Source organism: Streptomyces sp. NPDC037126 (assembly GCF_055605965.1).
Map to the genome: position 1 here is coordinate 1 of NZ_JBVJTD010000033.1, position 54,964 is coordinate 54,964.

General features: G+C 69.0%; 53 protein-coding genes and 5 pseudogenes (1 of these 58 cut by a window edge). 37 read left to right on the forward strand and 21 right to left on the reverse strand.

The window, feature by feature from the left end:
• Positions 1 to 335: 335 nt before the first annotated feature.
• The gene (locus tag ACZ7FF_RS39855; RefSeq protein ID WP_470818981.1) at positions 336 to 1,181 is read right to left on the reverse strand and encodes a polysaccharide deacetylase family protein; all 846 of its coding nucleotides are present in this window, start codon (positions 1,179 to 1,181) and stop codon (positions 336 to 338) included.
• Positions 1,182 to 1,988: 807 nt separating this feature from the next.
• Between ACZ7FF_RS39855 and rodA the strand changes: the two genes are divergently transcribed.
• A complete protein-coding gene (gene rodA / locus ACZ7FF_RS39860; protein WP_470818982.1) occupies positions 1,989 to 3,194 on the forward strand; it encodes a rod shape-determining protein RodA in 1,206 nt (401 codons plus the stop codon).
• A gap of 320 nt (positions 3,195 to 3,514) precedes the next feature.
• On the opposite strand, the gene ACZ7FF_RS39865 is transcribed toward rodA, so the two are convergent.
• The gene (locus tag ACZ7FF_RS39865; protein WP_470818983.1) at positions 3,515 to 5,434 is read right to left on the reverse strand and encodes a hypothetical protein; all 1,920 of its coding nucleotides are present in this window, start codon (positions 5,432 to 5,434) and stop codon (positions 3,515 to 3,517) included.
• A gap of 234 nt (positions 5,435 to 5,668) precedes the next feature.
• Positions 5,669 to 6,082, reverse strand: a complete 414-nt coding sequence (locus ACZ7FF_RS39870; protein WP_470818984.1) for a TraR/DksA family transcriptional regulator — start codon at positions 6,080 to 6,082, stop codon at positions 5,669 to 5,671.
• Between the two features lie 210 nt (positions 6,083 to 6,292).
• Between ACZ7FF_RS39870 and ACZ7FF_RS39875 the strand changes: the two genes are divergently transcribed.
• Positions 6,293 to 6,481, forward strand: a complete 189-nt coding sequence (locus tag ACZ7FF_RS39875; RefSeq protein WP_470818985.1) for a hypothetical protein — start codon at positions 6,293 to 6,295, stop codon at positions 6,479 to 6,481.
• Positions 6,482 to 6,808: 327 nt separating this feature from the next.
• Positions 6,809 to 6,982, forward strand: a complete 174-nt coding sequence (locus ACZ7FF_RS39880; RefSeq protein ID WP_470818987.1) for a hypothetical protein — start codon at positions 6,809 to 6,811, stop codon at positions 6,980 to 6,982.
• A 345-nt stretch (positions 6,983 to 7,327) separates the two neighbouring features.
• Here ACZ7FF_RS39880 and ACZ7FF_RS39885 read toward each other — a convergent pair whose 3' ends face one another.
• Positions 7,328 to 7,690 (reverse strand): STAS domain-containing protein, encoded by a 363-nt coding sequence (locus ACZ7FF_RS39885; RefSeq protein WP_470818989.1) that lies wholly within the window; start codon positions 7,688 to 7,690, stop codon positions 7,328 to 7,330.
• A gap of 214 nt (positions 7,691 to 7,904) precedes the next feature.
• Here ACZ7FF_RS39885 and ACZ7FF_RS39890 point away from each other — a divergent pair, with 214 nt between their 5' ends.
• The 4 genes from ACZ7FF_RS39890 (at position 7,905) to ACZ7FF_RS39905 (ending at position 11,963) form a co-directional block, all read left to right on the forward strand.
• Entirely contained in the window at positions 7,905 to 8,357 is a 453-nt protein-coding gene (locus tag ACZ7FF_RS39890; RefSeq protein ID WP_470819067.1) for an ATP-binding protein, read from the forward strand.
• Between the two features lie 537 nt (positions 8,358 to 8,894).
• The gene (locus ACZ7FF_RS39895) at positions 8,895 to 9,839 is read left to right on the forward strand and encodes a potassium channel family protein (protein WP_470818991.1); all 945 of its coding nucleotides are present in this window, start codon (positions 8,895 to 8,897) and stop codon (positions 9,837 to 9,839) included.
• Positions 9,840 to 10,382: 543 nt separating this feature from the next.
• The gene (locus ACZ7FF_RS39900) at positions 10,383 to 11,126 is read left to right on the forward strand and encodes a DUF6585 family protein (RefSeq protein WP_470818992.1); all 744 of its coding nucleotides are present in this window, start codon (positions 10,383 to 10,385) and stop codon (positions 11,124 to 11,126) included.
• Between the two features lie 306 nt (positions 11,127 to 11,432).
• Positions 11,433 to 11,963 carry an SMI1/KNR4 family protein gene (locus tag ACZ7FF_RS39905; RefSeq protein WP_470818994.1) on the forward strand — a complete coding sequence of 177 codons (531 nt, stop codon included), beginning with the start codon at positions 11,433 to 11,435 and terminating at the stop codon, positions 11,961 to 11,963.
• Here ACZ7FF_RS39905 and ACZ7FF_RS39910 read toward each other — a convergent pair.
• A pseudogene (locus tag ACZ7FF_RS39910) lies at positions 11,917 to 12,339 on the reverse strand (LysR substrate-binding domain-containing protein); the annotation flags it as partial. The gene ACZ7FF_RS39905 and the pseudogene ACZ7FF_RS39910 sit on opposite strands and share 47 nt — an antisense overlap.
• Between ACZ7FF_RS39910 and ACZ7FF_RS39915 the strand changes: the two are divergent.
• Positions 12,339 to 12,683: pseudogene (locus ACZ7FF_RS39915) on the forward strand (GNAT family N-acetyltransferase); the annotation flags it as partial. The pseudogenes ACZ7FF_RS39910 and ACZ7FF_RS39915 overlap by 1 nt on opposite strands.
• A gap of 126 nt (positions 12,684 to 12,809) precedes the next feature.
• Here ACZ7FF_RS39915 and ACZ7FF_RS39920 read toward each other — a convergent pair.
• Positions 12,810 to 13,310, reverse strand: a complete 501-nt coding sequence (locus tag ACZ7FF_RS39920; RefSeq protein WP_470818996.1) for a maleylpyruvate isomerase family mycothiol-dependent enzyme — start codon at positions 13,308 to 13,310, stop codon at positions 12,810 to 12,812.
• Here ACZ7FF_RS39920 and ACZ7FF_RS39925 point away from each other — a divergent pair.
• Together ACZ7FF_RS39925 and ACZ7FF_RS39930 are read left to right on the forward strand one after the other, a co-directional pair.
• Positions 13,309 to 13,557: pseudogene (locus ACZ7FF_RS39925) on the forward strand (carbohydrate kinase family protein); the annotation flags it as partial. The gene ACZ7FF_RS39920 and the pseudogene ACZ7FF_RS39925 sit on opposite strands and share 2 nt — an antisense overlap.
• 386 nt (positions 13,558 to 13,943) lie before the next feature.
• Positions 13,944 to 14,270, forward strand: coding sequence for a hypothetical protein (locus ACZ7FF_RS39930; protein WP_470818998.1), 327 nt, complete (start codon positions 13,944 to 13,946; stop codon positions 14,268 to 14,270).
• Positions 14,271 to 14,405: 135 nt separating this feature from the next.
• On the opposite strand, the gene ACZ7FF_RS39935 is transcribed toward ACZ7FF_RS39930, so the two are convergent.
• Positions 14,406 to 15,419 carry an Lrp/AsnC family transcriptional regulator gene (locus tag ACZ7FF_RS39935; RefSeq protein ID WP_470819000.1) on the reverse strand — a complete coding sequence of 338 codons (1,014 nt, stop codon included), beginning with the start codon at positions 15,417 to 15,419 and terminating at the stop codon, positions 14,406 to 14,408.
• Positions 15,420 to 15,753: 334 nt separating this feature from the next.
• Between ACZ7FF_RS39935 and ACZ7FF_RS39940 the strand changes: the two genes are divergently transcribed.
• Both ACZ7FF_RS39940 and ACZ7FF_RS39945 read left to right on the forward strand, forming a co-directional pair.
• Positions 15,754 to 16,551, forward strand: coding sequence for an alpha/beta hydrolase (locus ACZ7FF_RS39940; RefSeq protein WP_470819002.1), 798 nt, complete (start codon positions 15,754 to 15,756; stop codon positions 16,549 to 16,551).
• A 236-nt stretch (positions 16,552 to 16,787) separates the two neighbouring features.
• Positions 16,788 to 17,225 (forward strand): hypothetical protein, encoded by a 438-nt coding sequence (locus tag ACZ7FF_RS39945; RefSeq protein WP_470819004.1) that lies wholly within the window; start codon positions 16,788 to 16,790, stop codon positions 17,223 to 17,225.
• 179 nt (positions 17,226 to 17,404) lie between these two features.
• Here the strand turns inward: ACZ7FF_RS39945 and ACZ7FF_RS39950 are convergent, their stop codons facing one another.
• Positions 17,405 to 17,707, reverse strand: a complete 303-nt coding sequence (locus ACZ7FF_RS39950) for a hypothetical protein (RefSeq protein ID WP_470819006.1) — start codon at positions 17,705 to 17,707, stop codon at positions 17,405 to 17,407.
• Between the two features lie 238 nt (positions 17,708 to 17,945).
• On the opposite strand from ACZ7FF_RS39950, the gene gvpJ reads away from it, so the two are divergent.
• The 4 genes from gvpJ to ACZ7FF_RS39970 all read left to right on the forward strand — a co-directional run bounded on the left by gvpJ (position 17,946) and on the right by ACZ7FF_RS39970 (position 21,622).
• Positions 17,946 to 18,344 (forward strand): gas vesicle protein GvpJ, encoded by a 399-nt coding sequence (gene gvpJ / locus ACZ7FF_RS39955; RefSeq protein ID WP_470819068.1) that lies wholly within the window; start codon positions 17,946 to 17,948, stop codon positions 18,342 to 18,344.
• A gap of 455 nt (positions 18,345 to 18,799) precedes the next feature.
• Entirely contained in the window at positions 18,800 to 19,444 is a 645-nt protein-coding gene (locus ACZ7FF_RS39960; RefSeq protein WP_470819007.1) for a class I SAM-dependent DNA methyltransferase, read from the forward strand.
• A 1,029-nt stretch (positions 19,445 to 20,473) separates the two neighbouring features.
• Positions 20,474 to 20,719 carry a Smr/MutS family protein gene (locus ACZ7FF_RS39965; protein ID WP_470819009.1) on the forward strand — a complete coding sequence of 82 codons (246 nt, stop codon included), beginning with the start codon at positions 20,474 to 20,476 and terminating at the stop codon, positions 20,717 to 20,719.
• Between the two features lie 327 nt (positions 20,720 to 21,046).
• Positions 21,047 to 21,622, forward strand: coding sequence for a hypothetical protein (locus ACZ7FF_RS39970; RefSeq protein WP_470819011.1), 576 nt, complete (start codon positions 21,047 to 21,049; stop codon positions 21,620 to 21,622).
• A gap of 281 nt (positions 21,623 to 21,903) precedes the next feature.
• Here the strand turns inward: ACZ7FF_RS39970 and ACZ7FF_RS39975 are convergent, their stop codons facing one another.
• The 3 genes from ACZ7FF_RS39975 to ACZ7FF_RS39985 are packed head-to-tail and all read right to left on the reverse strand — an operon-like array spanning position 21,904 to position 23,416.
• A complete protein-coding gene (locus tag ACZ7FF_RS39975) occupies positions 21,904 to 22,548 on the reverse strand; it encodes a BBE domain-containing protein (RefSeq protein ID WP_470819012.1) in 645 nt (214 codons plus the stop codon).
• A gap of 55 nt (positions 22,549 to 22,603) precedes the next feature.
• Positions 22,604 to 23,266 carry an FAD-binding oxidoreductase gene (locus tag ACZ7FF_RS39980; RefSeq protein ID WP_470819014.1) on the reverse strand — a complete coding sequence of 221 codons (663 nt, stop codon included), beginning with the start codon at positions 23,264 to 23,266 and terminating at the stop codon, positions 22,604 to 22,606.
• Positions 23,267 to 23,275: 9 nt separating this feature from the next.
• Entirely contained in the window at positions 23,276 to 23,416 is a 141-nt protein-coding gene (locus ACZ7FF_RS39985; protein ID WP_470819016.1) for a hypothetical protein, read from the reverse strand.
• A gap of 305 nt (positions 23,417 to 23,721) precedes the next feature.
• Between ACZ7FF_RS39985 and ACZ7FF_RS39990 the strand changes: the two genes are divergently transcribed.
• Positions 23,722 to 24,078, forward strand: a complete 357-nt coding sequence (locus tag ACZ7FF_RS39990) for a nucleoside deaminase (RefSeq protein WP_470819018.1) — start codon at positions 23,722 to 23,724, stop codon at positions 24,076 to 24,078.
• 463 nt (positions 24,079 to 24,541) lie between these two features.
• Here ACZ7FF_RS39990 and ACZ7FF_RS39995 read toward each other — a convergent pair whose 3' ends face one another.
• Together ACZ7FF_RS39995 and ACZ7FF_RS40000 are read right to left on the reverse strand one after the other, a co-directional pair.
• Positions 24,542 to 24,748 carry a hypothetical protein gene (locus ACZ7FF_RS39995; RefSeq protein WP_470819019.1) on the reverse strand — a complete coding sequence of 69 codons (207 nt, stop codon included), beginning with the start codon at positions 24,746 to 24,748 and terminating at the stop codon, positions 24,542 to 24,544.
• 202 nt (positions 24,749 to 24,950) lie between these two features.
• Positions 24,951 to 25,964 (reverse strand): hypothetical protein, encoded by a 1,014-nt coding sequence (locus ACZ7FF_RS40000; RefSeq protein WP_470819021.1) that lies wholly within the window; start codon positions 25,962 to 25,964, stop codon positions 24,951 to 24,953.
• Between the two features lie 463 nt (positions 25,965 to 26,427).
• On the opposite strand from ACZ7FF_RS40000, the gene ACZ7FF_RS40005 reads away from it, so the two are divergent.
• Positions 26,428 to 26,769: a hypothetical protein gene (locus ACZ7FF_RS40005; RefSeq protein ID WP_470819073.1), complete on the forward strand. Its 342-nt coding sequence runs from the start codon at positions 26,428 to 26,430 to the stop codon at positions 26,767 to 26,769.
• Here ACZ7FF_RS40005 and ACZ7FF_RS40010 read toward each other — a convergent pair.
• Positions 26,731 to 26,946, reverse strand: a pseudogene (locus ACZ7FF_RS40010) (hypothetical protein); the annotation flags it as partial. The gene ACZ7FF_RS40005 and the pseudogene ACZ7FF_RS40010 overlap by 39 nt on opposite strands.
• An 861-nt stretch (positions 26,947 to 27,807) precedes the next feature.
• Between ACZ7FF_RS40010 and ACZ7FF_RS40015 the strand changes: the two are divergent.
• Complete coding sequence (locus ACZ7FF_RS40015; RefSeq protein ID WP_470819022.1) at positions 27,808 to 28,470, forward strand: peptidylprolyl isomerase; 663 nt, start codon at positions 27,808 to 27,810, stop codon at positions 28,468 to 28,470.
• 513 nt (positions 28,471 to 28,983) lie between these two features.
• On the opposite strand, the gene ACZ7FF_RS40020 is transcribed toward ACZ7FF_RS40015, so the two are convergent.
• The 3 genes from ACZ7FF_RS40020 to ACZ7FF_RS40030 all read right to left on the reverse strand — a co-directional run bounded on the left by ACZ7FF_RS40020 (position 28,984) and on the right by ACZ7FF_RS40030 (position 31,910).
• Positions 28,984 to 30,189 (reverse strand): acyl-CoA dehydrogenase family protein, encoded by a 1,206-nt coding sequence (locus ACZ7FF_RS40020; RefSeq protein ID WP_470819024.1) that lies wholly within the window; start codon positions 30,187 to 30,189, stop codon positions 28,984 to 28,986.
• A 607-nt stretch (positions 30,190 to 30,796) separates the two neighbouring features.
• Positions 30,797 to 31,054 (reverse strand): AraC family transcriptional regulator, encoded by a 258-nt coding sequence (locus ACZ7FF_RS40025; protein ID WP_470819025.1) that lies wholly within the window; start codon positions 31,052 to 31,054, stop codon positions 30,797 to 30,799.
• 13 nt (positions 31,055 to 31,067) lie between these two features.
• Positions 31,068 to 31,910: an NmrA/HSCARG family protein gene (locus ACZ7FF_RS40030; protein WP_470819026.1), complete on the reverse strand. Its 843-nt coding sequence runs from the start codon at positions 31,908 to 31,910 to the stop codon at positions 31,068 to 31,070.
• Positions 31,911 to 32,751: 841 nt separating this feature from the next.
• Here ACZ7FF_RS40030 and ACZ7FF_RS40035 point away from each other — a divergent pair.
• From ACZ7FF_RS40035 to ACZ7FF_RS40050, 4 genes are read left to right on the forward strand one after another with little or no spacing between them, the layout of a single operon-like run.
• On the forward strand, positions 32,752 to 33,306 hold the full coding sequence (locus ACZ7FF_RS40035) for an SseB family protein (protein WP_470819028.1): 555 nt from the start codon (positions 32,752 to 32,754) through the stop codon (positions 33,304 to 33,306).
• Positions 33,306 to 33,956 carry a hypothetical protein gene (locus ACZ7FF_RS40040; protein ID WP_470819029.1) on the forward strand — a complete coding sequence of 217 codons (651 nt, stop codon included), beginning with the start codon at positions 33,306 to 33,308 and terminating at the stop codon, positions 33,954 to 33,956. Before ACZ7FF_RS40035 ends, ACZ7FF_RS40040 begins: the two co-directional genes overlap by 1 nt.
• Positions 33,956 to 38,659, forward strand: a complete 4,704-nt coding sequence (locus ACZ7FF_RS40045) for a putative T7SS-secreted protein (protein WP_470819031.1) — start codon at positions 33,956 to 33,958, stop codon at positions 38,657 to 38,659. Before ACZ7FF_RS40040 ends, ACZ7FF_RS40045 begins: the two co-directional genes overlap by 1 nt.
• Entirely contained in the window at positions 38,659 to 38,943 is a 285-nt protein-coding gene (locus ACZ7FF_RS40050; protein WP_470819032.1) for a hypothetical protein, read from the forward strand. The genes ACZ7FF_RS40045 and ACZ7FF_RS40050 overlap by 1 nt, the downstream gene beginning before the upstream one ends.
• A 278-nt stretch (positions 38,944 to 39,221) precedes the next feature.
• Here ACZ7FF_RS40050 and ACZ7FF_RS40055 read toward each other — a convergent pair whose 3' ends face one another.
• The gene (locus ACZ7FF_RS40055; protein WP_470819034.1) at positions 39,222 to 39,851 is read right to left on the reverse strand and encodes a TetR/AcrR family transcriptional regulator; all 630 of its coding nucleotides are present in this window, start codon (positions 39,849 to 39,851) and stop codon (positions 39,222 to 39,224) included.
• Between the two features lie 90 nt (positions 39,852 to 39,941).
• Here ACZ7FF_RS40055 and ACZ7FF_RS40060 point away from each other — a divergent pair, with 90 nt between their 5' ends.
• Complete coding sequence (locus ACZ7FF_RS40060) at positions 39,942 to 40,355, forward strand: DUF4345 domain-containing protein (protein WP_470819036.1); 414 nt, start codon at positions 39,942 to 39,944, stop codon at positions 40,353 to 40,355.
• Between the two features lie 340 nt (positions 40,356 to 40,695).
• On the opposite strand, the gene ACZ7FF_RS40065 is transcribed toward ACZ7FF_RS40060, so the two are convergent.
• Complete coding sequence (locus ACZ7FF_RS40065) at positions 40,696 to 40,947, reverse strand: hypothetical protein (protein WP_470819038.1); 252 nt, start codon at positions 40,945 to 40,947, stop codon at positions 40,696 to 40,698.
• A 134-nt stretch (positions 40,948 to 41,081) separates the two neighbouring features.
• On the opposite strand from ACZ7FF_RS40065, the gene ACZ7FF_RS40070 reads away from it, so the two are divergent.
• The 5 genes from ACZ7FF_RS40070 to ACZ7FF_RS40090 all read left to right on the forward strand — a co-directional run bounded on the left by ACZ7FF_RS40070 (position 41,082) and on the right by ACZ7FF_RS40090 (position 44,443).
• Complete coding sequence (locus tag ACZ7FF_RS40070; protein ID WP_470819039.1) at positions 41,082 to 41,303, forward strand: carotenoid oxygenase family protein; 222 nt, start codon at positions 41,082 to 41,084, stop codon at positions 41,301 to 41,303.
• A 366-nt stretch (positions 41,304 to 41,669) separates the two neighbouring features.
• Positions 41,670 to 41,960 carry a hypothetical protein gene (locus ACZ7FF_RS40075; RefSeq protein ID WP_470819041.1) on the forward strand — a complete coding sequence of 97 codons (291 nt, stop codon included), beginning with the start codon at positions 41,670 to 41,672 and terminating at the stop codon, positions 41,958 to 41,960.
• A 257-nt stretch (positions 41,961 to 42,217) separates the two neighbouring features.
• On the forward strand, positions 42,218 to 43,018 hold the full coding sequence (locus tag ACZ7FF_RS40080) for an FAD-dependent oxidoreductase (protein WP_470819043.1): 801 nt from the start codon (positions 42,218 to 42,220) through the stop codon (positions 43,016 to 43,018).
• Complete coding sequence (locus ACZ7FF_RS40085; protein ID WP_470819069.1) at positions 43,015 to 43,389, forward strand: FAD-dependent oxidoreductase; 375 nt, start codon at positions 43,015 to 43,017, stop codon at positions 43,387 to 43,389. The genes ACZ7FF_RS40080 and ACZ7FF_RS40085 overlap by 4 nt, the downstream gene beginning before the upstream one ends.
• A gap of 343 nt (positions 43,390 to 43,732) precedes the next feature.
• A complete protein-coding gene (locus tag ACZ7FF_RS40090; RefSeq protein ID WP_470819045.1) occupies positions 43,733 to 44,443 on the forward strand; it encodes a DUF4232 domain-containing protein in 711 nt (236 codons plus the stop codon).
• A 203-nt stretch (positions 44,444 to 44,646) separates the two neighbouring features.
• Here the strand turns inward: ACZ7FF_RS40090 and ACZ7FF_RS40095 are convergent, their stop codons facing one another.
• Positions 44,647 to 47,580 carry an AfsR/SARP family transcriptional regulator gene (locus ACZ7FF_RS40095; RefSeq protein ID WP_470819046.1) on the reverse strand — a complete coding sequence of 978 codons (2,934 nt, stop codon included), beginning with the start codon at positions 47,578 to 47,580 and terminating at the stop codon, positions 44,647 to 44,649.
• 408 nt (positions 47,581 to 47,988) lie between these two features.
• Between ACZ7FF_RS40095 and ACZ7FF_RS40100 the strand changes: the two genes are divergently transcribed.
• The 3 genes and pseudogenes from ACZ7FF_RS40100 to ACZ7FF_RS40110 form a co-directional block, all read left to right on the forward strand.
• Complete coding sequence (locus tag ACZ7FF_RS40100) at positions 47,989 to 48,504, forward strand: hypothetical protein (protein WP_470819048.1); 516 nt, start codon at positions 47,989 to 47,991, stop codon at positions 48,502 to 48,504.
• 65 nt (positions 48,505 to 48,569) lie between these two features.
• Positions 48,570 to 48,785: a cold-shock protein gene (locus ACZ7FF_RS40105; RefSeq protein ID WP_470819049.1), complete on the forward strand. Its 216-nt coding sequence runs from the start codon at positions 48,570 to 48,572 to the stop codon at positions 48,783 to 48,785.
• Between the two features lie 287 nt (positions 48,786 to 49,072).
• Positions 49,073 to 49,306 (forward strand): annotated as a pseudogene (locus ACZ7FF_RS40110) (ATP-binding protein); the annotation flags it as partial.
• 27 nt (positions 49,307 to 49,333) lie between these two features.
• On the opposite strand, the gene ACZ7FF_RS40115 reads toward ACZ7FF_RS40110, so the two are convergent.
• A complete protein-coding gene (locus ACZ7FF_RS40115) occupies positions 49,334 to 49,822 on the reverse strand; it encodes an NUDIX domain-containing protein (protein ID WP_470819071.1) in 489 nt (162 codons plus the stop codon).
• Positions 49,823 to 51,181: 1,359 nt separating this feature from the next.
• On the opposite strand from ACZ7FF_RS40115, the gene ACZ7FF_RS40120 reads away from it, so the two are divergent.
• The 5 genes from ACZ7FF_RS40120 to ACZ7FF_RS40140 form a co-directional block, all read left to right on the forward strand.
• Positions 51,182 to 52,015, forward strand: coding sequence for a helix-turn-helix domain-containing protein (locus tag ACZ7FF_RS40120; RefSeq protein ID WP_470819050.1), 834 nt, complete (start codon positions 51,182 to 51,184; stop codon positions 52,013 to 52,015).
• Positions 52,016 to 52,291: 276 nt separating this feature from the next.
• Positions 52,292 to 52,891, forward strand: a complete 600-nt coding sequence (locus tag ACZ7FF_RS40125; RefSeq protein ID WP_470819051.1) for an isochorismatase family protein — start codon at positions 52,292 to 52,294, stop codon at positions 52,889 to 52,891.
• A gap of 10 nt (positions 52,892 to 52,901) precedes the next feature.
• Complete coding sequence (locus tag ACZ7FF_RS40130) at positions 52,902 to 53,813, forward strand: GlxA family transcriptional regulator (RefSeq protein ID WP_470819052.1); 912 nt, start codon at positions 52,902 to 52,904, stop codon at positions 53,811 to 53,813.
• Positions 53,814 to 54,271: 458 nt separating this feature from the next.
• A complete protein-coding gene (locus ACZ7FF_RS40135; protein WP_470819053.1) occupies positions 54,272 to 54,487 on the forward strand; it encodes a hypothetical protein in 216 nt (71 codons plus the stop codon).
• Between the two features lie 128 nt (positions 54,488 to 54,615).
• On the forward strand, positions 54,616 to 54,964 hold the 5' portion of the coding sequence (locus ACZ7FF_RS40140) for a DedA family protein (protein ID WP_470819055.1). The gene runs 278 nt beyond the window's last position; 349 of the gene's 627 nt are visible here — the first part of the coding sequence; it begins with the start codon at positions 54,616 to 54,618; its stop codon lies off the right edge, out of view.

Here is a 54,964-nt window from a genome sequence, read left to right on the forward strand (position 1 = left end):
CTTCCTGCCTGCGTTCTCCGCCCGTGCCGGACGCTCGCTCTGTTGCGAGGTCTTGCCCGGGGCTTTCCTTGGCCTTTGACCCGACTTTCCGGTGGAGAGTGAACCTCTCTCCTCAAGACACCGTCCTAGAGGGCGCAATGTCGCCGGATGCCCGATCGGGCCCGGGTTCAAGGTCTCTCGCAGAACTACGGGATCCGTCTTCCGTCAGATCAGATGGGCAAATGCCGGGCGAGGTTCCGGCCCGATGAAGCCGTCCGCGGCGCGTACCGCGCGAACTCGTGTACCGGAGGTCGAAAGAGGGCCACGGCGGCGAAACCCACTGATCTTTGGTCGGTTCAGTGTCCGGTCGGCGGCTGTATGTAGTCCTCCAAGCGGGCCACCGCGAAGCCCTGTTCCTGGATGTGCTTGAGCAGATTCGCGAACATCTCTGTCATGGTGGCCCCCTTGAGCTCCGCGGGGCCGCGGAAATGGGCGAGGATGATGTCGCCGGGACGCAACTTCTTGCCTGGCTCTTGGTACTGGATATTGCGTATCTGCATGGACTCGCGCCACCAGACGATCGCTCGCGGCCCGCACGCTGCCACAGCGATCTTGGTGTCGTTGTTGTACGCCCCGTAGGGCGGCCTGAAGAGGAACGGGGCAGTGCCGTACTGCTGGGTGAGGATCTTCTGGTCCCCACACACCTCTTGCTTCTGGCGGACCAGTGGGATGGTGTTCATCGCGGGATGGTGCAGGGTGTGGTTCTGGATGTGGTTGCCTATCGCCTGCAGTGGTTTGAAGTACCCGTAGTCCGACTTGATGGCGTCGTTCATCAGGAACATCGTGATCGGGACCTTCAGGTCCCGCATCATCTCGATGAACTTGGGGTCCTTCTCCAGTCCGTCGTCCACGGTGATGAAGACGACCCTCTGGGATGTCGGTACGTGTGTGAAGACCGGAACGGGGCCGGTCGCGGACAGCTTGATGGGTTTGTCCGCCGGGGGCTCGGGAGTCGCGGGCAGCGGTGTGAGGCCCCACTTCCGCCAGGCGGCAGGCCTAGTCGCGACGTGCGACGCCGTCCCGGGCCTGCCGCCGGCGGTGGCGGACGCCTGGCCAGTTGGGTGCCCACCGCTCGTGCCACAGCCGCCTACGGACAGGGCCAGGAGCCCGCCGGCCAGCGGGGCGTAGAACCTGCGCCCCATGTTGCCTCGCCTCACCGCACCGGTCTCCTGACTGCAAAGCTGATCCTGACTCTGCTGGGAAGGTAACCGGGGCATGAAAGGCGAAGTTCAGCGGAGGGTGAGAATATGGCGAAGACCGAGACCATCCCGGCATCTGCGGGTCATCACGGCCAACGCCCGGCAGGAGGCGGCCGGTGCGGCGGGCGAAGGAATCACGCGCAGCCTCTTGGCGCCCGAGGTGCTCTGCAGCGCTCGCTGTAGGAGCGGTAGGTGCCTCGCCAGGTTCCGGAGCGTGTACACGCCGACCTTGGTTGACGGGCACTCACGGCGACAAGTCCCACGGCGACAGCAGGAGTCAGTACACCTCCACGCTGCGCTGAGCCTGGACGAACCGGCTGAAGGACACCTTGCCGGATACGACGCGGGCGCGGGCGGCGGGTCGACGACAGCAGTGGCGCGGTGCGTGCCGCGCTATTCGCGCCGGGTACGCCATCCGGGGGAGCGGATCGCCTCCGGGCTGGCTGGCCGTTCCGCCCCGACCACCCGTCCGCGCTCTCGAACGAGGCCGGCGCCCGGCCGACGCGTGGTGGGCCGTAGGAACGAGACACCCGTCGAAGTTGCGTGGGGCCCCTCGGTCTGTTGTTGCTCTATTGCGCAATCATGCAGCTATGATCGCGCACAGCGTGCTTCCCTTTCCGGATCCGGACGGCGTCTTCCAGCTGCATCTGGCTGGCCGCCTCCAAGAGAAGGTGAGGAAGCTCGGCGATCAGAGCCGACCGTACGACCCGCAGGCATCCGCGAAGGCGCGGGAAGCCGGAGGACGCGCACATGACTCGTACGACTCGTACGAACAGCTTCACCGTCTCGGGCTACGGCCCCGAGCGCCCCGCCTGGATGCGGTTCCTCGCGCGCGACTCCGTGATCCGCCGACTCGACTGGCCGATACTGCTGGCCGCCCTTGCCCTGTCGTTCATCGGCTCGCTCCTGGTGTACTCCGCCACCCGGAACCGCACCGCGATCAATCAGGGCGACCCCTACTACTTCTTCGTGCGGCACCTGATGAACCTCGGCATCGGGCTCGTCCTGATGATCGGTACGGTCTGGCTGGGCCACTGCGCCCTGCGCAACGCGGTGCCGGTTCTCTACGGCCTCTCGGTCCTCGGGGTGCTGCTGGTCCTCACCCCGCTCGGTGCCACCATCAACGGCAACCGCAACTGGATCGTCCTGGGTGGCGGATTCTCGCTGCAGCCCTCGGAGTTCGTGAAGGTCACCATCATCCTGGGCATGGCCCTCGTCCTCGCGGCCCAAGTCGACGCGGCTGACAAGAAGTACCCGGACGGCCGCAGTGTGATCCAGGCCCTGGGTCTGGCCGCCGTGCCGATGATGGTCGTCATGATGATGCCTGACCTCGGCTCGACGATGGTCATGACGGTCACGATCCTGGGTGTGCTGCTGGCCTCCGGCGCCTCCAACCGTTGGATCTTCGGTCTGCTCGGCGTCGGTGTCCTGGGAGCCGTGGCGGTATGGCAGCTGCATCTGCTTGACCAGTATCAGATCAACCGCTTCGCCGCCTTCGCCGACCCGAGCCTGGACCCTTCCGGCGTCGGCTACAACACCAACCAGGCCCGCATCGCGATCGGTTCCGGCGGTCTCACGGGCGAGGGCTTGTTCCACGGCGCCCAGACCACCGGTCAGTTCGTCCCGGAGCAGCAGACCGACTTCGTATACACGGTCGCCGGCGAGGAACTGGGCTTCGTGGGCGGGATCCTGATCATCGCCCTGATGGGGGTGATCCTGTGGCGCGCCTGCCGGATCGCTCGCGAGACGACCGAGCTGTACGGCACGATCATCGCCTCCGGCATCGTCGCCTGGTTCTCGTTCCAGTCCTTCGAGAACATCGGCATGTCGCTCGGCATCATGCCGGTGGCGGGCATTCCGCTGCCGTTCGTCTCCTACGGCGGTTCCTCGATGTTCGCGGTGTGGGTGGCGATCGGCCTGTTGCAGTCCGTCCGGGTGCAGCAGACGAGGCCGTGACCGGACGCCCTGCAGCCGTCCGGCTTCGGCTCAGCTGCGCGGCTCGGCGGGAGCCCGAGCTGCTGTGGTGAGCATCGGCTCGGACAATGGCCGCATTCCGACCACCGGTTACGTACGACATGGCTCGTGCGGCGGCTGAACCGAGTGGGCCGCCCGGACAGGATGGGGGCGGGCCTCGCTGGACCATGTCCCCTGCAGGGGGCGTTGGCGCGACTGCGGTACGCCGTGATCCGGTGGCCGCCCCGGGAGTGGGCCAGCAGCCTGGCCCACTTTTGCTCAGTGGCCCGGTGATTCTCAGCCTCGGCGCTGGGTGTCGGTGTTCATCGTCGGGCGGCCACCGCTGCCGCTGCCGCGGCCAGGATGCGGTGCAGGACGGGGACCGGGATCGCTGGATTGGTGACCGCCGCACCTGCCGTGTCGCGGTCGTGCAGCAGCCCGGGCAGGACGCGGGCCGGCAGCCCCGGATGGCGCATCGCGGTCTCGCGGACTTGGGCCGACGGGTCGTTCAGCAACCGCACCGCGTCGGCAGGCGACAGGCGGGGGTCCTCGGCCGCGCGGTGGCGCACCTCGGTTTCGGGGTCCCGGGCGAGGCGCGCGACGTCGGCCGGGGTGGACTCCGGATCGTCCAGGGCCAGACGGCGCATCCGTCCGCTGGGGTCGTCGGCGTAGCGCAACAAGCCCGCACGGGGGAAGTTGGGGTGGCTGCGCGGACGGCCGGGGTGACTGAAGCTGCCGTCCCACCAACGCCAGACCTTCAGCAGCATGTCGGCCGGAGCGTCGTGGCACGACTCGGCAAGGAACAAGCAGACCACCCGGTCCTCGTCCTGCGCCAGACGCTCCACGACGTCCGGTGGGAGATGCCGGGCACGGGCCACGCTGCGGCGGATGAGTGGGTGGGACGACGCGGAGAGGCGGCGCATCGCGTCGGTGTCGCTGTGCAGGTCCTCGACCCAGGACAGTGTGTGCGACATCGAAGTCGGGTCGAAGTCGTAGCGCACCGTGGCGCGTTGTTCCTCGGTGAGGTCGGGGCGCAGCGCTATCGCAGAGCGGACGTCGTTGTGCGGATCCTCCGCCAGGAGGGCGATGCCGTGCGTGCCGAGGCCTGGGTTGCCGGCCAGCGCCCGGCGTACCTCCGTGTTCCCGTCGCGGATCAGCTCGGCCTCCAACTCGGGTGCGAGACAGCACTGTTCGAGGGCTCGGGTACGGGCGGGCAGCGCGGCGAAGACTTCGCGGGGCATGGGGATGCCGGTGTGGTGGGCGAGCAGTGCCGCCGTTCGTACGGCGTCGTCGGTGTCGGCGAGCAGTCGCTCCCGCAGTGGCACGGCAAGGTCCTCCCACCGGTCGCATGCAGCCGCCCGCACTCGGGGATCGGTGTCGGCCGCGAGGCTGGGGAGGTGGTGTGCGGGGAGCCCAGGGAGTTCGGCGGCCAGGGCACGGGATGGTCCGGCGAGCAGGTCGTCGTACAGGTCCGAAGGGAGTTGGACGCCCCTGGCGCAGGCATGCTCCGCCCAGAGCACGCGCCGTCGCGGGGAGGGTTCGGCGCGGATCAGGCGTATCCATTGATCGGACGTGAGCTTGGGCCGAAAGGTGTCGGCGGGCCTCGACCGCACACGCGGATCGGGGTGCGCCACGGCGGCGTCGAGGACGGCGGGCCGGTCACATCCGTGGAGGAAGCCCTCCGCCACATCCAGCAGCCGGATCAGCAGCTCGTCCGTCGCGGCCGGATTGGACCCGATCGCCTCCGCCCAGTGCAGAGGCCACGCCGACCGGCCAGGTACCGAGGCCCATACTTCGGCGCGTTCGACCCCCGTCTCGCGCCCGGCGGCCGCGGCGGTCTCCTCGAGCCGCTCCGGAAGCCGGTCGAGGGCCGTCACCCGTGGCCCGTCCGCGCCGGGCACCTCCGCCAGCAACACCTGCCCGTTGAGCGAGAGCGCCACGAACCCGGGGTCTCCGTTCAGCCCCGGCACACCGTCGCCGACGTACCTGACCCGGGTCCACCAGGCATCGTTGCCGCCGATCCGATGTCCGATGACGGCCACCAGGAACTCCCCACCGCCGTCCGTAAGGCGGCGCCACCACGCGGCGTCCAGCACGTCCCGGGCCGCGCCATCGGGCGCCGCGATCCCCCGCGCGATTCGCCAGCCGGCCTCCGCCGGGAACAGGCTGCCCGGGCGCACGTCATCGAGGACCGTGAGCCCGGCGCGTGCGAGTAGTTCGTGGAGTTCCTCTTGGCGCTGCACGCGATCATGATCTCCGCCGGCCGGCGGTGGGGACAAGGCCAGGCCCCTCCGCTCAGGCGGAACCGGGTTGGTGAGTTGCGCATGACAGCCCGAACCCGGTCTGCGCTGTCCGACCGTGGGGCGAATGTCGGCTGGTGCGGCGCTGGGCGCAGAGCCGGCGCTGGGCGCGTTCATCGACGGGTTGCGCGGTGGACGCTGTACCGGTTCGACCGATGCCCCGGCTACGGGCCGACGTCAGGCGGTGTGCGGCGGCTGGCGCGGGTTGGACTGCGCGCAGCGGACACAGGTGGTCGCCGCCGGACGGATCTCCAGGCGTTCGGGTGGAATCGGCCCTCCGCAGGCTTCGCACTGGCCGTACTGTCCTCGTTCGAGCCGTTCCAGCGCCCGATCTATCTCTTCCAGATGCTCGCGCGCTCGCGTCATCTGGGAGGCCACGTGAGCCCGCTCGAAGGCGGTGGTGCCTCCCTCGGGGTCGTGCTCGTCGTCGACCGAGATCAGGGCGTTCGCAGCGACGATCCCATCGAAGTCGCGGTTCAGCGCAGCCGCCTGGGCGAGGGTGTCGGCGCGGTCCGCCGCGAGGCGCGCGCGGGCGGTCGAGAAGGCGGACGCGGCGGGCTCGTCATGGCCGTCGGGAGGTGCATCGCGCATGCCTCGACAACGTCGCCAAGCAGTTCAGGATTCCCCCCGCCCCTGGGGCGTCGTGCGGCTGGGCCTTGGGGCGTTCGCCCCTACTGGACCGGCTCGGATCAGCACCGTGAGCCATGGGCCCGTTACGCGGGGATCCGATTGACGTCCGCTAGCTGCCGAACGGAAACTGCTGGTACAAGGCTTAGTGGTCGAGGTGGCGAGGTGACACGGATGCGCAATTCGCCTGACAAGGAGCCTGAGGCCGACGACAGCACGAAGAGCGGCAAGGTGCGAAAGGATCTGCCATTCGACCCTGACGATCTGGTACCGGCGTCAGGCGGAGAGATCTCCCCCGAGACCGTCGAACGGATGAGACACCGCTTGGAAGAGAAGCGGGAGGAAGAAGGCGACCAGCCATAGTCCTGCCGGCCATGCCCAACCGCAACTCTCGACGTCCTGCGAGGCTGGTCCAGGTTTGACGGCGACGACGGACGTCGGTCGCCTACCCACAGCCGATGGCGCGACCGCATCAAGGACTCGCGTCGAGGGCGGTTGTCGGCGGCTGCAGCAGGGATTCGGTACTCGCTGCCGCACAGGACTCGACGGTTCCAAGGTGGCCATCGGTCATGGACGACGACGAACCTGAAACGCCGAGGCGGCCGATGCCGCAGCCCGTGACGCCTTCGGGCAAGTTTTACCCCGTGATGCAGGGGCAGACGGCCACTGAGAATGCGTGGAGGTACTGAGATGAGTACCGCAGAACGGGCCAAGGCTATGGCCGAGCAGGTCGTCGGAAAGACCGTGCGGAAGGCGGCCCACGCGATGCACAAGGAAACCCTCGCAGCAAAGGGCGCCGCTCTCGAAACGCGGGGCAAGATGCGCGGCGCGAAAGAGCAGACCAGGGATTCCTTCAAGCACTGACAGATTTTGATATCGGTGCACATAAACCAGCGTCCCCCCTCCTCATCTGGGAGGGGGAGCGCTGTGTCGCGCACACCCCGATTGATTCAAGGCGCCGCGGTGCGAGATGGGGGGCAGGGGCACGGATCCGTCGAGGACCGGGCCAGGGGACTGCACTGAGGATGCGGCCAACCAGCGATGGCATGGGCCACGGAGGCCACCATCAGGCATGGGTGTACTGGCCGACCCGGGGTACACGGTGCACTGGTGGGATGGGTGCTGCGGGGGGTGGGGGTCCCCGCTGCCCTGGGTGCGCCGTCGGGCGCCGATTGGCTGTTGAAGCGGCAGTTGCGGGAGTGCCTGCCGTCAGGCGGCGAGGGCGTCGCGGAGGCTGGGATAGCAGGGGATGACCTCGTCGACGCCAACGAGTTCGAGAGTGCGCGCCACGGAGTCCTGCGCGCCGGCCAGGCGCAGCCATCCGCCTGCCGGGGTGAGGTCCCGGTGGGCGGTGAGCAGGACGTTGATACCGCTTGAGTCCATGAATGTCACGTGCCGCATGTCTACGACGACCCGGGGCCGCTCGCCCAGCCCGTCAAGGTCCAGGGCCTGGATGAGGGGGGCGGCGCTGGAGTGGTCGATCTCGCCGGTCACGGTCACCACGGTGACGCCGTCCGTGGAGGTGGTCACGACCTTCAGTGGTTCGGGCCGGCGCGCGTTCTCGGACTCCACCACGTCTTCCTCAGCCTTCTCGACAACACGTACGACCTGGCGTTTCGCCCGGAACGATGCCCGGCATCCTATGGGGCTACGCCGATGGATGGCATAGCCAACAGTCCATTTCACTTCTACGTGGGTTGCACGGGCCGATCGCGGGCAGTCGCGTGGGAAGCATGAGGCGGTAGGGGTGGCACGGATGGAACGGGTTTATTCGGTCGGGGACAGCATGACGTCCCCCTGTGACGACGCTCCCTTGGGCGCCGCGGTGGCTCTGGACGGGCAGGGACCCTGCATCGCCGAGGCCCGTCACCTGGCCGCCGGGTTCCTGACGCGGGTGCGCGCCGAGCACGGCGTCGCGGTCTCGCAGCAGGCGGTGGAGGTGACGCAGTTGGTGGTGAGCGAGCTGGTCACCAACGCGCAGAAGTACGCCGTCGGGCCGATTCTGCTGGATCTGCGGATCGCCGGTGATCAGGTGGAGGTCCAGGTGTGGGATTCCGACCCGGTGCTGCCGGTGGCCCGGGCCGCTGATGCGGGCCGGGTGGGGCAGCACGGACTGGAGATCGTGATGGCTGTCTGTGAAGGGTTCGCGGCGATGCGGGAGCCGGTCGGCAAACGCATCACCGCCCGGTTGGCCCTGGCAGATGAGCCGCTCGGCGACGACAGCTCAGGCACCCGGTAGTCGACCCTCCCGCCCGGTCGCCTCGGGAGGGGTCGGGACGCCTAGTCGCGGAACACGTCGAACACGTCGGACGGCTCCATCGGCCCAGTGCCGTCGGCTGTTCGTCCGGCGGAGTAGGGCTGCACCACGATCACCTGTCGGGAGCGCGGGGGAGCGCGTTGCTGAGCGCCGGCCTTCGGCCCCGGCCCGGGGCCGTCCAGCATCGAGGGGCGAGGTCGGCCGTGAGCCAGGCAGGGCCCCAAGGGGCAGGCGGCCCGGAGCTGAGGAGTGAGCACCGAGCACGCCTTCCCATGCGAGCGTTTCCATTGTGTGGCTGGGTGCGAGGTCCTGCCTGCTGACCTGCTGCGACACCCGCAGACCCGATCGTCGGTGAGGACGGTGTGGACGGCGATGACGCCGGCTTCCTCGGTCATCGTCCCGCCAGGGCCTCACGCGCCGTGTTGCTCCGAGATGCCCGGTAAGGACACTGAGAGAGACAGGCAAGGGGCAGGAGATGTTGTGTGGCCGCCACGCGGTATAGGGCGGCGGGTGCTCCTGGTGGCGTTCGCGCTTCTGGCGCTGCTCGCATGCGGCGTCGGCGGCTATGCGCTGTTCGGGTTCTCGCTGCCGGACGCCGTCTACATGACGGTGATGACGCTGACCACGGAGGGGTTCTCCGGCGCCGACCGGCTCACCGAGGGCGGCAAGCTCTTCACCGCCGCGCTGGCGGTGGTGGGTGTCGCGGTCTTCGTCGCTGCGCTGGGGCTGATCGGCACGGCACTGGTGGAGGGACGATTCGGGCCTGCGGGAAGGAAGCGGCGCATGCAGCATCGCATCGACGCGTTGCGCAACCATTTCATCGTCTGCGCCTATGGCCGGGTCGGCCAGGCAGTGGCCCGCGAATTCGAGGCCGAGAGCATCCCATTCGTGGTGATCGAGAACAAGTCCGCGCTGGAAGAGACGCTGCAGCGTGATCATGTGCCCTACGTGATCGGCAACGCCGCCGCTGAACAGGTACTGCGCCGCGCGGGCATCGATCACGCCCGCGGGCTGGTCTGCGCCGTCGACTCCGACGCCGAAAACGTATACATCACCTTGATCGCCCACTCCCTCAATCCGTCTCTCGCCATCGTCTCCCGCGCCTCGGAGGCGGCGTCGGCCGTACGACTCACCCACGCCGGAGCGAGCAGCGTGGTTTCTCCCTACATCACCAGCGGCCGACGTATGGCCCTGCTGGCGGTCCGCCCACACGTGGTGGACTTTCTCGAGTTCACCCGGCCCGGAACCTCCGACTTCCGGATCGAGGAGATCCGCATCGACGCAGGCTCCCGACTCCTGGGGCGGCCTCTGCGACAGGCCTGTGGCGGAGCGCTCCCGCTGCTGATCCGCCGCGCCGACGGCGCCCTGGAGCCCAACCCCGATCCCGATACCGCCGTGCGGGCCGGTGACACCATGATCGTCTTTGGTGACCCCGGCGCTCTGCGCCCCATCGAAGACGAATAGGCGAAGTCGGCGGACGGGAGGAGGTGCGCATCGATGCGCATCCGCCGTCGACATCGGATGGCCAGAGCGCGTGAGCACGGAGTCGTTTCCCACCGGGCGGATCTGCACCGAGCGGATACGAGGCGGATGCGATTTCCGTAAATCGTGCATGGGACGCGGGCAGCGTGGGAACACCCGCGGACAGGCGGGGTTCCGGCGTTCCTCAGAGGCGCCGACCCGGCTTAGGTTCCCCCTGGTCGGGAAGTCTGCCCGGGGGAGCCGACTCCAGGGACTGGGCGAGCCCTGGCGCAACCGAGCGGCACGGCCTCATCACAGGCTGACGTTCCTTGCGGCCTGCGCGACCGATTAGCCGCTTCCTGCACAGCGCGGCCGAGGGCCTTGGGCAGAGGCGCTCGCGCAGAAACAACACCCGCGCACACGGTCTGGCCATGGGGTCGACCGGCGCGGCCACGAGGCCGGTCGGCGGCCGGCGTGGAAGATACGTAATCGATCTACGTAGATCCACGGTTGTCACGTAGGGGAGCGGCCCAGAGGCTCGTCCTCATGACTCCACCCACCCCCACGTCGCCCGCGGTCGTCGACCTGGCCGCCAGCCATCGCCTGGGAGCACTCCAGAGCGTGTTCCCGCCGAAGCGCCTGCGTCGTGCGGTGTACGCGGCCCATGTTTTCAACTGCCTCATGCTCATGCCGTTCTTCCTGGTCCCCGGGCTGCTGTACTACTGGTTCTGGATGCGTCGCTTCCCCGACTTCAGCCGGAAGCGAGCTGCCCAGCGGCTGCATCTTTTCGAGGAGGGGCTGGTCGCGCACCCGCCGGCCGGTGGCGACCCGGTCGCCCTGCGCTGGGACTCCCTGCGCCTCCAGCAGGAAATCATCCAGCTGATCATCAACGGCCGCCCCGCGCCGACCAAGTACGTCTACTCGGCAAGTGCCCCCGGTCAGGGGGCGGTGCGGATCACGGAGTTCTACGAGGATCCCGAAGTCTGGGGTCCCCGGATGCAAGAGGCAGTGGCGCGGGCGCAGAGACCGGCCGTGCTCGAGACGCTGCGCGAGGGCGGCACGGTGACGTTCGGAGCGCTCTCGCTCTCCCGCACCGCCGTGCACGCCCGCGGCCAGGGCAGCCTGCCCTGGCCGAAGGTTCGGGAGATCCGTGTCGAGGGCGGACTGGTCCGCGTCATGACCCTCGACTCCGCGGGTGCCCCCGTCCGTTGGTCCAACCACCTGGCCAAAGACATCACGAACCTGCACCTGTTCCGTACGGTCGCCCAGAGCCTGCACGGGCAGTCCTGAGATCCGGCGGCATGACGAGCCGCCTGCGCCGTTCGCCTTCCTTCGCCCGTGGACCAGGGGGTTACGACCGGAACACCGCCTGCGCTGATCGAACTGCTGACCGGGCAATTGGGCTGTGAATGTCCAGGCCGAAGTGCTGTCCCGTACTGGTTCGGCGCAGCGTCAGGGTGGCACCGGCGGGGCCGTATCCTCCGCTCCGTGATCCGGCGCGCGCCGTTAGGGCGGTCGCCCTCGGCTCACGCCGATGCCTGCTGACTCGATCACCGGTGCGTCTTGTGGAGGCCAAGGCAACTGTGTGGATCGAGCTTGTCAGGAGCCTTCCTGGCCCACGGTCTCCCGGCCCCAGCTTCGGAGTCGGCGCTGCTCCGCTGCGCCTCGTCGCTCGGGCATCCGCTGACCGCTGACCCGGTCGCGCTGCTCCGCGAAAGCGACAGCATCGAGGGCGAGTACGGGGCCGGGCTGATCTGGTCGGCCGAGCGGATCGCCTCCGAGAACCGGACCCTTCGCGAGGGCAGCAGCGAACTCGCCACGCTCGACATGCCGTTCGACCCGCTGCTCTTCTTCGCGGACGCGGGCAACGGTGATCTGTTCGCGCTCGTGCCCGGTCTGCGGCGCTGGAACGTCCTGCGCGACTGCTGGCTCTGGGGTGTCGGCGTTCACCGCGCGATCCTCGGCGTCGCCGCCTCCACATCAGGTTCCAAGTCTCCTAGCCAGACCGCCGATTGGCCGGTCCGGCAGAGCCGGTGCGCCGCAAGATCTATTGCCGGACAGTCCTTGGAGGGCGGGTGGTTCAACGGGGCGGTGTGTAGTCGCGGGTGCGGACGAGGTCGTGGGTGAGCCGGGTGAAGGCGCGGGTGGCGGCGCTGCGATAGGCGCCCTCACGGTGCAGGAGGGTGACGGTGCGGGTAGGCAGCGGCGGGTCGAGGGGGATGGGGGTGAGGTGGGGATGGTCGTGGGTGATGGCATCGGGCAGGACGGTGGCCAGGCCGGTACGTCGGACGATTTCGGTGAGGGCCTGGATGGAGTTGGCCTCGACCGCGATGCGGGGGGTGGCCCGGTGGCGGGTGAAGTAGGAGTCGATGTGGCTTCGGGTGGCGAAGTCGTCACTGAGCAGGGCGAGTTGCTCGACCCTGAGGGCCCGAACCGGTAGGGGTTCGGACGTCGCTCGGGCGCGCGGAGTTCCGGTGACGAGGCTGAGGGACTCGGTGAACAGCGGGGGATCGTGTCTCCGACGGGGCGTTCCTCGGCTGGTGCAGCCTGAGCAGGTGGAATCGGGACTACCGCAGCGCGGCGCTCGGCTACTGCTTCGACGATGCGGCGTGGGGCCACGGCTACGCGACGGAGGCCGCGCGCTCTCTGCTGCGGTGGGCGTTCGACACGCTGGACCTCAATCGCGTCCAGGCTGAGACCGATACGCGCAACGTGGCTTCCGCCCCCGTGCTGGTGAAGCTCGGCTTCGTGCGTGAAGGGACGTTGCGGGAGGACTGCGTCGTCAACGGCGAGGTCTCCGACTCGTGGGTCTCCGGGCTGATCAGGCGGGAGTGGCAACCATCGTCCGAGAGCGGTTCCCGCCCCCTGGGTTCCGTCGCCCGGCACCCCCGTATCGGATCGCCCCGAGCAACTGATCACTGCGCCTCAACCACACACAACGGCGAACCGAACCCAGGAACACGTACCGCTCTCTCAGAGGAAGACGCGCGCCACCTCCAGCCACTTCTGGGCGTCCTCGCCGGTCGCCGTCATGTTGGTCTCGGACCAGGGGCGACGGCGGGTGACACACAGGCAGAAGTCGATGGCATCGCCCTGTACCCGTTGCGCGGCAGCCTCGGGGCCCCACACCCAGGTCCCTCCGCCAGGTGCTGTCAGCTCGACGCGGAAGGGGTCCGCCGGCTCAGCCAGTCCGACGGCGGCGAAGGACAGTGCCCGTCCCAACACCCCCAGCGACGCCACATGCTGCAGTCGATCCGTCGGGCGGTGCGCCACGCCCACAGCATCGAAGATGTCCTGCTCGTGTGCCCAGGTTTCCATCAGACGAAGGGGCCCCATCAGGGCCGGGGTCGTCGAAGAAGCACTGCGCGCCGGCCCGCCCGCCCACGCCCACACCGGATCCATCGCCAGTGCCCTGAGCCCGGGAGCCGACCAGATCCTGCGCGCCCTGCACGCCCTGCGCACCTCGGCCACCATTTCCTACGACCCGAACCTGAGGCCCGCACTGCTCCGCTCCGCGCAGCAGGAGCGTGCACACGTGGAACAACTCGTCGCCCTCAGCGACGTGGTGAAGGCAAGCGAAGAGGACCTGGCCTGGCTCCACCCGGACGAGCGCCCCGACCGTACGGCAGCCCGCTGGGCCCGCACCGGCCCGTCGCTGGTCGTTCTCACGCGGGGAACGCACGGCGCCCAGGCCTGGTGGCGCCACGGCCACCAAGACATCGCACCGGTCCCGGTCCCCGTCAGGGACACCGTGGGGGCGGGCGACGCATTCATGGCCGCTGCCGGTCGACGGATTCGACAGGTCTACCGCTGCGCGCCCACGCCCGAGCACCCGATGGGCTTCTTCGAGTACTCGTGCTACGTGAGCAGGGACGCGGCGCGGTCCGCTTCGCAGTGCGAGCCAGCAGCCACCAGGACGGGGTGGTCGCCGGGTTCCTGGAGTTCCTGCTCCAGGCGTGGCCGTGCCTTCGACGGCCTGTCCCACCACAAGGGGCCGTTGCCGAGCCCGGTCGGGACCTTCGATCACGCGCTGTTCTGCTCGCCGGCCCTGGGTTGGGCCTGCGCTGCATACCGGGGAGCGGCGGCGCGGGTGGCGACAGACTCCCAGTGTCCAACTGCGAGATCGGGGATGAAGACCGCGAGGTGCCGGTCGACGCCCGCATCCACGGACACGACGCGCTCCCCTGCAGCGACTGGGGACGATCGCCGTATCCCGTCGTCGACATGCGCTTCGACGTCCAGCCGTCGCACTACCGACCATCACCGAAGTTCAAGGTCCAGCGATCGGCCGACCTCCAGAAGCTCATGGACGTCCTGCCGACGGCATCGCCGCAGAGCTGGCTGGAGGTGCGGTCCTTCCGAGGCGAAACCACGCGCTTCGAACGCGACACGGCCATGTCCTTCGCTGACGTGTTGTCCATTCTGGTCAACTGAGGAAACAGCCCGGGTGCCGTCTGCCCCAGCCCCCGGAGTACCAAAGCCCAGCCGGTGAACCATCTCGGTCAGGACAGTGCTATCGACTGTGGGTGTCAGTTGCGGCTCTTCGACGTGGCGTTCACCCGGCCCTGGTCACCTGGCACCGGCTGGACCGGCGCGGGAGTGCGTTTGGCGGCGCGGCTGACGATGGCCGTCTCGACATGGGTGATGCCCAAGGCCGACCAGGTCGCGGGAGAGGAAGCCGTAGAGGGCCGTCAGGTCCGGGAAGTACGCGGCCGCGTGTAGGTTCGAGGGTCCCGACGTCGCGAACGCACCGTGCACCGAGGGGTGGTCGGCCAGCGCCTGCCCGGCGGCGGCCAGATGGTCGGGGGCCACGTGTAGCAGCAGCTTGGCCTCGATGGGGAGCCCGAGGCGGCGCGGATCGACCAGGACCTGGGTGATCAGGCGGCCCTGGGCGGTCAGTTGGGCGAGGCGGCGGCGCACCGTGCTCTCCGGGTGGCCGGTTCGGGCGGCCAGGGCGGCCGCACTCAGACGCGCGTCGCGGGTGAGGGCGTCGATGAGGGACTGTTCCAAGGCATCGGTGTCGACGCCGTACGGGCCCGGAGCACCGGAAGTCGCCGCCCCGGGGACCGGCTCGGCCCGGCTCAGCGCCGCGCGCTCGGGCACGGTCAGCACCTGGTGCCGCCACTCGGAGGTGAGCCGGAAGACGTGCAGGATCGTGGCGCTCTCCAGGGACGTCACCGCCTGGGTGGAGGGCAGCTGGCGGAAGACCAGCGGGTCGCGTGAACCCGGCTCGGTGCGGGCAACCGCGAAGATCTCGTCACCCGAGGTGGTGACGTCGATGAACGGGATGTCCTCGCGCGCCGCGAGCGCGGCCACGATCGTGTCGAGCTTTCCCCGCAGGACCCGGATGCGCAGGAACAGAGCCCCGGCCGACCCGCCGGCTCGCGGTCGCGCGACCGGTGAGACCACTACGCGCACCGCGCCGTCGGCGCCGAGCGCGTGCAGGCGGCGGCGAACGGTGGCGGGGCTGAGCCCCAGCACGTGGGCCGCCCGCTCCGCGCTGAGGCGACCGTCGCACTGCAGCGCGGCCACCAGCCGCTGATCCATGAGGCTCAGTACGGAATCCGTCGATGCGCGCGCCATGAAGGCAAGTTTCGCTCATTCCGTCGCCGTGCGGAGCCCGTCTCGGGGACTGCGCCCCAAGTATGGAGGGCATCCACTCCGCCCGGCCTGATCGGCTGACCGTCGGCCCCCCAGGGCTGCCACCAGCGGCCCGGCGAAGGGGGCCTGCGGTGCGACGACGCCGCAGGCCCGCGGCTGTCAGAGCACTCCGAGAACGACGATTCACCACGGAGGTCATGTGCGCGCCTTCAAGCAACGGGAGAAAGTACGTTTCGCCAGCGGTGACACCTCGTGTGCCGCTTGGCACTATCCGGGGTCGAACGGCGGCTGCGTGATCATGGCCGGCGGAACCTCGGTGACGAAGGAGCCGGCCTCGGACCTGTTCGCCGCGCGGTTCAACGACGCCGGTTTCGCGGTCCTGGCCTTCGACCACCGACGGTTCGGGGAGAGCGGAGGCGCACCGCGCCAGATCGTCCGTTTCGACGAGCAGGTCGCTGACTGGCACGCCGCGATCGAGTGCGCGACCGGTCTGCCGGACGTCGACCCGGACAGGATCTCGGTCTGGGGCTTTTCGCTCGCGGGCGGCCACGTCTTCCGTGTCGCGGCCGACCACCCGCGACTGGCCTGCGCGATCGCGCAGACCCCGCTGGTCGACGGCCCCGCAGTCGCTCCCCACGCGCTGCGCTCCATGACGCCCCCGGCGGCCCTGCGTCTGTTCGGCCGGGGTGTCGCGGACGCGCTTGGGGGCCTTGTCGGGCGGCCGCCGCTGCTGGTCCCGACCGCAGGACCGCGCGGCGCGGTCGCCTCGCTCACCACGCCAGACGCCATGGACGGCGACCGGGCCCTCGATCCCGACCGCCGCCATGCGAACTGGGAGCAGACGGTCGCCGCACGGATCGCCCTGCAGATCGGCGTGTACCGGCCCGGCCGCCATGCCTCCCATATCCGGTGCCCTCTGCTGGTCGTCGTCTGCGACCAGGACCAGAGCGTGCTTCCCGGCCCCGCCGTGCGGGCCGCCCGGAACGCGCCTCAATCCGAAGTGGTTCACCTGAGGGGCAGTCACTATGCCCCGTTCCTCGAGTCGCACGAACAGGCCGTCGCGGCGGAGATCTCCTTCCTGGAGAAGCATCTAGAGCCCCGCGATCCCAGGTGAGGCAGAATCCCCGCTCCACCGACCAGCGACGACTCGAAGCCGACGTGCCGCCCGGTCGACGCCGCCCAGTACCAGCCGGTGAGCTGACACTCGCAGCGCGACCAGCAATAACGTGCATGCCAGAGCGACATCCTCGAACCGGCCCGTCGCACAGTCCCGCAGCGGACGCCGACGACGTCCGTGCATCGCGCGCCCAGCGAGCCGCACAAGTCGATCTGCACACAGGAGGGGATCATATGCGTCTGCGCCGCGCAATACAGGCCGCTGTTGCACCATTCGCCGTACTGCTGATGACGGGAGCCGGAATATTCGCATCCACCGGCTCGGCTTCCGCGTGGTCGGACGGCGACTGCACGTGGAAGAAGGACTTGACGCGCAATACCGGCTTCGGCAACACACACGTCGACATGCGTATCTTCCTCTGCCCTGACGGACACAACTGGGTTGAAGGATATCTAGGCTCCAACCTGGACAGTGAGGGAGGCGTTTGGTTCGACGTCTCTCGTGACGGCGGTAAGACCTGGAAAATAACCCAGAAAGTCACCAGAGGTGGCAACTTCACGCGAGGAACCTGGAACGCGGGAGTGGGGTATCAATACGACGGTCCGGGATACTGGGTGCGTGCATGTGGGAACTGGGGCTCCACCCAAGTCTTTTGTACCGCATGGAATTAGCCTCAGCTGGTAACCCGGCCCAAGGGCACAAGGAGCCCGGCAGGGCCCCCCTTTCCGGGCTCCCCTCAGTATGCTCCCGCGCCAAAGACTCGATGCCGAAGGTGTCAAGGCGCCGCTGACGCTGACCCTGGCTCTCATCGCCACCCACCGCGCCCTCACCGAGGCCGCCCACCGCGGGTTCAGGGAAGCACTCTGATCTGAACCTCACCTGGTTCGGGATCGACCCGCACCGCATGGCCGGTCTGGGTGAGGATCACCGTGAGCGCGTGCCGCAGGGCCGCGCGCATGCCCTCGTGCTCTATCGCGTGCGGCGCAGCATCAGCCCCCGGTGCCGGCTGCCACGTCACCACCACCGCGTCCGCCTCCCGACGCACCCGCAGCCCGTCCATTTCCTTGTCGGACGAAACAAGATCGAAGCCCGCCCGCTCCAGCGCGCGCCGCACATCGGTCAGCAACTCGTCCTCATCACCCACATTGGTCACACTGCGAACATAACCCGATGCACGCTGTCACGGTGGTCCGATGGCACCCAGGAAGACGGTGAGGTCGGCACGAGAGGCCGACCCCTGTGTCGATCTCGTACTGGTGTTTGGCCATCGTCCGGGGCGGCTACTCGCCCTCGGACGCCTGCTCGCAGCAAAAGCCAGCGAGGTCGACGCGCTGCCGGCAGTCTCAGCCGACAGGACCCATGCAGGGCAGGCAGCAAGGGGCTGGTCCGCAATGACCATGGCGACACAGCGGGGCGGCGGAGGCGGTTCCAGCGGCCTTTATGACGTTCTGGAACTCATTCTCGACCGCGGGCTGGTGATCGACGCATCCATACGGGTCTCCCTCCTCGGCCTCGAGATACTGACGATCGACGTACGGGTCGTGGTCGCCAGCATCGACACCTACCTCCGCTTCGCCGAGGCGTGCAACCGCCTCGACCTCGAAGCGGGCCCCTCCAAACCGGCCGGCCTCACACAACCCACGGGAGAAATGACGGAGTCCGGCACCCGCGGCAAGACAGAGAGAGCCCTGTCCAGCGCTGCGGAGACGATTTCCGATGCTTTCAGGAAGGCGCGCGAAGACGGCCAGGAGCGTCAGGGCAAGCGGGCCACGCCCAGGAGAGGGGGATAGCGGATGAACACCCGCGTCTACGGAAGCGTCCGCACTTCCCGCCTGCTCCTCCCGCGGTCAAGCCCTGCAACGGTTCAGGCCCCCGGCGACCGGTTCGCGTGCAAGGGGAGAGGGGGCCGCGAACCTCAGTGACGCCCTGCCTCTCCTGCCTCACTCCTGGCAGGAGCAGGCGCGGGCGCATCCCGAGGGCGACACCTGTACGCGGCCTGGAGCGTTTCCGACCTGCTGGCAGAGGTCGGCCGCACGGAGGAAGCCGTCGCCGTCCTCGAACAGCACCTGCCCCCCAACAATTACCCCCTCGCCGGGCGCCTCATCGACCTTGGCCGCATCAAGGACGCCGCAGGAGTCCTTCAAGAGCCGAAGGCGGTCTCTGTCTCAAGTGACCTGGTCTGATTCGTCGTTGATCTCAGTTGATCTGGTTCGTCATCCTGATCGCTGCACTACTCTGTCGAGTCATGGACGCGGACCGCTGGTTGGCAGACACCCGGACCTCCTACGACACGGTCGCGGTCAGCTATGCCGACCAACTACGCGAGGCCCTGGCCGGGGCGCCGTATCTTCGGGCGGCTCTGGCGCTGTTCGCCGACTTGGTGCACGCCGCCGGCGGTGGGCCGGTGGCGGACGTGGGCTGCGGACCCGGGCACGTCACCGCTCACCTGCACCAGCTGGGTGTGGACGCTTTCGGCATCGACCTTTCATCCGTGATGATCGACGTGGCTCGGCGTGACCACCCCCGCCTGCGGTTCGAGGTGGGCTCGATGACCGACCTTGACCTCGCCGATGCCTCAGTCGCAGGCCTGCTCGCATTCTGGTCGTTGATTCACGTCCCCGACGAAGCAGTGCCCGGGGTCTTCGGCCACTTCCGGCGGGTATTGCGTGCCGGCGGACCACTGCTGCTCGGCTTTCACGTCGGCGACGGGTCGAGACTGAAGACGCAGGGCTACGGCGGCCACCCGATGAACGTCCACGTTCACCGCCGCCGGCCTGACCGAGTGGCGGCCTGGCTAGGCGATGCCGGGTTCACCGTCGAGGCCCACATGCTGATGGACCCCGACGAGAGCGTTCCAGGTGCGGTCCTCTTCGCACGCCGTCAGTCCTAGATGATCAATTCCAAGGGATGCCTTCGGAGGGCGCGGGGTGGGCGGCGGCCGAAGCCACCGCGAGACGGTCAGGCGGCGGGCTGCCGGCCCGGTCCAAGGGGTGCCTGCGGAGACGAGAACGAGGGTGTCCAAGATCGTTTTGTGACGAACGACGTGGACACCCGCAGGTCACCCCGACCCATGCGGACGGCAGTGTCTCCACCTTCAACATCGATATCGTCTAGCGTCGGCGAACTGAGTTGGGGTCGGCGCCCGGGCCTTGCGCAGGCGCCGACCGATGAATCGCGGTCAGCTCTCCTGTGAGGTTGTCGTTCCTAGGTCGCGTGGGCGTCGCGCAATTCGGCTCCGGGATCCATTGCCCGCCTCGTCGGCGAGCCGGGACGCCATGGTGCGTTAGGCGGGCGGCGCCTCGGCCCATGCCTGGCAGCCGAGCATCAGCCGGGCCAGGAGCGGTTCGTTCAGCGGGCTGTCCGCGGCCGACGCGCGGAGCCGGGGCAGGACCGCGGCGGGCACACCCGCGCCGAGCGCTGCGTGGGAGACGTCAGGACTGCCAGGTCTCGCGGTCCAGGGTGCCGAACGCCGCGCGGGCACGTGCCTCGGTGAGGATCCCGGTGGCGCCGGGGCTCTGCAACAGGGACAGGGGATCGATAAGCAGCCCTCTGAGGAGCCAGCGGCCCGCACCCCGGGCGGGGAGCCCCGGCGACAGTAGGCGGCGCAGGAGAACCGACGTGCTGACGGACGTGCTGAGCGCGGTACCGGGTGGGTTCGAACCCCCCAGCACGCCGAGGACTTCGACCGGCTGACCGACCTGCCCGGACCAGCAGCACGGCGAGCAACGCCCGTTCCCGCGCGCCGCCGAGGACGAGCTCCGTCTCCGCCCGCCCGGCGTACACGGATCGGCGCACCGCGAACCGCACTGTCTCCGGCGTCACGCCTTTCCCCGGCGGTACCCCCTTCCGGCCGCTCCAGGTAATTCAGTGGCCCTCAGTCACAAGGTGTATGTTCGTCCCGCGCCTTGAGGAGGCCCGCATGATGTCGCTCGATCTCCATCCGATCTTCCGCAACAACCGCGACATCGAACTCGCCTTGCGGCAATTCCTGTTCAGGGCGAACAACTCCGGTGAGACGGTCGTGGAGATCATCCCGGGCAAGGGGTCGGGCCGGCTCAAGGAACGTGTGCTGGCGTTCCTCGACCAGAAGCACATCAGAAGGCTGTACGTCCGCCGGGAGGTCGACTCCGGCAACGCGGGGCGGGTCCTCGTCTACTTCAAATGACGGTTTCGAGTGACGGTCGCTTGTCCGCCGGCGCTCGTGACGGCGTAGTCGCTGATCAACTACCGGGCTTCGTCGTCGGCGTCCACTGACCGGTCCACGGTAGGGGCCCCGGTGGACCTGTGCATGTGCGCTGCCCGGACCGTCTGCCGGAGGAGCTCTAACGGCCGATGCTGGAGCTGCCGGCCGACCTCTCCGGTAGTCCAGGCTCTCCCGTCGACCTGAGCGCTGGTCGAACTCGAGCGGCTCGTACAGCACTGCCGAGCGCGTACGACTGAGCGCGTGCGGCAGCGTTTTCGCCCCTGTGATCGCCACGGATAGGGTGACGGGATGCGTGCACAGGGGCAAGGACTCAAGATCACAGCGATGTCGGCGATGATCGTGCTGGCCCTGACCGGATTCTCGTCGGGCCATGCCCACGGGAGCCGGGTCCATCACGGTTACGACGGGGGCGGCTGCAGCAACTCCCACCAGGATCACGACACTTCGTCGACGTCGCACGGCAGTGGTTCGTCCGGCGGCGATACGTACGACTCCGCGCCGAGTACCAGTGGCAGCGGCGACGGTTCGTCCCGATTGCGGACCACGCGCCCCTCCGCCCCCACAGCTCCCCCCTCCGCCGCCGCCCAGCCCCTCAAGGACGGCACCGCGGTGCTCGTACACTGCGCGAGCGTGGCGGACCCGTACGCGGCCGTCGAGGTCAGGAACCCGAACTCACGCGACGGTGTCTTCACCGTGAAGGTCGCCTTCAAGAACGGGCAAGGCTTCACCCTCATGGACTCGGGCGATCAGGTGTCGGTACCCGCGAAGGGCAGGACGACCCTCCGGATACCCGTTGCCGGCAGCGGGCGCGTGGAGGAGATCGCGCACTGTGAGGTCGATCCCAAGGCCGTCGCCGACTGGTGACCGTCCGCCCGAACCACGCTTCCGAGCGGACCGAACGTCCGTAACGCCTCGCGGTGAACCGGATCCTGGCCGCCTGGCTCGCCGCCCTGCCCATCTGACGCCCGTGCGGGGCGTGTTCCGGATCCGCCGTGGCCGGGCGCGGCGGAGCCGCGGGAGCAGGAGGCGCAGGGTTCCCCTGATGATTCTGCGTCTACCAGCGGTACCGACGGCCCCTTCGGCCAACGGATGCCCGTGGGCCGGCCTTGCGAGCTCACCGGACAGGAGGTGTGCCCCGGCCGGTGTCAGGGCGTGAGGTAGGAGTGGAAGACGTGCTCCGGGTCGTAGGCGGCCTTCAGTTCCCGCAGTCGCTCCCAGCCGGCCGGGGTGTACGAGCGCCGGGCCCGGGACGGGTCGGCGGTGAGGTCGGTCTCGGCGATGTAGTGGCCGGTTCCGTACGGCTCGACGAGGCGCATGGTGTCGCGCAGCCAGCGCGTGTTGGCGGCGTCCGCGGCCGGGTCGTCCCAGATCGCGAAGGGGGCGAGGTAGGTCTCGCCGAGGACGGAGAAGGCCATGCCGCTGGAGAGGGTGCGCTCACGCGAGGCGGGCCGCAGGGGCGCGAGGACCAGTGACCGCTCGGACGGGGCTCGGGCGACCGCGGCGGCGAGGGCGGGCAGCAGGGTGGTGTACGCGGTGTCCGACCACAGGGTGTCCACGGCATTGCGGTGGCCCGGGGGCCAGAGGCCGGAGGACGTCTCGTACAGGGCCTCGAAGGTGGTGGGCCGGTCGGTCTTGCGGAACAGGGCGCGATCGGCCAGTGGGCAGTCCCGCAGCGGCTCCAGGCAGTGGACGGCCTCCTGCGGTGTGCGGGCGAAGGCGGTGCCCGTAAAGCTGATCACCTTGGGTCTCGGCGTCGCCGTGGCCACCTGCGCGGAGGCGGTCGCGAGCATGAAGGAGGCCTCGACGTTCGCCGGAAGCCGCTCGGCGCTGCGGTGGCCCAGCGGGTCACGGGCTCGACGTCGGCCAGCGCGAAGACGTACGAGGTCTCGGCGATCGCCGCCGGGCGTCGTAGAGCGACACATGGAAGCGGGTGGCCACGCCGAAGAAGCCGGGTCCGGCGCCGCGGGCGGCCCAGAAGAGGCCGGGGTTCTCCGTCTTGCTGCAGGTGAGGGTGGAGCCGTCCGCCGTGACCACCTCGACGGCCCGTACGCTCGCGGCGGCCGATCCGAGCACGCCCGCGTTCCAGCCGAGGCCGCCGCTGAGCAGATAGCCGCCGAGGGCGACGGGTCCGCAGTGGCCGGCCGGGAAGGCGAGACCGTGCGGGGCGAGCGCGGCGACGAACTCCCCTCCGCTCAGGGCGGGTTGCAGGGTGGCGGTGCGGGAAGCCGGGTCTATCCCGCATGCGTCGAGTGCGGAGAGGTCGATGAACATGCCGCCGTCGCGCAGAGGTGAGCCGCACCAGCTGTGCCCGTGGGAGCGCAGGGCGATCCGGTGCCCCTCGGAGCGGGCCAGCCGGACGGCGGCCGGGACGTCGCGTTCGTGGGCGACGCGGACGATCAGGTCGGGGAAGCGCTGCGGCCTGAGCTCGTTCCACAGCATGGCCGACCAGGTACCGTCATAAGCGGCGTCGCCCCGCCGGACGACTTCTCCCTCGATCTCCTCGCTCATGACGGGTCCTCAGCCGCTCGTCAGCCCGAAGATCAGGATGCACACCGCCCAGCCCAGCACGACGAGGGCGGCTCCCGCCACGTGGACCCGTGCGGAGCACGCCCGCCGGGGCGTCAGCCAGAACGCGAAGGCGCGGTTCACCAGGGGCATCAGGAAACAGGTCAGAATCGAGACGCTCAGCACATTGGAGATGAACGGCCCACGCCCGGGGGGTACATCTCGGTCCCCTCGAATCCGTCGAACGCCCTCACGGCCCGGTTCGTCCGCTCCTGCCAGCGCTGGTAGTCGTCTTCGCAACCTTCACGCACCGTCTGGGAAGTCACTACGGTCGCGCCGCCGCCCGTGGCATGGATTGCACGAGAACCCATACGGAGTACTTTAGTTCAATAGCGAGTTATCGGACAAACTAGACCGAAATGCAAGATTCCCTCGGCTGTGCTGAGTGGAGGTCCGACATGGGGCACCAAGAGTTCCTGGCCGAAGCGGTACGGCTCGCCCGTGAATCCGTCGAAGAGGGCTGGGGCGGGCCGTTCGGCGCCGTACTCACCCGCGACGGCGAAATCGTGGCGCGAGGACAGAACCGTGTTCTGCTCACCGGTGATCCCACCGCCCACGCCGAGATGGAGACGATCCGCAAGGCCGTCCAGCGCCTGAACCCCTCGGCACCGTCGATATCGCCGGAACACCAGAACGAGAGCACCCTGGAGTACGTGCCGCGCCCCGAGGGATCTCCCGACCCGGTGCCGGAGCGGGCCAGGGGCCAAGGGGTTGGCCTTTGCACAGGCCGCCGAACTTCTCGTCCCTGTCGATGAGATGAGGTCCAGAGACCGGTGCCGCCGTGCTCCCTCGCCAGCAACCGGCCCGTGTCCGGGGGTCATTCGGGGCGGCTGAAGCGGTGGGCGGCCCAGAGCAGTGCCGCGGCGCCGCCGGCCAGCAGGAGGGGTGCGGGCCCAGCCCGGCAGGTTCTCCGGCGGGAAGAGGCCGCCGTAGAGGAAGAGCAGCGGCATCATCACCAGGTCGAGCAGCATGTGGAAGATCTCGGGCCGGTTGAGGCTCACGGCCAGGGGAGGAGCGGGGCGTATGGCAGGCCGACGGCGCCGCTCACGCCGAGCAGGACGGTGCCCTGGACCGTGGAGACGATGGTGCCGCCGGCGCAGCTTCCGAGGAGAAGGGTGCCGCCTGACCGCGGCCATCAGGAGTTCGCGCAGGTAGCCGCTCTGCCGGTCGGTGATCAGGCGGATACCGACCATGATGACGGCGCTTGCACAGTCATCATCAGCATGCCGGCTGGAGCAGCGTCAGGGCGGTGTGGGTGGCCTGGGCCGCCAGGCGCGGCAGGTCGAGGTCGCGGTGGACCAGGGCGTGGACTGCGCGCAGTTCGTGGCGCACGGAGGTTCCCGGCTCGCGGCCGGTGCCGCCGAAGGCTGCGGGGTGCTCCGGGGTGCCGGAGGCATACGAGGCCGGGAGAGCGGGTGCGGTCATGGGGCCTCCTCTGCTGCTGCCGTGATCGCGCCGGGGATCGGGGCGGCCGGCGTCCGGTTGAGCGGGGGTGTGGATGCTGCGGCCAAGGCGGCCTACCCCCCCGGTAGGGACGAGACCCCGATCGCAGCGCCTGTGGCATCGCGGGGCAGGGACCGGATGCGTGTCGCCACCGAGCCGCCGGCACCGTGCCTGTCGCTGAAACCTAGGAGTTGAGGCGGGCTCGGAGGAGGTTTGGATCCGGCGGGCTGCTGAAGTAGGCCGCACTCAACACGTAGACGGTCTTGCCCAGCCGTCCCTGGGGGCGCACCGCCACGGAAGACGGGGTGCTCAGCCCGTCCTGGTGGGTGAGGACGGTCTTGTGGCCGCCGTTCGGAGACACGAGTACGACGCTGCCGGTGTCGCCGTTCGGTGGGGCACTGATGTCGTTCCCTGCGACCAGTGCGGCGAGCACCGTGTCGCCGGTCCCGGTGAAGGCGAAGTCGTCGATCCAGTCGAGTCCCCTCGCCCTGGTCTGGACCTTGCCGGCCGACCCGTCCCGGAGTGCGGGAATGCGCAGGAGCGTCCCCTGGGTGGTGTTGGACACCCACACGTCGCCGTTGTGGACCCTGAGGCCGTTAGGCCCAGCCGGGAGGCTGGCGCCGGGGGATGGCTTGAGGGCGGCTCCGGACGCCCAGACCCTGGGTGTACCGCCCGCCTGCGGGACGCGCCAGACAACCGCGCCCACCGTGTCGGCCACGTAAAGCACACGGCGCTTCTCATCGAGGGCGAGACCGTTGGGGAGCGATTCGGTGGGATTCGGAAGCTGCGCGATCTGGACGGGCGGCCGACCGGGGCTGATGCGCCAGATACCGGTCTCGCTCGTTCCGGTGGCGTAGTTGACGTAGAGGGTGCCGTCGCCGGCGCGCGCGATTCCCATGACCGCGGCCTGGCCGAGGATGGGGGTGTGCGGCTCCGACACGGCGGGCAGAGTCGCGCGAACCCGGTAGAAGGCCCCGCGATCGGTGACGTGGACGACCTGCCGACTCAGGGAAAACGTCATGTCCGCAGTGCCGTCGGGCTCGAGAACCATGTTCTCCGGCGTCTGCTGAACCTGACTGTTGAAGGTGTAGTGCGCCACGACACGCGCGTCGGACAGGGGCGGCGCGACCGCCGCCGATGTGGGGCCCGTCGCCAGCAGGGCGAGGGCTGCGGCTCCCGTGGTGGTCGCGGTGACCATAGCCGTCGGGCGTGAGAGTCGGAACATGGGCCGCTCCTTGGAGGGGGCAAGGTGTGCCGAGTGCATCGACACGTAAGAAGGTGACGGCCCGTCACTATGAAACGATGGTAGGCACGGCCGTGCGATCGCCCGTTCGGGGCACCCTCGAGGATGGGGACCGCCCCCGCAGAGCAGACTCCGAGAGCGCCGGGCTGACGACTGCGCCCCCAACAAGGCGGTGATCACGAGCCCCGCACACCTCCCCGCCCCCGCCGCATCCGCTGGATGGCCGCCGCTTGCGCCCTGACCGTCGCCGCCGTCGCGACCGGCATCCTGCTGCTGCACCCCTTCGACGCGGCTGCCCGGGGCGACGGCACCACGTCCTCCCCGCCTCTGCCCGACGTCTCCGCTCCCGCTCTCTCCGCCGGGTGGGCCGGCGTGTGGACCGGCACGGGCCCCGGCAACCCCGAACGCCGACGGCCAAGTGCATCCGCGCACCGGCTCCTTCAAGGTGACCTCCACCCTGCACACCGCCGCCGTGGGCGAACTGGCGGGCAAGCAGGTCAGCGACATCACCGAGGTCGGCACCGGCCGGGAGGTCGGCTGCACGGAGGCCCTCGCCCTACGGGCCGTGCGCGGCACGACGGCCACCTTCGAAGCGGTCACCAGTCACCCCACCGACCGCTCGGACACGTCGTCACTGCGCTGCGACACCCGCCACCTGTACGTGGTCCAGCTCACCGACGCCGACACCATCACCCTCGGCGAGGAGGGCACCCGGTCCGCAGCGGACCAGGCCTTCGCCCCACGGGGTGAACAGGAGTGACAGGCGGTCACCGGTCTGGTCGGCAGCCCAGCCGGTGAAGCGGTGCAGGGCGCCGGGGAGCCAGTGAAGTGGAGCGCGCTGAGCAGCCCGGTCCGGGCGGCGACGGGCCGGCCAGTCGAGGTGTGGAGGGCCTGAGGGAACAGCTGGAAAATACCGCAACAGCGCCTTCGGGGCCATGCCGCTGATCCCGGCATCCTTGAGCATGATCCGCGTGCGGGAAGTGCCCACGGCTTTCCGGGAGGCCGCCGGCACGGGCGGCGCAGCACCCTCCAGCCGAGCCACAGTAGGTGACCCGCACCGGCGACGGTGTGAGTGCGGTGAGCAGGGCTGGCACGCTCGCCATCATCATCGCCGGGCCTGCGACGGCCAGGAGCGCATACGCCGCGTGCCCGGCTGCCAGTCCGGGGACCGCGGGGAGCACCGACCGGCCCCGCAGGCCCGCGGTGAGGTCTCCGGACGGACGAGGTCCTCGCCGTCCCTTGTCACGCGCGTGACCGTGACTGGTCGCCGGCCGCACCCGCAGGCCCGGATCGACAGGGGCACTGTTCAGGTGCGGCAGGGACGGCGCAGGCGGCCTCTGTCGGTGCGCCCTGGGCGGCGGCGTACCCGGGCGGAACTGGAGACGCTGAACCTGTAAGCGCACGTCGCGGGGCGGCTGCGGGTGCCGCCGGCTACGGCGACGGGCCGACGGGACACGGCCAGCACGACGGGTGCTCCTCCAACCGACCCGCCAGCCGCGGCCGTGGCGGTGCCCTTGCAAGCGATGCCGTACTCACGGGCGAACCGATGGGCCTCCGCAGAAGAGTCGCCCGTCGAGCGCAGGTAGAAGGAGTGAACCAGCGACACGACCCGCTCCGACGTCAGCCACAGCGACCACCAGTCCGAGCTGACGCATAGTACGCACCCGCCGGGCCCGGCCCCAGTGACCGCCCGCCCATGTCGACGGTGCCCGGAGCAGGGTTTCACCTGTGCGGCGGGGTGGGCAGGATGAGGCGGCCATGACAACCCGTGCGACGCTGACCCGAAGGGAACCGTCTCGTGCTCCGTAAGCCAAGCGTCCTGCTCGCCGCCTCCGCCCTGCTCCTCTGCGGCGGTGCGACGCAGGCCGCGGCCGACACCCCACCCCCTGCCGCGCCGTCGGCGGCCTGCACGTACACGCCGGCCGTTCCCGCAGACAACTTCAAGGGGATACCGGTCTTCGACGCGGTGAAGGCCGCCAAGCCGTACAGCGCGACGCTGCGCACCGGCCAGGGTGCGATCACCTTCCGGGCACTGACCGACAAGGCGCCCTGCACCACGTACTCCTTCAAGTTCCTCGCCCAGCGCGACTACTTCGATCGCTCGCACTGCCACCGGCTCACCACCGCGCGCATCTACGTGCTCCAGTGCGGCGACCCGACCGGCACCGGGAGCGGCGGACCTGGTTACTCCTTCCCCGACGAGAACTTGACCGGGGCGACTTATCCTGCCGGGACGGTGGCGATGGCCAAAGCCGGGCCCAACACCAATGGAAGCCAGTTCTTCTTCGTCTGGAAGGACACCAAACTCTCGCCCGCCTACACGCCGTTCGGCAAAGTCACCGCGGGCCTCGACGTGCTCCAGAAGATCGCGGCGGGCGGCGAGGACGACCAGAACGGGCCGGGAGACGGCTTCCCGACGCTGCCGGTGAACATCAAGCGCGTACAGATCAAGAGCAGGTAGTACGGTCCTGCCCCAGCCCTGTCGCTGCCGGAAGCGTCGTCCGCCCCGGTCACGCTCGACGTCGTACAAGCCTGCGGACGAGGTCGTCCAGCGGGGCGGGAATTCCACGGCGACTACCTGATGGGTGGTAAGTAGGCTGATCCAGGCGAGGCGTTGCAGCCGACTTGAGGTGCCATCCGGTCCTGCTCGGCCAGATCCACGCGCAGTCTGTCGAACCGCCCACCGTCCCCGGTGGGCGGGGCCCGGCCGTGAGTCGTGCCTCCATGCAAGCCGACCTGGTGGCCGCTGACGCCCGCACTGCCCGCATCGCTTCGCAGGTTCGCCGCCTCGAAGCCCGCCTCAGCGAGGCCCTGGGCGACCAGGTCTGGCCGAATCCGGTATCGGTGTGCCGACGGCACCGAGCAGTTCCAGGCCCGGATCACCACCCTCGAACAGCAGGTCGTAGACCTGGCGCTCAAGTCTGGTCCTGGGTAGCGTCGAGGACGCGTCCGGGCGTCCTCAGGCGTTGCCCGTTCAGATCAGCGGCGTGATCTGGTCCTCGATACCGAGCAGGGCCCGGCCGTACATCTCGGTGGCGATGGCGGGGTTGACCATGGCATGCCGCGTGCCGGTCTCCAGATCCCGCCAGATGCGCTGCAGCGGACTCTCGTCGGCGAAGCTCCGGGCCCCCTGGACGTTCAGCAGCAGGTCCAGAGCGTCTCGTGAGCAGCGGGCGACTGTGCCGATGTCCATGCGCGCCCGGGTGCGGTTGACCACGGGCATGTAGTGACCACTCGCCGCCCAGCTGTCGGCATCGTCCGCGGCACGCATCAGGTGCAGGGTGGCGGTGTCGATCAAGGATGCCGCCTCGGCGAGCTGCATCTGGGTGGAGGGTGCCTCGCGTGCCTGTGCGTAGTGCGTATGCGAAATGCCCCGGCCCGTGGCGAGGGAGGCCAGCACGAGCTCCATCGCGCCGCGGGCCAGGCCCAGCAGTGGGCCGGCGAGCGACAGGGCGAGCGTGGGGACGAACGCCGCGCGGTACAGGGTCTCGTCCTTGAACTCGGTCGGATAAGTGCCCTGGAGCGCGTGCGTCACCGACAGGATGCGGTGGGCCGGGACGAAGACGCCGTCGGCGATGAGGGTGTTGCTGCCGGTGCCGCGCATCCCGGCGACGTGCCAGGTGTCCTCGATCGTCAGCTGGTCCATCGGGACCAGGGCCAGTCCTTGGTCCAGGCGGTCGCCGCGCTCGCCCGTGAGCGTCGTGCCGAGCAGCGCCCATCGGGCGTGGAGGCAGCCGGAGGCGGAGCCCCACCGTCCGGTGACGATGGTGCCTGCGTCGGCTGTCCTGCCGGTCCCGTGGGGTGGCAGGACCGCACAGGCACGGGTGCCGGGATCCTGGGCGTAGACCTCGTGCTGCGCACGTTGGGGATAGAGGCCGATGAGCCAGCCCGAGATGTTGATCAAGCTGGTGGTCCAGGCAGTCGATCCGCAGCCGCGGCCGAGTTCGGAACCCACTTCGACCAGCGTGCGGATGCGTTCCTGGTGGCCGCCGAGCCGTTGGGGAACGGTGAGGCTGAACAGGCCGGCCTCATCGAGTGCCGCGATGTTCTCCGCTGCAACACAGCGGTCCTGTTCGGTGCGGGCGGCATTGCGCCGGAGCAACTCGACCAAGGATGCGGCCCGTCCGGGCAGCGTGGCCTGCTCCATGTCCGGGGCAGGTTCCGCGGCGCCCATCGTCATGAGAGGTACTCCTTCGCACGTGAACCGCCCGGCAAGAGGCCGGCGGCCCCTCCCGGCACCGTACCCGTACGACGGGAGGCGCCGCACAGGGCGACTGCGGCTCGGCTGAGAACGACCCACCCCGAAGAACGTCCTGCACGTGCGTCCAGGAGCGCGCAGCCCCGAACGGCGACCGGCGTGTCAGCGCAACTCACCGCTGTCTGTCCGGATGGGCGGCCGGCGGCTGCGGGCCGACCACACCGCACCGACGGCGATCCGCCGAGGTAGCTCCTGAGCCTGGCCCTCGGCGCGGGTGGCGGCACACCAGATGCGGATGTCGTCGGCCGACGGTCCTGTGCGGGGCGTCGGCGTGGCTGCTGGACGCACGCCGGAACCTTCCGCGACCACGAGACCCGGCCCGACCGCTCCAAAGCGATACTCGCTCCGCCGCGATCACGCTCATGACCCGCCACCTCACCCGACCGTCCGTCCCCCCGATGCCGCCGCGCCCCGCCCGCACACCGCACTACAGGCCGCCTAGGCGCGATGCTCGACGCCTGCTACGCGCAGCGCGGCGATGGCGCATCGCTCACGCATGAGGTGCGCTCCGAAGAGCGAAGGGAGCAGATCAGGCTTCGAAAGGCGGTGCGTACGCAGGGTGCTGGGGGGGCAGGCCGAGGTGGCGGCGCATCGTACGGGTGAGGTGGCTCTGGTCGGCGAAGCCGCACGCGTCGGCGACGTCCGCGATTGCGGTGTCGGCGGACGATGCCGTCGTCGGGCTGCGCAGAGCCCGGGCGGAGCACCTGCCGCAGCTCGCGTTGGCGGTGCTGCGCCGGGCTCGCGCCGGTGATCCGGACTTTCCGACCCCAGTCGACGTGCGAGGCACCGAGTTTCGTCCCCTATGCGAACGCGCGGCGCGCCCAGTCCCCGAATCCGGTCCACGGAATTTCCGGATGGGCGTCGTGCAGTGCGGGAATGTCCACGCGATAGCCGGGCCCGTTCAGGAAGGTCCACATCGCATGCATATCCGGATTGCTGACCTCAGTCAGCGGTACGTACTCGTGGCGGACTTCCCGTCCCAGGACCGCACCGAGCGTGCTCGCCATCTGGGCGGGAGTGGGCGCGTCGCTGGCCAGCTCGATACGTCGCCCGACATAGGCGGCGGGGTTGAGCAGGACTTCCGCCGCGAACGTACCGAGGTCGGGGCGGGCCAGTTGCTGCAAGGGCCGGTCGGGAGGAAGCGGTAGATCGAGAACGCCGTTGAGGATGCGCTCCGAACCTCCCAGGGTGTTGTCGAAGAAATACGTGGGCCCAAGGATCGTATAGGGCACTTCCCCGGCGGTCAGCTCGGCTTCGATCCGCGCCTTGCTGTCGAAATGGGGTACGCCGCTGTTCTGGTCGGCACCCGCCACCGAGCTGAACACGAGATGGGGCACTTCTTTTTCCCGGGCGGCCGCCAGAATCGCCCGTCCCTGAGCCACCTCCGCCTCCACACCGGCTTCGAAGGGAGTGGTCACGGCGAAGACGCCCGCTACCCCGCTCATCGCCGCGGCGAGCGACGCGCGATCGCTCAGGGATCCGGCCACCACTTCGACGCCTCGGCCAGCCAATTCCCGTGCGGCTTCCCGCAGAGGGTCACGCACCAGAGCCCGGAGCCGGACATGGCGGCCCAGTAGCGCGGCGGTCACGGCGCCGCCCTGCCCGCCGGTTGCTCCCAGTACCAGAATCGGCCCATCGACCATCGCAGAACGTCCTTCCCAGCGACCAGGCATGGCAGTCGATCAACGCAAACGGTCCCACCGTAGCCATCCCTCGCGGACGGGAGACGCAGCCGCGCGGCCGCCCGATCGTAAGCACCTGAACGCTCGGCACAATGCCCACCGATGCACCTCTGTGTTCGCAGAGTGTTGGTCAGCCGACGCAGGAGCGGCGAGGTCGGGAACGCCGACCTGGTGGGATTCCTGAGCGGCCCGAATGCCGGGTACTCCCACTGGCGCTGATCGTGTGGGGCAAACTGTGTGGGGGGCGTGCTGTCCCTGCCCGGCGACGCGGATGCCGACGTGTGGCGACCGGGCCGGTCGGGGCCGGCGTCGGCCGGTGGCCTCCTGGTCGAGCTCTACGGCGGCGTCGGCGGACCGCTCACGCGACGTGTCCGGCCGCCTGCTGCCGGCGGAGCTCGACCGCTCCGCCCGCGTCTGGCTGGCAGCGGCCCGCTTCACCGTCGAACTGGAGCACGCCCCGTGCCTCGCCCCTGGTCCGGGTGGCGAGTGCCCACCCTCAGGTAGCTCCGGGGTCAAGTGCTCGTCAGCCTTGAGTGTTCCTTCAACCGTCCCCGGCAGCGGAGTCGTTGCGACGGTTGAGCGCACCTTATGATCACGTCGGAGTGTGTTCGGTGCATGGGGTCAACAGCTGCCCCGCGACAGGAAGTCGATGGTGGACGAGGCAGGAGAGACGCCGGGCACGCACGGCGGCACCGGGGGCGTGCGGCGGACGGAGCGGCACTGCGATCCCAGCGACCCGGCAGCCGGCGGTGCAATGCCGTCGTCGCCCCGGTCGCGCTTGGCCGATATCGCCGATCAAACGGTGATCCGTGCCAGTGGCGAGGAGCCGGAGGGGAACATCGCCGGCGCCTCGGTCGACACCGCACCGGCGGATGCCGGCACCTCTGCCGGCCGGGAGCCCGTCCCGCCTCACGTCGAACCCGCCCCTGACGAGGAGGCCGTACAGGTGCGGGCGCGTCAGCATCGATTCCGTGCGCAACTGGGCGAGTTCCGGCGGGCAAGGGTGCTGGTGCCGGTGGGCACGTCGCCCGGCCCGGACGCCGAGGAAGCCCCGTTGACGGTGGGCATGGGCGGAGTGCGCTGGATCCTGGCATTCACCAGTGAGGCAGCGTTGGCGCGGTACGCGGTGGCCCGAGGAGACGACGGACCGGGATGGCGGTACCGGGCCGTGTGGGGTGCCGCTCTGCTCGACGCGGCCGTACCGGCGGTGGCCGAGGCGGGGGAACCGTGCGGCGTGCTGGTGAACGCGGCGGACGGTGCACACGGACTGGTGCTGCCGCCGGTGGACGGAGTGGTGCCGGAGGCGGTCGCGGTGAACGGGGCCGAACATCGTGCGGCCGGAGAGGAAGGGCGGTAATGGAGGCGATTGCCGGTGGCGGCGGCGGGGCGAGCGCCGGTGCCACTCCCGATCTGCGGGTCGTCGGACTGGCGCTGATCGCCGACGGGATCGACAAGGCCCTTGGCGAGTTGGGCAAGCTGGGGCTTGTCGACGACGCGGGCCGGTCGGGCACGGGGCGCGGTTTCACCGATCTGGAGATGGACGGTATGACCGTCGGCGACGAGACCGTCGGGGCCGTTTTCCACTCGTTCTGCGAGCGGTGGGAATGGGGCGTGAGAGCCCTGATCGACGAGGGGAACGCGTTCGCGTCGGCGGTCGGCCTCGCGGCGGGGACGATGTACAAGACGGACCAGACCGTGAAGAACTCGCTCAAGGTCGGCCTGAACTCCGTGACGGGCAACCCCTACGCCTCCGAGCAGCAGATCGACCAGCAGAGCTGGGGCCAGTTGGCCACGCCCGGCTGGCTGCATCCGGACTACAGCGAGAAGTCCTTCCGGGACGGTCTCAACGCCTCGGAACAGTCCCTCAAGGGGATGGGACGTGACCTGGCGACAGCGGAGACGGTGCCGGGCGTGGAGGTCGCGCCCACTCTCGCCGGGATGGACCAGGACCAGTACAACGCCGCGGTGGATGCGACGTTCGGCCCGCAGCAGCAGGAGCAGGGCTGATGTCGAGCTGGGGTAAGTACGGCGGCGAGCTCCTGAGCGGGGGCAAGAACCTCTTCGACCACGCCAAGCGCGTGACGGGAGAGGTCGTCGACGAGGGAGCCGACCTCACCGGCGACGCACTCGACGAGGTCGGCGCGCACGGCGTGGCCCAGAAGGTGCGGCACGGCGGAGACAGGGCCGCCTCCTATCTCGGTGCGCACGTGGCCGAACGGCAGCTCGGGCCCGACGTCGAACCGGCCGATCTGATCCACGGCAAGCCGTCGACGATCCGTGAGAAGGCCAAGCACCTGCTGGTGTTCGCCACGGCCTTCGAAGAGGTCGGCGTGGGAATGAGGGCCGTCGACTCGGGCGGCTGGAACGGCAAGGCCGCGGACACTTTCCGCGAGAAGTTCGCCCTGCATCCCACCAAGTGGCTGCAGGCCGCAGAGGCCTGCCAGGGGGCGGCCACGGCGCTGAACGGCCTGGCCGACACCGTCGAATGGGCCCAGGGCCAGGCGCGTGAAGCGATCCGCCTGTACAAGCAGGGCAAGTCCGCCTCCGATGCGCACCGCAAGACGGTCGAGTCGTACAACCTCAAGGTCGAAGCGGGCAGCGACGATCCCGGGCCGCGTCCTTCGGAGAAGGATCCCGGCGAGCATGCGATGCAGGAGGCGCAGGGCATCCTCGACGCGGCCCGGCGGCAGCGGAACAAGATCGCCGGCGAGACGGAGACCAAGCTGAAGGCTGCGCTGCAGCATGCGCCGAAGGAGCCGTCGGCCGTCCAGCAGTTGAAGCTGGACGGCATGGATCTCCTGGCAGCCGACTCCATCGACGGGGCGCATTTCTTCGGCGGCCTCGTCAAGGGGACGGCGGGCATTGTGAACTTCGTCCGCAGCCTCGACCCCATGGACCCCTACAACCTGACGCATCCGGCCGCCTTCCTGCAGAACAAGGTGCAGTTGCTCGGGGGAGTGGTCAGCATGGCCACGCATCCCGACCGCGCCCTCCAGTCGGCCTGGAAGTCGTTCTCGTCGGACCCGGGCAACTTCTTGGGGGAACTGGCTCCCCAGGCCGTCCTGGCCGTGGCGACGGACGGGGCCGGAGCCGTCGCGGACGAGGGAGTGCTCGCCGCCGACGGCGCGGAGGCTGCCGCCGCCGAGGGGGAAATCGCACCTGGGGCGGCCGAGAGCCAGGCTCCGGGCGATGTGGAGTCCGCGGGAACGGACCCGATCAATCTCGCCACCGGCAAGATGTATCTGGCCCAGACCGACGTGACGCTCCCCGGTGCGCTGGAGTTCGCCTTCAAGCGGCGGGTGGAGTCGGGCTACACACACGGCCGCCGGTTCGGTCCGTCGTGGGCGAGCACGGTCGATCAGCGACTGGACATCAGATCGGCAGGCATCGACTTCCTGAACGAGGACGGGATGCGGCTCTTCTATCCGCATCCCGCACCCGGCCTGCCCGTCATGCCGACGCACGGCCCACGTTGGCCCTTGAGCCGGGGGGCGGACGGCTACACCGTCACCGATCCGCAGACTCGGCGGGTGTGGCATTTCACCGAGCGCGACGAAGAGCTCGCCGAGCTGGTGCAGATCGACGACAGCAACGGCAACTGGACCGTCTTCGAGTACGACGAGGCGGGAGTTCCCTCGGCCATCGTCCACAGCGGCGGGTACCGCCTGCGGATCGACAGTGCCGACGGCCTGGTCACCGGCGTGTGTCTGGTCGGCGGTGCCAAGGACGGGTCCGATCTCCAGCTGATCCGGTACGGGTACACGGATGGGAACCTCGCCGAGGTCAGGAACTCGTCAGCGCTGCCCCTCCGGTTCGGTTACGACGAGGCCCGCCGTGTCACGTCGTGGACGGACACCAAGGGACACGCGTACACGTACGAGTACGACGACAGGGACCGGTGCATCGCGCAGGGCGGTACCGAGGGGCACATGAGCCTCCGGCTGTCCTACGGCGACAGAGATCCGGACACCGGGCTCCGGTCCACGACGGCGGTCAACGGCGAGGGCGCCGTACGTCAGTACGTCGTCAACGACCTGCACCAGGTCGTCGCCATCCAGGATCCGGAAGGACACGTCCGCCGCTTCACCCACGACCGATTCAACCGCCTCCTGTCCGAGACCGACGCCGTCGGCCGCACGACGTCCTACCAGTACGACGACCTGGGGAACCCGACGGAAATCGTCCGTCCGGACGGCAGGCGAACGACACTGTCCTACGACGCCCGCGGACTGCTCACCCGTGTGGTGCGCCCTGACGGGAGCACAGTCCGCCAGGAGTTCGACGACCGCGGGAACCGGACATCGGTCGCCGATTCGGCAGGCGGTGGAACCTCTTTCACCTACGACGCGTCCGGGCACCTTCGCACGCTGTGTGATCAGTACGGCCGGGTGACCGACATACGCTGTGATGCGGCCGGTCTGCCTGTCGAGATACGTGACCACACGGGCGGCGTCATGCGCTACGAGCGAGATGCCCTCGGCCGCGTCATATCCATCACTGACCCCACGGGCGCGACCGGTGAGATGGAATGGTCGGTCGAGGGGAAAATCACTCGACGACGAAATCCGGACGGGACCGAGGAGACGTGGACCTACGACGGCGAGGGCAACTGCCTCACGCACACGGACACGATCGGCGGAGTGACCCGTTTCGAGCACCAGCAGTTCGATCTGCTGACTGCACGCATCGAGCCCGATGGTTCTCGCTACGAGTTCGAGTACGACAAGGAACTCCGCCTGACCCGAGTGATCAATCCTCATGGGCTGACCTGGACCTATGAATACGACGTGGTGGGGCGACCGATCACGGAAACCGACTTCGGCGGCCGTGTCAGTCGTTATTCCTACAACGCGGCCGGTGAGTTGATCTCGCGTACGAATGCGCTCGGGCAGGTCATCTCCTTCGAGCACAACGAGTTGGGCCAAGTCGTACGCAAGGACGTCGACGGGGAGGTGATGTCGTACACCTACGACTTCACCGATCAGATCGCTCAGGCCGGCAATGACCGTACGACTCTGAACCTGCTGCGTGACCGGCACGGGCGCCTGATCTCCGAGCAGGTCAACCGCCGGGAAGTGACCTACCGGTACGACGAGTTCGGCAAACTGACCAGCCGCACGACGCCGTCGGGCGCCGTGAGCGCCTGGGAATACGATGCCACCGGCAAGCCCTACCGGCTCACGGCCGACGGTCGTGTCATCGCCATGGAGTACGACGGGGTCGGCCGCGAAGTCAGCCGCCGGTTCGACGAAGCCCTGAGCATCTCAAGGTCGTTCGACGAAATGAACCGGCTGATCTCCCAAGCGGTGGACCACACCCGTGGGCGTATCCAGTCGAGGACCTACGAATATCGTGCGGACGGCAGTCTGACCAAGGTCGATGACCAACTGAACGGCCTTCGTCGGTACGAACTGGACCTGGCAGGAAGGACCACCCGGGTCAGCGGAGAGGGCTGGGCGGAGGCCTACTCGTACGACGCGCTCGGCAACCAGGTGTCGGCGGAGTGGCCCGGGCGTCAATTCGGGGACGAGGGGTGCGGCGAGCGCGCCTACCGGGGCGCCGACCTCGTGCGTGCCGGCCGGATCCGCTACGAGCACGACGCTGCCGGACGTGTGGTACTCCGCCAGAAGATCCGGCTCTCCCGTAAACCGGACACGTGGCGGTACAGCTGGGACGCGGAGGACCGGCTCACCCAGGTCATCACCCCGGACGGCTCGGTGTGGGGTTACCAGTACGACGCCCTGGGCCGACGCGTCAGCAAGCAGCGCATCGCCGAGAACGGCGTCGACGTGCTGGAGCAGGTGGACTTCAGCTGGGACGGCGTCTCGCTGTGCGAACAGACGACGAACTGGGGTTCCTCGGCCGACTCGGTGACCCTGACGTGGCATCTCAACGGCGCCGAAGCGGTTGCCCAGAGCGAACGCAAAACCATGGCCACGGCCTCGCAGGAAGAGGTCGACGCCCGGTTCTTCGCCATCGTGAACGACCTCTCGGGATCTCCCTGCGAGCTGATCGACGAGTCCGGCGAGATCGCCTGGCAAGCCCGCGCCACGAACTGGGGAAAGCTGTCCTGGTCGGTGCGGGGCCACGCCTACACACCGCTCCGTTTTCCAGGCCAGTATTTCGATCCCGAGACGGGCCTGAACTACAACTATCTGAGATATTACGACTCCGAAGTCGGCCAGTACGTCAGCCAGGACCCCCTCGGACTCACCCCGGCGGCCAACCCCGTCGGATACGTCGACCGCCCTTCGGTTTCCTGCGACCCCCTTGGACTTGCTCCGCAGAAGTCACCGATCCCGCCGAAGCCGTACGAGTCACCCAACCTTTCCGAATTGGCCAAGCAGTTCAACCCGGAGGGCGGGAACATGAACTGCACCTACGTCGGCGAGGCATTTGAGCGGTATATGCGTGGCGAGGGAATAAATCCCGTGCCCGGATACATGGGTGGCGCACAGTCCCTTGATCGACTGGAGAGTGTGTTCGGGGGCAACTTCAAGGACACCAACCTCTGGGACATGGTCGACCATATCCGAAATTCTGGGGATGGTGCTCGCGGCATAGTCGCGGGAGAATCTCCGATCCCGAACCAGCCGGGGCACGTGTTCAACATCGTGAACCACCAGGGACGGGTACTTTTCGTTGACGTCCAATCCGGATTCGTCAACCCCGCACTGTACAAGGCATTCAAGTTGATGAGGGTGAACTGATGTACACGATGCAGCAAGCGGAGCTGCTGGCGGCCGAATTTCTCCGGAATGTTTCTGCCGGCTGGGACAACGAGGTTGCGCTGTTCGAAGAGGACAGCCACAAGGCGGCGAAGGGAGACTTCTTCTACTTCAGTTACCAGTCCGTCAAATACCTCACCACCAGAGACGACAAGTACCTCGTTTACGGGCCTCCCTGCATCTCGGTGCACAACACAACCGGCGAATGCCGATTTGTGAGCCTGCAGGAACTGTCGGAAGCGGGGGATCCCTTCAACTGGTGGTAGGAGTACCCATCGACCGAGACGGCTCGGTCGTACCTTTCGTTTGGGGTTCTGCTTGTCAGCCCTCGCGGTCCCCAGTTTTTGGAGAAGATTTAGGCGGCATTCGCGGTCAACCAGCTAAATGGGATCTTGTCCGTTGGTGCCGACGCTGCCCTCACTGGCTTGCTCGGGCGGACTGCCCAGGATCGGGGGCAGTGTCGCCCTGAATGCCCCAGCTGCCCGGCCTCAGGGTGCCGGCCTGCGCGAGGTCCAGGGCGCCCGCCCTCTTCGTACGGCGGACCCTACGCGCCCGTGCTGGGGCGCTGCGGCGGCCAGTCGGGGGCGGGGTCCTCCGCGAGCAGCGGCCGGAGAGCGCCGAGAACTGCGCCGATGCAGACGTCGCGCAACTGGGTGCGGGTGCAGGTCTCGTGGGTGAGCCAGTCGACGCAGAGGACCTGGACGAACACCAGCCAGCTTTTCAGGACGCCGGACACGGCCGCACGGGCGCCCTCGTCCGCGAGGGGGAGTACGGTCAGCAGTCGCGTGCGGAGTGCGTCCAGCTCGTTCGTCATGATCGCTTGGATCACGGGATCGCCCGCGAGGACCCGGTTCGCGGCGAGGACGGCATGGCGGTTCGCCACGAAGTAGTCGAGATGGACCTCCATGCCCTGGATCAGCTGCTCCACCAAGGAGTCGGCGGAGTCGAGCCGGGTCTCGGCGAGCAGCCGGTCCGCCGCCTGCTGGTAGACGGCCGCGAAGAGGGCGTGCTTGCTGGGGAAGTGACGGTAGAGCAGGGCTCGCGAGACGCCGGCCTCCTCGGCGACCTCCTCCATCAGCACGTCGTCGTACGGGCGTGCGGCGAAGAGCCGCGCTCCGACGGTGAGGAGCTGGGCGCGGCGGTCGTCGGGGCTGAGTCGTCGGCGGGGAGGCACGGACTAAGCCTACTTGACATGTGTCTACTAGCGCATCCAGTCTAGTAGACACACGTCAACTAGGCTCGGCCGAGACAGCCCGGAGGGACCATGGCGAGAACTCTGCGCACACTCACACAGCTGATGGGATGGTCGTGCGTGGCGATCGGGCTGTATCACGTGATCCTCGGCAACGCGGCGATCCCCGGAGCCGGTTCTGCCGGCGCCACGGTCGACAGCTGGGGCCGGTTCATGGGAGCCAGCTTTGTCGGCTACGGGCTGGCATGGCTGTGGGCCGCGCGGCAGCGGCCTGTTCCGGCTCGGGCGGTGCGGTGGCTGGCCGGCGTTTTCCTGCTGGGCGGTATGGGCCGGCTGCTCTCGCTCGCCGTGCACGGCTGGCCGCAGTGGTTCCAGATCGTGCTGGCGGTAATCGAACTCGCCCTGCCACCGGTCTACTTCTGGCTGGCCGACGCGGACGAGCGCACCCCGCGCAGGGACATGGAGACCGCGGCCGGGGGGCAATGACGCGCGATGGACGCTGCCGCCGTCGCGCTGCTGGCCGGGAGCAGGGCTGTCTCCGCCTGCCCGGCACCCGGACCTCACCCGCCCCGGGAGTTCTGTCATGCCGGTTCGTAGGAGTGCGTGGTCGCCATCACCGCGCGCAGGTGGACGCGTTGCGATTCCTTGTCCGCGGGAATGGTGGAGAGAGCCGCACCCACGTGGGCGTTGCCGACGTGCCCAAGGCCGGGTGTGCGCTGTCCGTTCCCTGGATGGACCAGCTGCTTACCCGACGGCTGCCGAGCCGGGAAGGAGTCGGGGCCCTGCTGTCGGGATTCCTCCTGCAACTGACTGCACGCTTCACGGTCTACCCCGAGCAGTGCCAGGTGCCGTCGCGTGTGATCGACCTGAGCAGTTCCCGGGCCCAGGCGGAGTCGGTACGGGCGCGGGGCCGGGCGTCCGGGTTCGCCGTGTTCCGCGACGCCGAGGCGTGGGGTGAGCGGGTGCGGGGGACGCTGGAGGACACCGGGGCGCGCCCCCGGGTGGGTGCCCACACGTACGGGCTGTTCGGCGTCGACTGGCCCCAGGTGCCGGTGGAGTCGTGGCTGATGCGGTTCATCTCACCGCCAGGGCCGGCCACGCCCGCGGCGGTGCCTGCCCCGACCGGGCCGTCGCCGCTGTCGCGCACGGCGTTCGACCAGGCCGTGCGGGAGGCGCTGGCACACTGGCGCGACGCTGACGCGTTCGCCGCGTGTGCACTGGTGCGCACCCGGCTCGCGGCCGACTCCGAGGACCCGGTGGAGGAACTGGGCCTCCCGTGCGGCACATACCGCCGTCACCTGCGCCAGGGCGCAGGACGCCTCGCACCTCCTGGTCCTCGACGCCTCCAGCCTCGACCGCGTCGCCACCGTCCACCTTCCCCACCGCGTCCCTGCCGGCATCCACGGAACCTGGCTCCCCGACAGCACCCTGTGACCCTTTCGCAGCGTCAATGAGGCGGCCGCGCCGAACACCTGGACGCGGCCGCCTCGGCCACGCCCTGACATACCGCCGAGGCGGCGGACTGCGGTCTGACCTGCTCGGCAACGGCCGGGTGGCGAGGGCGTCATGGCTCGTCCGGTCGGCGAGGGGGGAGTGGACGTCAGCGTGCGGACCAAACTGGAATCGCTACGCGGGAAGCCGGTCAGACTTGCCGACCGCGGCCTGCGGCTTGGTGGACGTCCGGTTCACCACGTGCCTGGTGACCGGCATGCCGCCTGTCCGGCGCCGCTACCCGTCGGCTGTTCGGACCTGCTGCTGTTGGCGGCGGTCGGTTCGCAGCCAACGGCTATGCTCCGCGTCATGTCTGACGACGTCCAGCAATCCGCTCCCGACTCCGCGCCGGTGGAGATACCGCTCCCCACCTACCTGCGGCCCCTCATGCCCCACATGATGCTCAAGGGCTGGGTGATGCCCCTGGTGTTCGCGCTGCTCGCCTTCGTTTTCTGGGAGTACGGCCATAGCAGCCTGGCCCTGTCACCCGGGCGAAACATCCTCATCGCGTGGTGCTTTGCCGCCGTGAGCGTGTTCTTCGTGTTCGCCAGGCTGTGGGTGGGCTGGCGTGTGCGTCGCGCGGCAGCTGAAGCTGTGTGACGAGGACAGAAGAGCACGCCGAGGACATCGGCTGGCTGCGAACTCCGGGAACTGGCGCGCTGGCTTGACGACCTGCTGCTGGACTAAAGCTGCCGGCGAAGTGCGATACCTTCCCGATCCGACAGACGCGGCCGGGGCGCAGGGTCGGGGCGCTGCCCGCCGCCCGCTCCAGGCAAGGTCAACAGCCTCTTCCCGGGCGGAGATTGTGGCCGGACGGGGAGCGAGGCGGAGTCGACGACGGGTGGTTGCTGATGCGCGTGGCAGCTGTCGGAGCCGGTCTCGGCGGTCTCTGTCTGGCCCAGGGCCTCAGACGGGCCGGCATCGACGTGGTCGTGTACGAGCGCGACGCGGGACTGGACTCCCGGCGCCAGGGCTATCGTCTGTACATGGACGGGCGGGGCGCGCAGGGCCTTGAGGCATGTCTCCCACCGCACCTGTACGAGCTGTTCCTGGCGACGGCGAGCAGCCCCAGCCGCCAGGTCACCGTCGTCACCAAGCAGCTCAGGCAACTGCACCGCGTCGAGTTCCCCGAGCCCGACATGTCCGTCCCTGCCAAGGTGAACACCTCGGTGGACCGGTTCGTGCTGCGCACGATCCTGCTGGCCGGGTTGGAGGACGTCGTCCACTTCGGCAGGACGTTCGTCCGCTACGAGCAGGGCGACAAGGTCACCGGAGGTGTGCGTGTCTTCTTCGAGGACGGCACCGACGACGTCGCCGACGTCCTGGTGGGCGCTGATGGAGCCGGCTCCCGCGTCCGCGGCCAGTACCTGCCGCATGCGACGGTACGGGACACCGGCGACCGCGTGCTGTACGGCAAGACGCCGCTGACCGACGAGATACGCGCCCGGCTGCCGGAGATGCTGTGGGCCTCGCCGCCGTGGTGGGCTCACGCAAGCTGGGCATGGCCCTCGGGCTGGTGCTGTTCCAGGAGCGGCCCTCCGCCGCCGCGGCCAGGCTGTGGCCGCACGCGGACTTCAAGGACACGGACTCCTACGTCATGTGGGCCCTTTCGGGAATGGGCAGCGCCTTCCCGGCTGACGAACGCATGCGGTCGATGAACGCTCCCGAGCTGCATGCCGTCGCCGAGGACCTGGTCTCCGGCTGGCATCAGGACCTGCGGCAACTGGTCGCCGCGGCGGCGCCCGAGGAGACGTTCCTCCTGAACATCCGCACCTCCGACCCGGTCGAACCGTGGCCGACGACGGCCGTCACGCTGCTCGGAGACGCCATCCACGCGATGCCGCCCAGCCGGGGCTCCGGCGCGAACATCGCCCTGAAGGACGCGGGGCCGCGCCGTAGAAGCCGTCGAGCGCCTTCTCGCGGACCTCGGGGTCGGGCGAGGTCATCCCCCGCAGCCACTCCGGGACATCGACGGCCGGGCCGTAGGCGTGGCTCATCGATGACCAGTCGATGCTGTCCAAGTCGTTGATCACGCGCGGCACTATGCCGAGGGCACTGACATCGCGTGTCCGGCCGGTCTCCCAGGAGACCGCACGCACCCTCAAGGACCGCTGCTGATGCTGACGCACTTCGTCTCGCCGACCGTGGGCGTGAGACCCGGCCTCGGGTGCGGGCTCGGCGTGAACATCGGTGTGTCAGCTCCCAGTTGCCTTGTTACCGAATGCGGACAGACCTGGGGGGAACAACGCCCAGCTCGGCGCCATCTCATGGGGTGCAGCGAAACAGCCGATGCGGCCGGTCGCCCTGCGGGAGCGGGGGAGGAGCCGCACCGTGACGGACCACAGACCACAGACCATGGGGGAGTTTTCATCATGACCACGAATCGTGCCCGCCGTACCACCCGTTCGGCCACCCTTGCCGCCGTCACCGCCGCGCTGGCGCTGGGCCTGACCGCCTGTGGCGGCGCCGACGACGGCTCGAAGGCGTCGGGCGGCGACCACGCCGCTGGTACCGCGCAGAGCCAGTCCGCGTCCAACGGGGGCGGCAAGGGCGGTGCGAAGCAGACCAGCAGTGGTGGTGACACCAAGGGTGGGGAGCCCTCGGCGGCCGGCTCGGGCGGGACGGGCGGGGGCGCGGGCAAGGGCACCACGGCCGGCGCCCAGCAGTGCCGCGGAGACGAGCTGCTGGTCACCGCGGTGCACCGGTTCGCCGGTCAGCAGGGTGACCACCTGCTGGTCACCGCGTCGAACCAGAGCGCCAAGCCGTGCTGGGTCACCTCTTACCCGGCCGTGAAACTCGGCGGGGGTGTCGACGGTGCCGCACTGCCGCACTCGAAGAAGGACAACCCGGGTGGCGACAAGCACATCACGCTCCGGCCCGGAGGCAACGTGTACAGCGCCGTGAACCTCTTCGCCTACGGCTCGAAGGACCGGACGGCGACCTCGTTCGCCATCGCGCTGCGCGGCGCGGACGGTCACACCGGCCCCTTCTACTCGGTCGACGCCAAGGGCGACAAGCCGCAGTTCAGCTGGAGCGAGGCCGATGTGCTGAACTGGAACACCGAGAAGCCGTACAACTTCTGACGATGCGTCGGTCGGCGGCGCTTACTCCCTGAGGTGGGGAACCGGGACGGGGGCGACGGCCGCTCCTGCGGCCGCCCCACCCGGGAGCGCCATCGTGTCGGACGGGGGACTCAACCCCGGCGATGTTCTCACCGCTCAGAACTTCGACCTGGGGATGGAACGGTGCCCCGTCGAGTACGTCAGCGAGGTCAGCGCCCTCAAGCTCACGGCGACGACGGTGGCGCTGAAGTGTTCACCTCGTGTGTGTCACCGATCGTCTGCCATAACCGCCGTGCCCGCCCGTGGTGGCGGCGCGCCAAGTCGTGGGCGTCGGCGGCGGCGTCGAGGTCGCCGATCAGTTGCCAGCACGCGGCCTCGTCGTGGCGGTCGCCGTGCCGGTGGAACAGGCCCGCCGCGCGTTCCAACGCCGGGCTCGCCCGGTCCCGGTCGTGCTGACCGGCGTAGACGCGGCCGACTTCCAGCAGCGTGTACGCAGCGCACCGCTCGTCGCCCAGTGCCTCGAAGGTGGCCAACGCCTGCCACAGGCAGCGCAGCGCCTCGTCCGGATCACCGCGCTGATCGTGCAGTCGGCTGAACCGCCGCAGCACGACCGCCACCCGATGTCCGTCGTCGAGCTCCCTGGCCTGGCGCAAGGACTCGCCGAACCAGGACTCCGCCTCGTCGAGTTCGCCCTGCATGAGCCGCATCACGGCCATCGAACAGGACAGCTGCGCCTCGAGGTGCCGGTCGCCCTCACCGACCGCGATGGCCAGCGCCTGCTCGACACGATCGGAGGCTTCGCCGTAACGGCCCCGCACCCGGCTGACCGTGCCCAGCATCGCCACCGACAACGCCTCTCCGCGCTTGTCCCCTCTGTCCTGGCACAGCTCGGCAGAGGATTCCAGGGCACGGGTCGCCCCCTCGAACTCGTCCCGGTAGATGTGCAGCTGGCCGAGTCCGCGCAGCAGAACCGATGCGCCGCGTACGTTGCCGGCGGCCTCGGCCGCTTCCAATGCGAGCCGGTGCCCGTGCTCCCAGTCCTGATACAGGCACCGGTGGTCGTAGTAGGTCACCGTGCCGGCCGCCAGCTCCCAGGCCAGCTCGTCCAGTCCCCAGTCCACGGCCAGTTTCACCGCACCGAGCAGCGTCTCGCGCTCCACGTCGAACCAGCCGACCGGGTCGGCCATCAACCGTTCCACGACCGCGTCGGGAAGCGAAAGGCGCGGCGCCGAACCGGGCTCGCTGACCAGCAGCCCGGCCGGCAGCCGGTCGGTTGCGCGCCCGGCCAGATCGAGCCAGGTGGACAGCACCCGGACCATCGCGTCCCGCTTGTCCTCCGCCGGCAGCTGGGCGGCGATCTCCACGGCACAGGTCCTGATCAGGTCGTGCAGTCGGTAACGCGGCTGGCCGATGGCGTCGGTGGCGGTGAGCCGCACCAGACTGGCGTCGACGAGGGTGTCCAGCACGTCCTCTGCGTCAGAGCGGTCCAGCAGCGGTCCGAGCACCCAGCCGGGCAGGGTGTAGGCGCCGAGCAGGCCCAGCAGGCTCAGCGCGCGCACCGCGTCGGCCGGGAGCAGCCGCAAGCTCAGTTCGACGCTGGCTCGCACGCTGAGATCCCCGATCCTCAGCTCGGCCAGCCGCCGGGACTCGTCCTCGATCCGTTCCCGCAGCACCCGCAGCGACCAGGCCGGGCGGCCGGTGAGCTTGGCGCTGGCGATCCGGATCGCCAGCGGCAGGTTGCCGCAGCAGTCGAGGATCGCGTCGGCCTCGGCCGGTTCCCGCTCGACCCGCCGCCGCCCGACGATGCCGGTGAACAACTCCCGCGCCTCCGCCGGGCTCAGCACGTCCAGGTCGATGTGCCGGGCGCCGGGAAGCTGCGTCAGCAGAGCGCGGCTGGTGATCAACACGGCACAGCCGTCGGCCCCCGGCAGCAGCGGCAGCACCTGGTCAGGGTGACCGGCGTCGTCCAGCACCACCAGCATCCGGCGGTCCGCCAGCAACGACCGGTAGAGCGCGGCCCGTTCGGACAGCCCATGGGGGATCGCGCTGCCCGCGATCGAGAACGCACGCAGCGCCTCGGCCAGCATCAGCGCCGGATCCCGGGGCTCGTCGGATGTGCCGGCGAGGTTGAGGTAGAGCTGGCCGTCGGGGAAGGAGGAGCTCGCCAGCCGCGCGGCGTGCGTCACCAGACAGGATTTGCCGACACCGGGACCGCCCACGACGACGGCCACCGGGCCCCGGTCCGGTGCCGACGCGTCGAGTAATCGGGCGACCTCGGCCAGCGCGTCGGCTCTGCCCACGAAGTCGGTCACATCGAGGGGCAGTTGGCGTACCGGCAGCGCCATGACCGGTTCTGTGGCCGCCGCACCGGGACTCTCCGGCCGTGTGTCCGAGGGACCGCCCGCGGGGGCGGAGACCGCCAGGGCGGGATCGGCGACCAGGATGCGCCGGTGCAGCGCCTGGATCGGCGGGGTGGGGTCGACGCCGAGTTCCCCCGCCAGTGTCTGGCGCAGCCGCTCGTACACCTGCAGCGCCTCGCCCTGGCGCTGGCACCGGTAGAGGGCGACCATCAAGTGTCCGGCGACGTGCTCGTCGTAGGGGTGGTCGCGCAGCAGGGCGGTCAGCTCCTCCACGACCTCGCGATGACGCCCCAGGTCGAGTTCGATGCTCAGACACAGTTTGTGCGTGGCGGCACGTCTCTCGTTCAGCCGTGCCGCATCTAACTCCAGGGCCCGGCTGGAGATGTCGACCAGGGCCTCACCGCGCCAGCAGGCCAGCGCGCGCCGCAGTGCGACAGCTGTCTCGAACGGGGTCTTGTGCCGTTCGGCGACGTACCGCTCGTGTTCGAACTCCAGTAAGTCGAGCTGATCCGGGGCCAGATGGATCTGGTAGCCGCCGCGCCGCGTGCTGATCAGGGAGGCGGGTGCTCCGCACGCGGCAAGGTTGCGGCGCAGCCCGGAGAGCGCGTCCTGGACCTGACGGACCGCGGTGGCGGGCACTTTGTCGTCCCACATCACGGCGACGAGCCGCTCCGTCGGGACGACGTTGTTGGCGTCGATCAGAAGCGCGGCCAGCATCTTGGCCTGGCGCGGTCCGTCGAGCCGGGCCTCGCACCCGGTGATCTGGGCGTGTAACGGCCCGAGCACACCAAATCGCATGTCTCCCCCGGTACTTCACGATCAGCGTTGGTCCCACGCTGACCTGGCATTAGGACGAATCTAGGACGGTCGGCGGATCCGTGTCCATAGCGTCACGGTTGGTCACTCGGCCATTCCTGTGCAACGAAAGGATCAGCAGTGAGACGTTCGGTGAAGGCGGCAGTGGTGGCCGCGACGACGGCCGTCGCCACTGTCACCACTACCGGAGTGGCCGAGGCCCATGGCTGATCGATGGGTTGTCAGGACCGCGGCTTTCCACCGCCAGGCGGCCACGCCGAGCCGAGGCAGCACGGTCGGTCGATCCGGGCCGAGGTTCGTCACCGACGCTGGAATGCGCCGGATGAGGAACGGGGCACACGCCCATCGGTCTCGCGAACCACGCAGAAGCGTCGAATCTGGAAGGTACTCATGAGTTTCAAGAAGGCACTCGCCGTCTCGGCAGCCGTCGCGGCCTCTCTGGCCGGCAGCCTCCTCACGGCGTCCGGCGCCCATGCGGCGACCCCGGCCTCCAGCACTCGCGTCGTATCCCCGGCGTACAGCGCGAACGCGTGCCGGTCCTGGACCACGCACGACTACGCGTACGTCACCGGCAACGTCTGGATCGACTCCTGCTACTACGTCGAGAACAACGGCTACACCATCTCCTCGACGGTCCCGTTCAACAACTACTCCGGCAGCACCGTCGAGTACTGCGCGCACGCGGTCGACGTCAACACCGGCCGCTGGGCCCACGACTTCGGTTGCGACTACCTGACCAACGCATCGTCCGGTACGGCCTACCCGGGACGGTACGGCGGAGCGAGCGGGTACAGCCGGTACTGGAACGCGCCGGCGGGCACCTACGTGGTCTCGGGCGGATTCTGGCTGAACGGCCATTACTACGGTGACGTACAGAGCCCGAGGACCACCATCGGAGCGCACTAGCCCCACCAGGGTCGGGCGACCGCCGCTCCGAGGCACGGGGCTGGTGGCCGCCCGCCCGGTCAGCCGTGGACTCCGGCCTGGACCTGCTCTTGCACCGCTTTGGGATCCAGGGAACCGGCTACGGCAGCCTGGAGGATGCTCAACGGGTGGCCTACGAGGTCACCGAGGGACCGCAAGGCCCACAGGCCACCCAGGTACACGTCGTCCGAGCACCGCCGTGCAGCTACGGTCCCCGTCGCGGGCGCACGGGATCCTGGTGGGGCCAAGACCTGCCGCTGTGACGGACGACGACCCTCTCGCCGGCCGGGACGATGTGCCCTGGGCCCAGCCGCGGCACTCCTACGCATCCTCCGCCTCGGCGGGGCAGGAGGCGTTCTTCGACGGCCACGTCCACGCTCTCGACGTGCTAGGCGGAGTACCGACCGGGAAGGTCCGCCACGACAACCTCAGAGCTGCCGTCGCCCAGGTGCTGGGCCTCTCACGCCGCCGGGTGGAAGCCGACCGCTGGGCCGCCTTCCGGTCCCATGACGGCATCGACGCCCTCCACTGCCTGCCAAGAGAAGGGCGGCGTCGCGGCGCCGAACTCCTTTTCCAAGTCCTGACCGAGCGCGAGGAGAGGAACAGCGTGGCCATCGCTTCCGACGAGTCCTTCGGAGGATGGACCAAGACCTTCACCGACCCCCGCCTCTGCGCTGCCATCGTTGACCGCCTCACTTTCGGCGGCAACATCATGGAGACCGGCACCGACTCCTACCGCCGCGCGATCACCCGCGCCCGAGTCGAGCAACAGTCCCTGGGCTGAGGGGCCCGATCGAAGAGGCGAGAAAGGTCAGGGCTGCGCGGCCCGGAACGCGAGATACCGGTTGAAGGCTTCGTGGCTGTCGGGAGTGAAGCGCCACTCCAACAGGGCCGAGTGAAGCTCCGGCTCGGTCAGCCAGCCATGCCAGGCGACCTCATGGGGATCGGCGACGACAGCGTCCGGAACGACGGCTTCATGCACGCCGAGCCAGTGAGGGCTGAGGCCGCTGCGGTTGATGAACGTGAACAGCAAGCGCGGCAGGCCACGAATGCCCAGCTCTTCGGCCAGCTCCCGCGCGGCAGCCTGTTCATAGGATTCGCCGACATCCACGGCGCCACCGACCACGACCTCGTAGAGCCCGGGGAAGCGCGACAGCTGCTCCGACCGCCGGTGGACGAGGATCCGGCCACGCTCATCACGACACATCGTCACGGCGACCCGATGCAGCCAACCCTCCCGGATGGCCTGCCGACGGGTGACCACCCCCAGGACACGATCTTGACAGTCGACACGCTCCACCAGTTCATCCACGAAACACACCCTGGCAGAACCCACTGACAACGCCGTTTCTCGGAACTCGGCAACGTTCTGGACCCGCTTGATCGACATCTGTTGCCTGAACTCGGCATCAACCGTCATCGCGTTACGCCGACGAACCCATACAGCAGCGCCTCGTGTGCTTCGTCGCCGACCAGGACGAGGCTGCGTGGCCATCCGGTGCGATGGACGCTTTGCGGCGCTGGAACGTGCCGACCAGGAACGGTGACCTGCGCGTCTACGCCGGGATCGTCGAGGCCGGCCAATAGGCGGCGCCCGACGCCTCGTCTTGCCCGCGCTGGCCCAGTTAGGGGTGCCGGCGGGGTGCGCGCCCTGGTGGAGATGTCCGAAGTCCGAGAGGGCGAACGCCAATTCGAGCGTGCACCCTCCTCGCTCGCTGATGGTTCATGCGTCCGTGCGGTTCACCGCTCATTCGACGTCTGAGAGGCGCCGCCACGGTCCCGGCGGCTGGTCTTGCTGGATGCAGATGACTGGAATCGTGTCAGCAGCGTTCCCCTGACGTCGGTCAGGCGCCCCCACTGAAGGCCGCGTTGCCCGTGACGATGCGGGCGTGGTCGAGGAGGCGGTCCTCGATGTCCTGGGCGGTCGCGCCGCCGACCAGGAGGTCCATCGCGTAGCCGTCCTCAAGCGCCACGAAGGAGCGGCCCAGGCCCGCGCATCGCCGGCCAGGGTGGAATCACCGCTTTCCTCGCCGAGTTGGAGCACCTGAGAGCAAAGCTCGCTCTGCTGGTCGGCGAAGACGCGCTGTCGGCGCCGACAGTGAGCAGCTACGTTCGGCCCCAGCCGGCCTCGTCGGCGTGGGGCCGCGTCGTCGTCGGTGTGTTCAGGACGCCGGCCCATTGGTCCACCGGATCAGTTCGCGCACCATTTCAAGCACGGTTTGGCGCCGGTCAGCCGCCAAGAAGGGCCACACCAGCCAGGCAGGCGTGGACAGGACGATGACCAGCAGCACCGGCAGCAGACGCAGGGCCGGAAGCAGGCGTGCGGCCCACGTTGAAGGAAACACGGTCGGCCTTCCCCAGTAGCGATTCCCAGGAGATCGCCTCGGGGATTTCATCGACCAGATGCGTTTCTGGCCTGGCAGGAAGTGCCAGGTGGCAGAGTGCCATGTCGCACACCCGAGGCATTTTTTTTGATCTCGGGGTCTCGCGTACGGACTTTGGCGTCTGCGACGGGCATGACCCGCCGGGCCGACTCGAGCATACCCACTCGGACCGATCACAACACGTGTCCGTGTGGCTCAACTACCCCTCGGACAGCGGAAGTCGGCGCCTCATGGTTCAGATCCCCTCCCCGTGCCGCCGGAGCAGGAGGACAGACATGGACAACATCGACCCCTACCTGTACCGCAAAAGGCTCAGTGCCGCGCTTCGCCGGGCCAGGATGGAATCCGGGCGTACTCAGCAGGAGGTGGCTGACGCCCTGTACTGGTCCGTGGCCAAGATGATCAGGATCGAGAAGGGGGCGTTCAACGTATCTCTGAACGACTTCCGTGAGCTCGCCAATCTCTATGAACTGGACGACGCCACGCGCGCCGCACAGGCGATCTGGGCACGGGAGGCCAAACGCCCGTCCTGGCTGGCTCACTGGCGGTCCGGGCTGTCCGGCGACGCCGCCGAGTACCTCCTCTTCGAGAAGGCCGCGGACGTTCATCGCCATTACAGCGCCATGGCGCTTCCGGATCTGCTGCAGACGCCGGAGTACTCCCGAGCCGTCCACCCCTCCAAGGACGGCCTTGGCCGGGAAGCCGATGGCCTGCTGGAGCTCCGGCAGGCGATCTTGAAACCGGATCCGGAGTATCCCCGTCGACTGACCTTCGTCATGGACGAAGCCGTGCTTCGGCGGCCCGCACCCTCCCCACCGCTCATGCGTCACCAGCTCCGTCACCTCGTCGGCATCGCAGGACAGCCGCACGTCGAGATCCTCGTTCGGCCGCTGTCCGCGGGCCCCACCTGGTACACACCGCGTTCCTTCACGGTGCTGGAATTCAACGAGGACGACGGCCCCCGGCTCTACCTGACGTCCCCGTTGCAGGCGCTCCGACAGGAAAGCGTCGAGGAGTACGTCGATGCCTTCTCCGAACTGCAGGCCTCGTCGCTGAGCCCGGAGCGGTCCTTGAACCTGTTGACCGAGGCCGCCGGCCGGCAAGCCTGAGCCCAGAACGCGCTGCGCGATCCGGACGGCCACGCCCTCGATGGCATCCGTCCGCGCCGACCACCAGGTCGAAAACCGCGGGTGCACGCACCTTGGTAGTTCTCGCGCCACCCGCGCATCGACGACTCGTACGGATTGTGCAGCCCTTTGATCAGGTGCGTTGGCGAGTACGGAGCGAGGGGTGAGGGGTGACGGCACCAGCCGTGACCGGATCGGTCCGTACCGGGACCCGATGAGGTCTGTCGCCGTTCCGGTCCCGCCGGTGAGGCTTGGGGCATGACCCGAGCGCTGATCGTCATCGACGTCCAGGAATCCTTCCGTGCCCGCCCGCTGTGGGAGACCATCTCCAACCCGAAGATCGCCGACCAGGTGGACCGACTGGTCCGGCTCGCTCGCCAGGCCGGGGACCTGGTGGTGTGGGTGCTGCATTCCGAGCCCGGCAGCGGTGATGTCTTCGACCCCGCCCTCGGTCACGTCCGGCTGATGGAGGAGTTGCAGCGCCAGGAGGGGGAACCGTTGATCCACAAGACTTCGCACAACGCCTTCACCACCACCGGTCTGCAGCAACTCCTCACAGAGCGCGGCATCCGCGAGCTCACTGTCTGCGGCATCCGAACCGAGCAGTGCGTCGAGACCACCACCCGCGTGGGGAGCGACCTCGGCTACCTGGTCACCTTCGTCATCGACGCCACCGCGACCAACCCCATTCCGCACCGTGACGCTCCTGCCGACCAGAGCGTCGCGGAACTGCTGTCGGATCCCCGCACCCTGAGCGCCGACGAGATCATCAGGCGCACCGAGTACGCCCTTGCCGGACGCTTCGCCACCATCACGACGGTCGGGCAACTGGAGGCCGCGGCCGGACCTCGGGCATGATGACCGGATCGTGAGCCACATAGCCTTCCTCCTGGTGCCCGGAGTCCATCTGCTGGACCTGGGAGGCCCCGCGCAGGTCTTCTCCACGGCGGCCGACTTCGGGCACCCTTACACACTCAGCTACATCGCCGAGGAACCGCTGGTCTCCACCGCCCAGCGCCTGCCCTTGGTGGCCCGGCTCGACTGGCCCGAGCTGGGCCCCGAGGACCTGATCGTGGTTCCCGGCTGGCGAGCGCTCACCCTGGCCGACGGTCCTGCCATCGGCGAGGCCTGCCTGCAGTCTCTCCGGGACCACCACGCCAGGGGCGGGACCGTCGCTAGCGTCTGCGCCGGAGCCGATGCGCTCGGCCGCGCCGGCCTGCTCGACGGCCGCCGCTGCACCACGCACCACGATGTGCAGGACGAGCTCGCACGCCGCTACCCCAGGACGACGGTCGTTCGCGATGTCCTGTACACCGCCGACGACCGGGTGGTCACCTCGGCCGGCATCGCCAGTGGCATCGACTTGGCCCTGCACCTGATCGCCACCTGCCACGGCCCCGCCGTCGCCGCCCAGGTGGCCCGGGACATGGTCGTCTACGCGCGACGCAACGGCCATGAACCGCAGGCCAGCGCCATGCTCCGGTACCGATCCCACCTCGACGACACCGTGCACCGCGCCCAGGACCTGCTCGACGCCCGCTTCGACGAGCCGTTTCCCCTGTCTGACCTGGCCGCGGCCGTGGGGGTGAGCGAACGCACCCTCACCCGCCTCTTCACCCGCGCGACCGGCGGCATCACCCCGCTTCGCTACCAGCAGACCCTGCGTCGCGAACGCGCCGAGCACCTCATCAGCCACGGCACCACGGTCGATGCCGCCGCCCGCGCCGTCGGCTTCACGGACACCCGCATGCTGCGCCGCCTGCGAGCACGCGAGCAGTGATCAGTAGCAACCCTCGGCAAAGCAGAACACAAACCACCCTTGCGGCAGCTGGAGTTGGCGAGCGTAAGACAGCGGCCGCGGAGGTAGTGCGGTCGGTGCGCCGATCTCTCGTTTCCACAAGATCGTGCTGTCGCAGGTACGGATACGAGTGGTCGATGTCGGCCAGGTTTGCAGCAGCGGGGAGCTTGCCGTCGTACGGACTCCACCAGGTGGGTCGGCCCATGACAGCGGCTGGCCCGGTTGGGCGGCTCCACCGCTCCGGGTGTGGCCTGGCCCTCTACGAGTCCCACCACGAGGTCCCCCTGCCGAGTCCGGTGGGCCGGACCTCTACTTTTACATTATGTAGTAGCTCACGGTGTGTCCGCCCGCAGCACACTCCCGATCCGGAGCACGTCGGATGACCCCAGCGAGTCCCCGCGTCGCCGCCTTCGATCCCGCTGGCGCTCAGCGTCGTACTGATGCCGCCGTCCGCGGTGCTGCTCGGGCTCGCGGCCTTCGATTCCGGCACGGCCCGCGAGAAGCATGCGGCCCGCGGCGGTCCGACGATCGCCGCCGTCCTGGCGCTCGGACCGGCTGCCGTCCATGTGGCCCGTCAACTTGCCGCCCGCGCCGGACGAAAACGGGCATCCGGAACTTCCGAGGCGCGGTCGGGCGAGGTGGCCGTCCAGGCTTGATCGCTTCCTCGCGCCTCCGAGTCGGCACTGCCGACACAGCAATAGCCTGAACACAACCACCACCGGCGCGCCCGGCCCGAGGCGCATGGCCACCGGACCCGCCAATTTGCGGAAGGATCGAGATCCGCATGAGCTCACCACCACTGCCCGGGGTACTCGGTGACATCGCACCGATCCTGGACCACTGGGGCTACTGGGCCGTAGGCGGCCTGATCTTCTTGGAGGACTTCGGCGTCCCGGCCCCCGGCGAGACGATCCTGATCGCCGCAGCCGTGTACGCAGGTGCCGGGCAGCTCGACATCATCGCCGTCATCGCCATCGGCGTCTTCGCCGCCATCCTCGGTGACAACGTCGCCTACCTCATCGGCCGCACCGGCGGACACGCCCTCGTACAGCGTTACGGCAAGTACGTCTTCCTCCCACCCGAGCGCTACGAGAAAGCCGAAAGATTCTTCACCCGGCATGGCGGGAAGGTCG

Excerpts from the sequence above, each read along its gene's own strand:
- ACZ7FF_RS39855 (WP_470818981.1), bottom strand. The coding sequence starts at position 1,181 with ATGGGGCGCAGGTTCTACGCCCCGCTGGCCGGCGGGCTCCTGGCCCTG.
- rodA (WP_470818982.1), top strand. The coding sequence starts at position 1,989 with ATGACTCGTACGACTCGTACGAACAGCTTCACCGTCTCGGGCTACGGC.
- ACZ7FF_RS39870 (WP_470818984.1), bottom strand. The coding sequence starts at position 6,082 with ATGCGCGATGCACCTCCCGACGGCCATGACGAGCCCGCCGCGTCCGCC.
- ACZ7FF_RS39875 (WP_470818985.1), top strand. The coding sequence starts at position 6,293 with ATGCGCAATTCGCCTGACAAGGAGCCTGAGGCCGACGACAGCACGAAG.
- ACZ7FF_RS39880 (WP_470818987.1), top strand. The coding sequence starts at position 6,809 with ATGAGTACCGCAGAACGGGCCAAGGCTATGGCCGAGCAGGTCGTCGGA.
- ACZ7FF_RS39890 (WP_470819067.1), top strand. The coding sequence starts at position 7,905 with ATGACGTCCCCCTGTGACGACGCTCCCTTGGGCGCCGCGGTGGCTCTG.
- ACZ7FF_RS39900 (WP_470818992.1), top strand. The coding sequence starts at position 10,383 with ATGACTCCACCCACCCCCACGTCGCCCGCGGTCGTCGACCTGGCCGCC.
- ACZ7FF_RS39920 (WP_470818996.1), bottom strand. The coding sequence starts at position 13,310 with ATGGTGGCCGAGGTGCGCAGGGCGTGCAGGGCGCGCAGGATCTGGTCG.
- ACZ7FF_RS39935 (WP_470819000.1), bottom strand. The coding sequence starts at position 15,419 with ATGGCGCGCGCATCGACGGATTCCGTACTGAGCCTCATGGATCAGCGG.
- ACZ7FF_RS39945 (WP_470819004.1), top strand. The coding sequence starts at position 16,788 with ATGCGTCTGCGCCGCGCAATACAGGCCGCTGTTGCACCATTCGCCGTA.
- gvpJ (WP_470819068.1), top strand. The coding sequence starts at position 17,946 with ATGACCATGGCGACACAGCGGGGCGGCGGAGGCGGTTCCAGCGGCCTT.
- ACZ7FF_RS39960 (WP_470819007.1), top strand. The coding sequence starts at position 18,800 with ATGGACGCGGACCGCTGGTTGGCAGACACCCGGACCTCCTACGACACG.
- ACZ7FF_RS39965 (WP_470819009.1), top strand. The coding sequence starts at position 20,474 with ATGATGTCGCTCGATCTCCATCCGATCTTCCGCAACAACCGCGACATC.
- ACZ7FF_RS39970 (WP_470819011.1), top strand. The coding sequence starts at position 21,047 with ATGCGTGCACAGGGGCAAGGACTCAAGATCACAGCGATGTCGGCGATG.
- ACZ7FF_RS39975 (WP_470819012.1), bottom strand. The coding sequence starts at position 22,548 with ATGCTCGCGACCGCCTCCGCGCAGGTGGCCACGGCGACGCCGAGACCC.
- ACZ7FF_RS39980 (WP_470819014.1), bottom strand. The coding sequence starts at position 23,266 with ATGAGCGAGGAGATCGAGGGAGAAGTCGTCCGGCGGGGCGACGCCGCT.
- ACZ7FF_RS39985 (WP_470819016.1), bottom strand. The coding sequence starts at position 23,416 with ATGCCCCTGGTGAACCGCGCCTTCGCGTTCTGGCTGACGCCCCGGCGG.
- ACZ7FF_RS39990 (WP_470819018.1), top strand. The coding sequence starts at position 23,722 with ATGGGGCACCAAGAGTTCCTGGCCGAAGCGGTACGGCTCGCCCGTGAA.
- ACZ7FF_RS39995 (WP_470819019.1), bottom strand. The coding sequence starts at position 24,748 with ATGACCGCACCCGCTCTCCCGGCCTCGTATGCCTCCGGCACCCCGGAG.
- ACZ7FF_RS40000 (WP_470819021.1), bottom strand. The coding sequence starts at position 25,964 with ATGGTCACCGCGACCACCACGGGAGCCGCAGCCCTCGCCCTGCTGGCG.
- ACZ7FF_RS40020 (WP_470819024.1), bottom strand. The coding sequence starts at position 30,189 with ATGACGATGGGCGCCGCGGAACCTGCCCCGGACATGGAGCAGGCCACG.
- ACZ7FF_RS40030 (WP_470819026.1), bottom strand. The coding sequence starts at position 31,910 with ATGGTCGATGGGCCGATTCTGGTACTGGGAGCAACCGGCGGGCAGGGC.
- ACZ7FF_RS40040 (WP_470819029.1), top strand. The coding sequence starts at position 33,306 with ATGGAGGCGATTGCCGGTGGCGGCGGCGGGGCGAGCGCCGGTGCCACT.
- ACZ7FF_RS40045 (WP_470819031.1), top strand. The coding sequence starts at position 33,956 with ATGTCGAGCTGGGGTAAGTACGGCGGCGAGCTCCTGAGCGGGGGCAAG.
- ACZ7FF_RS40050 (WP_470819032.1), top strand. The coding sequence starts at position 38,659 with ATGTACACGATGCAGCAAGCGGAGCTGCTGGCGGCCGAATTTCTCCGG.
- ACZ7FF_RS40060 (WP_470819036.1), top strand. The coding sequence starts at position 39,942 with ATGGCGAGAACTCTGCGCACACTCACACAGCTGATGGGATGGTCGTGC.
- ACZ7FF_RS40065 (WP_470819038.1), bottom strand. The coding sequence starts at position 40,947 with ATGAACCGCATCAGCCACGACTCCACCGGCACCTGGGGCCAGTCGACG.
- ACZ7FF_RS40075 (WP_470819041.1), top strand. The coding sequence starts at position 41,670 with ATGTCTGACGACGTCCAGCAATCCGCTCCCGACTCCGCGCCGGTGGAG.
- ACZ7FF_RS40085 (WP_470819069.1), top strand. The coding sequence starts at position 43,015 with ATGAACGCTCCCGAGCTGCATGCCGTCGCCGAGGACCTGGTCTCCGGC.
- ACZ7FF_RS40090 (WP_470819045.1), top strand. The coding sequence starts at position 43,733 with ATGACCACGAATCGTGCCCGCCGTACCACCCGTTCGGCCACCCTTGCC.
- ACZ7FF_RS40095 (WP_470819046.1), bottom strand. The coding sequence starts at position 47,580 with ATGCGATTTGGTGTGCTCGGGCCGTTACACGCCCAGATCACCGGGTGC.
- ACZ7FF_RS40100 (WP_470819048.1), top strand. The coding sequence starts at position 47,989 with ATGAGTTTCAAGAAGGCACTCGCCGTCTCGGCAGCCGTCGCGGCCTCT.
- ACZ7FF_RS40120 (WP_470819050.1), top strand. The coding sequence starts at position 51,182 with ATGGACAACATCGACCCCTACCTGTACCGCAAAAGGCTCAGTGCCGCG.
- ACZ7FF_RS40125 (WP_470819051.1), top strand. The coding sequence starts at position 52,292 with ATGACCCGAGCGCTGATCGTCATCGACGTCCAGGAATCCTTCCGTGCC.
- ACZ7FF_RS40135 (WP_470819053.1), top strand. The coding sequence starts at position 54,272 with ATGCCGCCGTCCGCGGTGCTGCTCGGGCTCGCGGCCTTCGATTCCGGC.